Here is a 45767-nt window from a genome sequence, read left to right as displayed (position 1 = left end):
CGACTGATTTATCATTAATGGTGATAGAGGCTGGCTCTGGTTATTTGTGTACTAGTAAGCCACCTTCAATTAACGAAGCATTGGATACAGATGGAGATGGTATACCAAATAAATTAGACCTCGACTCCGACGGCGATGGTTGTTCGGATGCCAACGAAGCCTATGCGACTTCAACTGCCGCGGGCACTGACGGGAACGGCTATTTTGGGAATGGGAATCCACCAACCGTAGATGCAACGGGTAAAGTGACCGGTGCGAATTATACGAGCACAAGTGCCAATGTATTATCCGTTGGCCGTGCGTCAGTCATCAGCGTCCAACCGATCAGCGTCACCACTACTCCAGGTGCCGTAAATCTTAGATTTGCAGCTACGGTGACCGTGGGGTCAGGAACGACGAGTTACCAATGGCAGCTAAGTACAAACGGAGGTGGAACGTGGACGAATATTACCAACAACGCGACCTATTCCGGCGCGACTACCGCCACGCTTACCTTGAGCGCCGTGACCATTTTGATGAAGGATTATCAGTATCGATTGAACATCGTACAGTCCGACTACGTCTGTGGAAATGTGACTTCAGCCGCAGCGCGCCTGATCATGAACAATACGCCTACGATCACGGATGACATCGCGACAACCACAGAAGATACACCGATCAACGGATCCGTATTGACAAACGATACAGGTTCCGGCGGGACTGCACTTACCGTTAATACCTTTAAAGTTGGCGGCGTTGACTATCCAGCCGGCACCACCGCCACCATTTCCGGCGTAGGCACAATCGTCATCCGTGCGAACGGAACGTATACATTTACCCCAGTGGCTAATTATTTTGGTAGTGTGCCAACCATCAGTTACACGGCTACGGATGCTAATAATGGTTCGGATTCGGGAGATTTGGCGATTACCGTGACAGGCGTAAACGATGCCCCAGTCGTGGTGAACGAAACCATTTCGGTCAACCAAGGTAGTACGGCTACCGGAAGTGTCTTATCAAACGATAACGACCCAGATGGAAATACACTCAGCATTATCCAATTTACCGTGTCCGGGGTGACTTACAACCCAGGTGACTTGGTGACTATTCCAGGTAAAGGAACCATTGTCGTAAACGCAAACGGAACCTATACCTTTACCCCAATTGCCAGTTATTCAGGTTCCGTTCCGGTTATTGGCTACACCGTTAGTGATGGTAACGGATCATCGATAAATGGTACCTTAACCATTACCGTGATTGATGTGAACGACCCTCCAGTGGCAGCGGACGACATCACAACAACCCCACAAAATACCCCTGTTTCAGGGAACGTATTAACCAACGATTCAGACCCAGAAAGCAATACCTTAAGCATTACCAAAATCACGATTGGTGGGGTGGATTATCCTGCGGGAACAAGCGCGACCATCGCCAACGTCGGTACGGTCGTCGTGAATGCAAACGGTACTTATATCTTCACTCCTTCTTCAACGTTTACGGGTGCTGCGCCAGTCATTACCTACACGGTTAGTGATGGAACGGCGACTTCAACAGCCGCTTTAAAAATTGCGGTAACAGCCGTGGTGAATGCGAATCCAGTCGCTGTAGCTGATACCAAAACCACGGCGGAAGATACGCCAGCAACAGGTAACGTCTTGACGAATGATACCGACGCCGAAGGAAACAGCTTATCCGTCACATCATTTACGATCAACGGGGTTAGCTATCCGGTAGGAACGACGGCAACCATATCCGGCGTAGGAACCATGGTCGTGAACCTGGATGGAACGTATACTTTCACGCCTTTGGCGAATTACGCAGGAACTGTTCCGGTGATTGGCTATGCAATTTCCGATGGAAATGGCGGAACAGCGAGCGGTACCTTGACCGTCTCGATTACCCCAGTAAACGACGCGCCGCTTGCAATAGATGATGTAGCAAGCGTCACGGAAGACACACCGAAAACGGGGAATGTTATTACGAATGATTCCGATGTGGAGGGGAACAGTTTAAGTCTTACGCAATTTGTCATCAACGGCACGACGTATCCGGCTGGCCAAACCGCTACCCTCGCGGGTGTGGGGACGCTTGTCATGAATGCCAACGGAACTTATACCTTCACCCCAGAACCTAACTATTCCGGTTCTGTTCCTGTAGCCACGTATACGCTTAGTGATGGAAATGGAGGTACCGATACGGCTGATTTAACCTTGACCATGGTCGCGGTTAACGATGTGCCGGTAGCCTCAGATGATGCGGCAACGACGCCTCAGGGATCCGTGAAAACGGGGGATATTTTGACAGGTGATGATACCGATGCCGACGGAAATACCTTAAGCCTAACCCAATTCAAAGTTAATGGCGTGACTTATACCGCAGGTTCAACGGCTACTATTCCAGGTGTAGGAACCTTGCAAATTAATTCCGATGGAACCTACACGTTCACGCCGTTGCCAGCTTATGTAGGCTCGGTGCCTACAGTAGAATACACGATTTCAGATGGGAATGGGGGAACGGATACGGGTAATTTTGTGATGACCGTAACGGATGTCAACGATCCTCCTGCGGCAGCGCGCGACGAGAAAACAATCAATCAAAATAATCCTGCATCAGGGAATTTATTAACGAATGATTCCGATGCGGATGGGAATGCTTTGACAATTACCCAGTTTGTGATTAATGGGGTGACCACGACCGTGGATCCTTCGAACGGTGGAACCTATATTTTGGCGGGCGTAGGAACATTCGTAGTTTCCGCAAACGGTAATTATACCTTTACGCCGCTAAATACGTACGTAGGAACGACGCCAGATTTGACCTATACAGTCAGCGATGGAACAGCTACCGCAACGTCCACATTGACGGTTTATGTAGCACCTTTCAATACAGCACCGGTAGCGGTAGCTGATACCAAAAACATCAATGAGGATGGAGTAGCGACGGGCTTCTTATTGTCTAATGATACCGATGCTGAAAGTGACACGCTTGCTGTTACCCAATTCACTGTAGGTGGCCTGATCTATCCAGTTGGCGCCACCGCAACCATCCCGAATGTGGGAACGCTTGTGGTTAATGCAGATGGTAGCTATACCTTCACGCCTTTGGCAAATTATAACGGAACGGTTCCGGCTATTTCTTATTTAGTCTCGGATAGTTCGGGTGCAACGGCGACGGGCCAACTGACCATTACGATAACGGCGGTCAACGATGCGCCTGTTGCTTTAGATGATCAAGCCACTACGCCAGAAGACACGGTGCTTTCTGGTAACGTGAGGACGAATGACTCGGATGTCGACGGAAATACGACAACCGTCACCCAATTTACCGTAGGCGGTCAAACGTATACAGCTGGTCAAACAGCGAATATCACTAACGTAGGTAGTCTGCAACTGAATGCCGATGGAAGTTTTATATTCACCCCGGCGGCCAATTATAACGGCGCATTCTCTGCGGTTACCTATACAATCAGCGACGGAAATGGCGGTACGGCGACGGCGAATTTAACCATTAACATTACCGCGGTGAACGATGCACCTGTTGCCTCAAATGACACTGATACAACGCCACAGGGCACCGTGAAATCAGGCGATATCCTGACGGGAGCAGATACTGATGTGGATGGAATTAGTTTAACATTAACCCAATTTACGATTGGTGGCGTGACCTATCCTGCGGGAACCACCGCATCAATCGCCGGCGTAGGAACCTTGGTCGTGAATCCCGACGGAACTTATACCTTCACGCCTATTCCAACTTTTGTAGGTGCGGCACCAACTGTCACCTATACCCTTAGCGATGGCAATGGCGGAACAGCTTCGGGAACATTTATCTTAACAGTAACCGATGTTCCAGAGCCACCGGTGGCGACGGATGATATCAAGTCGGCGGGTAAGAATACCGTTGTCACAGGCAACTTGGTCAGCAATGACTCCGACCCAGAATCCAATACCTTGACCGTTGCTTCCTTTAGTATCGCAGGTGTAAATGGGCCATTTACTTTAGGCTCAACCATTACGATTCCGAATGTGGGAACGATGCGGGTGAACTCGGATGGAAGCTATGTATTTACGCCTTTACCTATCTATTCTGGATCGGTTCCAGTTTTGACTTACACGGTCAGTGATGGAAATGGCGGAACGGATACGGGAGCTTTGAGCATTACGGTGATTGATACGAATACACCGCCAAACGCAGCCAATGATCCGGTTGCTGCAACGGAAGATACACCGCGTTCGGGCAATGTATTAAGCAATGATTCAGATGCAAATGGCGATGCGTTGACGGTCGTGAGTTTTGTGGTCGGTTCGACGACTTATCCAGCTGGCGCAACCGCAACCATTCCAAACGTAGGAACCATTAGCCTGGCAGCCAACGGCGCCTTTATTTTTACGCCATTTACGAATTACAATGGTACGGTACCGGCGATTAATTATACCATAACAGATGGCTTGGGTGGGGTGGCGACCGCAGCCTTGAATATCACGGTAGCAGCCGTGAATGATGATCCAATCGCCGTAAATGACGATAACATATCGGGACCGGAAGATTCCCCAATCACCGGAAACGTGTTGGCTAATGATAGCGATCCCGACGGAACGCCTATCACCGTATCCCAATTCAGCGTTGGCGGTACGACCTATCCTGCAGGTACAACGGCGACGATTTCTGGAAAAGGAAGTTTGGTCATCAACACCGATGGAACCTTCACCTTTACGCCATTACCAAATTATTTTGGACCAGTTCCTACGATCACTTACACCGCCTTGGATGTCAATGGTGCGACGGCGACTGCAACTTTAGGTCTTACGGTAACGCCTGTAAATGATCCACCGGTAGTCGTGAATGACGCGATTACGGTACCGGAAGGAACAACGGGGACTGGGAATGTATTGACCAATGATTCCGATGTAGAAAGTGGAACTTTGGCAGTGACGCAATTTACGATTAATGGTACGATCTATACACCGGGTTCGATTGTTTCCCTTCCAAACGTAGGGACATTTGTACTCAATGCGGACGGCACGTACTCATTCACTGGCCTACCAAATTACAGCGCTGCGGTTCCTGTAATTTCATATACGGCAACCGACGGAACGGGAGGTTTGAGTACAGGAACTTTGACCGTTACGATTCAAAATGTGAATGATGCACCGGTGGTAGAATCCGAAACGGTAAGCACAGCAGAAGATACCCCTGCGACCGGAAATGTCTTGACCAATGACCGTGATCCTGAAAGTGATCCATTGACCATTTCACAATTTACCGTGGGCGGTGTTAGCTACACGCCTGGTCAAACGGCTACGCTTCCAGGAGTGGGTACGATGACGATTTCAACGACAGGAGCCTATGTATTTACCCCGGCTGCAAACTATTTTGGTACTGTACCACCTATATTCTATAGCGTAAGTGATGGGCAATCAACTACCCCGGGTAGTATAACGCTATCCGTTACGGCTGTCAATGACACACCCGTTGCGGTGAATGATACGAAGGTGGGTGAGGTAAATGCGAATTTGGCAGGCAATGTCTTGACAAATGATTCGGATGTAGAAAACGGAACTTTATCGGTCGTTGATTTTGTCATCAATGGCACCACCTATCCAGCCGGCCAAACCGCGACCATTCCAAATGTAGGAACGGTTACGATCAACGCTGATGGTACTTATACTTTTGTGCCAGCGCTGAATTACGCAGGAACTTTGCCAGTCATTACTTACAACATCAGCGATGGAACAGGTGGAACGGCTTCAGCTACTTTAGCACTTTCGGTAACCTTCGATACGGACGGTGACGGCATTCCAGACGCGGTGGAGAAAGGGCCAGGCATTGCGCCAGATACGGACGGCGACGGCATTCCAGATTACAAAGATTTGGATTCCGATAACGATGGGATCTTGGATAGTGTGGAGAATGCAGCTTGTGTTCCTGCGGTGATGCCTTGTGATATTGATGGCGATGGCATACCAAACTACTTGGATTTGGATAGTGATGGTGATGGCATCTCAGATGTTGTTGAAGCGGGAGGAACTGATTCAAATGCGGATGGCAAAGTGGATGGTGCAGTAGATGCTCAAGGAATTCCTTTAGCAGCCAATGGAGGCTTAACCCCGCCAAATACCGATGGAACAGGTGGCACGAATCCATATGATACGGATTCGGATGGCGATGGCATTTCCGATTTAATCGAAGGAACACGCGACTCGGACGGGGATGGTACACCAGATTACAAAGATTTAGATTCGGATGGCGACGGCATCTCGGATGCGATCGAAGGTTCTGCGGACGCGGACGGCGATGGCATCCCTAATTTCCGAGATTTGGATTCGGATGGCGACGGTATTTCCGATGCGATTGAAGGCATTGCGGATACCGATAATGACGGTCGGCCAAACTTCTTAGATACAGATTCGGATGCCGATGGTATTCCAGATTCGGTGGAGGGTAGCACAGATACGGATGGCGACGGCACCCCTGATTATAAAGATTTAGATAGTGACGGTGATGGCATTCCTGATTCAATTGAAGGAACGACAGACACGGATGGCGACGGCATTCCGAATTACAAGGATACAGATTCTGATGGCGATGGCATTTCGGATTCAGCAGAAAAAGGTTCAAACCCCTTATCGCCACGTGATACCGATGGCGATGGGACACCAGATTACAAAGATTTGGATTCGGACGGTGACGGCATTCCGGATTCCGTAGAAGGAATTACTGATACCGATGGTGATGGCTTAGCTAATTATTTAGACCCAGATTCCGACGGCGATGGCATTCCGGATTCCGTGGAAAAAGGAATAAATCCATTGGTTCCGTTGGATACCGATGGAGACGGAATACCGGATTATTTGGATACGGATTCCGACAATGACGGTATTACCGATGCGATTGAAAAAGGTCCCAATCCTTTACTGCCGATTGATACCGACGGCGATGGTATCCCAGATTACCGCGACTTGGATTCAGATAACGATGGTATCTCAGATGCGGTAGAAGGAACGACAGACACGGATGGCGACGGCACGCCGAATTACCGCGATTTGGACTCGGATGCGGATGGAAAACCAGACCAACAAGAAGGTGTTGGAGATCCAGATAACGATACCTTAACGAACTATTTAGATCCGGATTCGGATAATGATGGCGTATTGGATTCCGTTGACCAGTGTCCATTGGTAGCTGGAAATTTGGCGAGTGGTTGTCCATTGGATAGTGATAATGATGGGGTTCCAGACAGTACGGATTTTGATGATGATAATGATGGAATTCTTGATAGTGTAGAAGATGCGGCATGTTCGCCTTCGGCAGCTACCTGCGATACAGATAGTGATGGTATTCCAAACAATTTGGATCCCGATTCGGATAATGATGGTATCACGGATGTTCGTGAATCAAATGGAACGGATGCGGATGGCGATGGCCTTGTGGATGGATCCGTGGATGCGAATGGTGTGCCTACCTCAGCGAATGGCGGTGTAACACCTCCAAACACCGACGGCACAGGAGGATCCAATCCATACGATACCGATTCAGATGGTGATGGCATTCCAGACAGCATCGAAAAAGGACCGAACGGCAATGCGCCGCTGGATTCGGATGGCGATAATATTCCTAATTACTTAGACACGGATTCTGACGGCGATGGCATTCCTGATTCAGTTGAACGCGGAACCGGATCAGCGATTGCAGATACGGATGGCGACGGAACATCGGATTATTTAGACCTAGATTCGGACGGCGATGGCATCACCGATGCGATTGAAAAAGGGCCCAATGGTGCAACGCCTTTAGATAGCGATAATGATGGTATTCCGAACTTCCGCGATGTAGATTCGGATGCGGATGGTATTCTAGATTCGATTGAAGGAACCACGGATACGGATACAGACGGCACGCCAAATTACCTCGATACGGATTCGGATGGTGACGGTATTTCAGATAGTATTGAAAAAGGACCTAATCCATTAAGTCCTATTGACACGGATCTTGATGGTACGCCGGATTATAAAGATTTGGATTCCGATGGGGATGGGATAACTGATGCCATTGAAGGAGCCATCGATACGGACGGTGACGGCGTTCCGAACTACCGAGATTTGGATAGTGATGGCGATGGCATTCCTGATGTGACGGAAGGTACAACGGATACGGATAATGACAATATTCCGAATTACAAAGATTTGGATTCAGATGGTGACGGCATTTCAGATGCGACGGAAGGAACGTTGGACACGGATGGGGATGGTACACCAGATTATAAAGATTTGGATTCGGATGGGGATGGGATTTCAGATGCGATTGAAGGAACGCGGGATACGGACGGCGATGGAACCCCAGATTATTTAGATTTAGATTCCGACGGCGATGGGATTTCAGATAACACGGAAGGAACGCTTGATACGGATGGTGATGGCACTCCAAACTACCGAGATTTAGATAGTGATGGCGACGGTATTCCAGATTCGATCGAAGGTACGGTTGATTCAGACGGAGATAATAGACCTGATTATTTAGATACGGATTCAGATGCAGATGGTATACCAGATTCGACCGAAGGCAATGTGGATACGGACCGCGATGGAACACCGGATTACTTGGATTTAGATTCTGATGGTGATGGCGTGTTGGATGCGACGGATTTATGTCGGGTGACGGTAGGGGATGCGTCGAACAACGGTTGTCCGACCGACTTTGATGGAGACGGCATTGTAGATAATTTGGATTTTGATGACGATAATGACGGTATTTTAGACACGATTGAGAATGCCGCTTGCAATCCTACGTCCGTGAATTGTGATACGGATGGCGATGGAACGCCAAATCGTTTTGATTTGGATTCCGATAATGATGGCATCAAAGATGTGCGCGAAGCAAACGGAATCGACGTGAATGCGGATGGAATTGTGGATGGAGCAGTGGATGTAAACGGGGTACCTAACGCCGCGAATGGCGGATTAACGCCACCAAATACCGACGGAACGGGCGGCTTAAATCCGTACGATACCGATTCGGATGGTGACGGCATTCCGGATTCAGCAGAAAAAGGAACCAACGGAAATGTTCCGCGTGATACGGATGGCGATGGAACTCCTGACTATTTGGATTTGGATTCCGATGGTGATGGAATTTTAGATGCTGTAGAAGGTAATGTGGATACCGATGGTGATGGAATCCCGAATTACCGCGATTTGGATTCCGACGGTGATGGCGTTATCGATGCGACGGAGGTTGTGGATGGCACAAGCCCAACCAATGCTTGTTCATTAATTCGAGCTCATCAGACGGTGGCCGCACTAGGCTGGTCGGCAGGTGATTGCGACGGTGACGGCAATCCAAACAGCACGGATCCAAATTTAAATACGCCAACAGCACAGAACGATAATTTTGTGATTTCGGGAACGGGCCAACAAGCCTTTAACATCTTAGCGAATGATGATTTCTTAGCAGGTGGAGGCATTACGATAAATCGTTTGGCAGGAACAGCTGGCGGAACAGCGCTTGGTACGGTGAGCTTTAATGCGAATACCGGCATGTTGATGTATACGCCAGCGGCAGGCGAAATATCAGGCATGAAAACGGTAGTTTACCAAGTGTGTAAAGGCATCGTTTGTGCAACCGCAACGGCGAATTTGAACTTCTGTGACGTGAATGATCCGCTTGTGGATTGTGACGGAGACGGTGTAACCAACGGACAAGAGTCTACGGATGGCACGGATCCATTGAACGCATGTTCATTACGACGAAGCAGCCAAACATTAACGCCAAGTTCTGCATGGACAAGTGGTGATTGTGACGGCGATGGCAATCCAAACAGTACGGATCCAAACATTGCGACGGCAGTAGCAACGAATGATTTGTTGCAGGTTTCTGGAACGGGCGCGCAGACAATCAACATTTTAGCGAACGATGATTTCTTACCAGGAAATTCGACGATAGCACGTTTAAGCGGTAATGCAGGAGGAACGGCACTAGGTACGGTAAGCTTCAATAATGCGACCGGCGAGATGACGTACACGCCGGCGGTAGGAGAAACGAGTGGTACCAAAACAGTTGTGTATCAAGTTTGCAAAAACTCGGTTTGTGCAACAGCAACCGTTACCTTGAGTTTCTGTAATCCGAATGATCCGGCTGCAGATTGCGACGGTGATGGCGTGACCAATGGACAAGAGGCCATCGACGGAACAAATCCGAACGATGCTTGTAGCTTGAATTTCAGATCTCAAACCGTGACACCAAGTTCGGCATGGTTGGCTGCAGATTGCGACGGTGACGGCGTGACGAACGGCACGGAACGTACAGATCGTACGAATCCAACGGATGCATGCAGCCTATTATTAACAAGTCAGGTGTTAGCGAATGCAAGTTCAGGGTGGTTGGCCGCCGACTGTGATGGGGACGGTAATCCGAATGGAACGGATGATGCGCCATTGGATTTCTGTATTGATGGATTGGGACAAGTACCGGCGAATGGCACACCGGCTTATGACATTTTCCGTTATCAAGATTGTGATAACGATGGCATCTTAAATGGAATTGAATGTACGGTGGGTGTCACATGTCCTGACTTTGATCGCGATGGCATACCAAATTATTTGGATACGGATTCAGATAATGATGGTATAGGTGATATCTCTGAACGTGATATTGATTCGGATGGCGATGGTAGTGCAGATTATATCGATTTGGATTCTGACAACGATGGTATTTTGGATAAAATCGAAGGCAATCAAGATGCAGATCGCGACGGCATTCCGAACTATTTAGATCTTGATTCGGATGGTGATGGCATCTTGGATACGGTGGAGGCAACGGCCACATATCGCAATATTGTGGATTCGAATGGAGATGGAATTGTCGATATAGCGGGAGCAACGACCGATCGTAATTTCAATGGTATTCCGGATCAGTTGGAGCCTGCGTATGGCGGCCGACCGCTCGAAATTCCGGATACGGATAAGGATGGCATACCAGACTTTTTGGATTTAGATTCTGATGGCGATGGCATTGCTGATAGCTTAGAGGGACGAGGAGATACTGATGGGGACCAGCATCCAAACTACCGCGATGGTGATAGTGATGGGGATGGTATTTCAGATGCGTTTGAGAAAGCAGGCGATGTGGATAAAGATGGCATACCAAACTTCTTGGATCTAGACTCCGATGGGGATGGCATTCCGGATCAATTCGAAGGATTGGGCTTGTGCACAAACTGTGGCCGTGTGGATGATAACGATGATGGCTATGATGATCGTGCCCAACAAGATGCGCGCTATCCAGCGATAGATACCGACAAAGATGGCATTCCAGATTTCTTGGATTTAGATACGGATAACGATGGAATCCCAGACGCCGTAGAAGCTGGAAAGGATCCGAAAAATCCAGTTGACACGGATAAAGATGGCATTCCAGATTTCCGCGATACGGATTCAGATAATGACGGCATTCCTGATATAATTGAAGGTACTGTTGATACGGATGGTGACGGTATTCCAAATTACATGGATGTCGATTCGGATAATGACAGTATCCCAGATTCCGTAGAAGGAACGGTTGACACAGACGGGGATGGTAAACCAAATTATTTGGATACTGATTCAGATAACGATAGTATTCCAGATGCCGTGGAGGCGGGTAAAGATCCGAAAAACCCAGTGGATACGGATGGTGATGGCAAGCCTGATTACTTGGATACTGATTCGGATAATGATGGCATTTCCGATACGATAGAGGCAGGTAAGGATCCGAAAAATCCGGTAGATACCGACAAAGATGGCATTCCAGATTTCCGTGATACGGATTCAGATAATGATGGAATTCCGGATGCTGTGGAGGCGGGAAAGGATCCGAAAAATCCAGTCGATACTGACGGGGATGGCCTTCCAGATTATCAGGATATTGATTCGGACAATGATGGTATTTCAGATGCTTTTGAAGCAGGTAAAGACCCAATTAATCCGGTGGATACAGATGGCGATGGCCTTCCGGATTACCGTGATTTGGATTCAGATAATGATACTATTCCAGATGCCGTAGAAGGTACGCGTGATTCGGATGGGGATGGCATGGCGGATTTCCGTGATGTAGATTCGGATAACGATGGCATTTCAGATGCGATCGAAGCAGGTAAGGATCCGAAGCGACCGGTTGATTCTGATGGTGATGGTACGCCAGATTACCGCGATGTGGATTCGGATAACGATGGCATTCCAGATTCGGTGGAAGGAAAACGTGATACGGATGGTGATGGATTGCCGGATTATTTGGATGTAGATTCAGATAATGATGGCTATACAGACAAGCATGAAGCAGGGCCGAATCCAGCGAATCCAGTGGATACCGATAAGGATGGTGTTCCTGATTACCGCGATTTAGACTCGGATGCAGATGGAATTACGGACGCATTGGAGGATGATTTAAATTATGGAGCGTTACCAGATTGCGATAAGGATGGCATTGAAAACCGGATTGATCCAGATCAATGCCCGACCTTTGCTCCACAAGGTATTTCGCCAAATGGTGATGGTCAAAATGATGTTTTAATCATTCCGGGTATCATGCGAAAAGGGAATAACACCTTGACCATTTATAATCGTTGGGGGAATATTGTCTATCAAAAAGACAATTACCAAAACGATTGGGGAGGTCAAACCGATCGCGCGTTTAGCCTTACTTCGGACGATAATTTATTGCCAGATGGTACGTACTATTATGTGATTGATTTCAAAGGAAAATATCCAGAAATAGGTCAATATGTGTACATCAACCGCCTTGAAAAATAAGAGGTTTATGAGAGAGATGAATATAGGACAGTTCAATAGAATCAAGCGCTTCATCGCACTTGTATTCCTGCTTTGCTTGGGGTATTTTAAGTCCCAGGCGCAGATTGAAACCATGTATAATTTATATCGTTTGAACCCACAGGTTTTGACGCCGGTTCAGGCGGGTAGTAAAGATACCAGTGAGGTGCATATGATGTATCGCCAACAGTGGTTGGGCATCGAAGGAGCGCCACGAACCATGTATTTCAACGGGAATTTCAAGTGGAAAGAGAAACGTGGGATTGGGGTGAATGCGATGTTTGACCAGGCGGGACCGGTCAGGTTGACCATGGTTTCTGGCGATTTTGCCTATCATACGCAGTTGAGTACCAACTGGGATTTATCAGGGGGTATTCGTCTGGGGGTGGGTAATGTGAATTTGGATTTTGCTAATTTAAAATTAACGAGTCCCAATGATATCTTGTTTGAAGGAAGTCGGAGCACGGGGATGATGTTCAACATGGGTTGGGGTGTGCGTATCGCGCGGAAGAACCAAGGATTTTATGCTAGTGTTTCTATGCCTCGGATATTGAAATATGATTTTGGGAATAAATCAGGGGGCTATAAGGATGCGAGTTATGTTTATGTCATGCTAGGAAATAAGATCGAGATCAATGACGATTTGACTTTATATCCGAATGCCATGGCTCGCATCGCGACCGATGCGCCAATCAGCTGGGATGCGCAGTTGATGGCCAACCTGAAACAGAAATTGGATGTCGGTTTAACCTATCGCCATCAGGACAGTTGGGGCCTTCGTTTAGGTGTTCAAGCCAGTAAGAAAATGTACATTGGCTATGTCTATGAAATGCCTACTTCTGAGATTTCGTTGGTTAGTAATCAGACACACGAGATGGGCTTACGTTTCTTTATTTTCACAAAGGAGCAGAAGGAACGGAGTAAATAAAGTGTAGAGACGCGATACTTCGCGTCTATTTTCCTGATTTGTAGAGACGCAATACTTTGCGTCTTTTATTTTTAGACGCGAGGTATCGCGTCTCTACGGTTATATTAGACGCGAGGTATCGCGTCTCTACTTTCGCTTCTGCAAAAATGGCTGCACCATTACTGTCATCACCAGCAAGGCCGTACCCCAGTAAAATCCGGTAGACATCACCTCTTTTTGGCCGAAAATAAATACGGCGAGTAAGATGCCATAAACCGGCTCTAGGGTGATTACTAGATTGATGGAGAAAACCGAAAATACCTTGTATAAATGAATCGTTTCCGTATAGGCATATACGGTACAGACGACCGCGAGAATTCCAATCCACAACCAGTCCCAGTTCATTGGGATATAGCCCTGACCTCCTTCTAATAGGCCATAGGCCCAAACCAAACCTGTCATAACGCCTGCCGCCGCCATCTCATAAGCGGTAATCAGTTTAGGGTCATGCGTATGTGTATAATTTCCGTTAATGACTGAAAAAAGCGCCCCAAAAAATCCCGCACCTATGCCCATCAATAAGCCAAGCCACTGGGCTTGTTGGACCGAAAAAATAATGCCCAATGCCACCACCACAAGAACGCCTAAAAAAACTTCTACCCAGGAAATTTTGGTCTTCTTGGCTATGGGTTCCATGACCGATGTCCAAAAGGTTTGCGTCGACAGTCCTGCCAAACACATCGCGACCGTACTGACTTTGGCAGCTCCAAAAAACAATAACCAATGCAGGGAGATGAACACCCCATTTAAGAGCCAAATACGCAGGACCTTTTGGCTTATCTTAAATGAAGTTTTCGAATAATATAAGATCCCAGCCAAACCCAAAGCTGCAATCACACAGCGAAAGAATACAATCGTTAATGCATTTGCTTGCGTTGCGTTTCCCAATATGGCTGTGAATGCGTAAAGCACCACAATGAAATGGATCTTTAGGTAATCGAGGATGCGTGGCGCCGACTTCATTTAGCGTGGGATGGTATAATATAGCCCGAGCCCTACGCCCGAAAAGACGAGGTTCGGCAACCAAACAGCGAGCATCGGTGGCATGCCGCCACCTTCGGCAATTCCCTTACTCATCATGAAAAACAAGATGTAGACAAAGGCGAGACTAAAGCCTAAAGCAATCTGAAATCCTACACCCCCGCGCGATTTTCGCGCCGAAACCAAAAAGCCGATAATCGTTAAAATAATGACTGAAAAAGGATTCGCAAATCGCAAATACTTCTCTATCAAAAACACCTCTATACCATCCGCACCGCGAGATTGAACTAGATCAATGTGCCGGTTCAATTCTGGCAATGTGAAGGTCTCGTGAAGTAAGTGTTTATTTTGAAAATCTTTGGGCAATAGATTCAGTGTCGTGTCAATCTTGCTTCCGAATTTAATCCCATTTCCTCCACTGTTAAATGTTCGAATGCGGTAATCGTAAATCGTCCATTTCTTCGCTACGGAATCCCATGTGATGCGGTCCGACATTAATTTTTGCTTGATTTCATTATCTGAAATACGCTCTAAACTGAAACGATACCCGGTATTTGAGGTATTATCGTAACTTTCGATGTAGGCATACACATCCTGTGAAATCTTGATATGCACATCCCGCTTATCGAAAAAGTAGGTCCCATTGATGTATTCGTGTTCAAAAGGGACACGGATTTTATTGGCGTTTGGAACCACCCAACCGATCATCAAAAATGTCCCAATGGCAATGATGGTTGATCCTATTAAATAGGGGCGCATTAAACGCGTGAAACTAACCCCCGAACTAAGTATGGCAATAATCTCTGTTTTTGAAGCCATGCTGGCTGTAAAAAATACAGTCGCAATAAAGACCATTAGGGGACTGATGTAATTTGCCCAGTAAGGAATAAAGTTTAGATAATAGTCGAAAATGATGGCCCGCATGGGGGCTTCTTTTCGAATAAAATCATCGATTTTCTCTGTGTAGTCAATCACCATGACAATCAATACAATCAGAAAAACGGCAAAGACATAAGTCTTTAAGAATTTTTTCAGAATGTATAGGTCAAGGATTTTCATTATTTATTGGGCCGGTATGTTACTCCGGAAAACAAATGTATGAAAATAACGCGGGAGACGCGGTAATTAAAAGGAACCAAAATTAAGGAAACTGTCGTGATCGGAACCACATAGCCCATCGCGTCCGGATCATTGAACAAATTGAAGATAATAATTCCACCTACCAGCATGATTCCCACAGTGAACGCATATGACACATACATCGCGCCATAGAAAAATCCTGGCTCCACCTCATATCGCATCCCGCATGCGGAACAATGCTCCTCCATCTGTGCAAAATTGAAGACATTCCACCACTTGAATTTAAATAAGCGACCCTCATGACATTGTGGACAACGAGCGTTAATGGTGGCTTGCAATTTGGATGAATTAGGCATTTTTAGGAGAATTTTGTGCCCCAAAGGTAAAGAAAACTGGAGGATTATTCGTAACAAAGGTCACGTTCCAAGGGCTTTTCGTATCTTTGCCTCAAACTAAAACTTATCATCACATGTATTCAATTGTTTCAACCGTTCACATCGTACTATTTGTACTCGTGTTAATTTTAGGTATCAATGTGATTGCTCGTGCCCTACGTGGTCGCTCAACCAACGCATTATTCACAGATGCAGATCGTAAAGCAGGTTTATTCTTTATGATTTCTTTGCATATCCAGCTGTTAATAGGCTTAGCCCTTTATTTCTTTTTTAGTCCGATTACCCAACTGGCATTTGCTGATTTCGGTGCAGCCATGAAAGATTCTGGCACGCGCTTAATCGCCGTAGAACATATTTCGGTAAACATCATTGCAGTTGTTTTGGCGACTGTCAATAATGCCAAAAACAAGAAGGCAATTGCTGATGCTGCTAAACATAAAAACGCGTTGATTTTTACCATCGCTGCGCTTGTATTGATTTTAAGCCGCATTCCTTGGAAGCTACTTTTTTAAGATTGAATGAAGAATAAGTGCATCTTTCTGGATCGCGATGGCGTTCTAAATGTTGACCGTGTGGATTATGTGTATCGGATGGAGGAGTTTATCATTCCACCAGGTGTAGGGGAAGCTTTACGCGCCTTGAAAGATGCTGGATATTTGTTGGTCGTTATCACCAACCAAAGTGGCATCGCCAAAGGAATATATACACGTGAAGACGTCTATATGATTCATCGAGCAATCCAAGATGGGACGGGTGTAGAATTGGATGATATCTATTTCTGCCCTTACCATGAGAAATTTGACAGTAACTCATTAACGCGGAAGCCGGGATCTTTACTGATTGAAAAGGCTGCTGCGAAGTATGAGGTAGATATGGATGCTTCCTGGATGGTAGGTGACCACGAGCGGGATGTGACCGCTGGAACAGGGGCAGGTTTACGCACCATTCGTTTAGCTCCTGCTGGGACTGAAACGAAAGCCACGTATTTAGTTGACGATTTATTAGCCGCTTCAAAAATTATATTAGCATGAATAAAGTTTATTTAAGTGATGCAGGCCCCAAAGTTTCGCCTGCCATTTACGGATTCTGGCGCTGGGAAGCAGGAAAAGGTGACATGGAAAAAATTGTCAACCTTTGCCTAGAATTAGGGGTTAATACCTTTGATCATGCAGATCGCTACGGGGATTATACCTGCGAAAAACGCTTTGGCGAAGTACTTGCTAAAAAATCTTTCAAACGTTCTGATATTGTTTTATTCTCTAAATGTGGTGTGAACACAACGCCACTATATCGGGTAAATCACATCAATACATCTGCGGAGCACATTAATCACTCCGTAGAAAATTCGCTTCGAAACCTTCAAACGGATTACTTGGATGTGTTTTTGTTGGATCAGCTTGATCCACTATCTGATTTGGAATCTACGGCTTTGGCATTAGAAAAATTGAAGTCGTCTGGCAAAGTGAAGAACATCGGGGTATCCAATTTTTCGGTATATCAGCATCAATTATTGGTGTCGTATTTGAACATTCCCATTGTTTCCAATCACATCGACTTGAATTTGTTGAATACTGCAGCATTAGATAATGGTGCGATTGATTACATCAAACAGAAATACATGCGCCCGTTGGCAACATCTCCTTTAGATGGTGGCCGTATTGAAAATGGTACCGACGAATTAGCCCTGAAAGTGCGTAAGAAATTAATGGAAGTAGCAGCCCGCTATGATGCGAATATCGAATCGATTGCCGTGGCGTGGTTGGTGAAATTAGGGGCTTTACCTTTAATCGGAACTCTCGAGGAAAATCGCATTCGCAACATTGTGAATTCGTTTCAAATCAATTTAAATCACGAAGATTGGTATGAATTATACCACGCGGCGAAACCGATTTCGTCCATTCAAGATTAATATAAGCCCTGGGATTTCCCGGGGTTTTTATTTGGTTCGCATTTGAATTCGAATTCCCAATGGAAGTATCAGTACAAAAAATCCGACATACCAAATAGGCAATCCCGCGAGCCATAATCCCGTTCCTAGTAGCATCAGATAAAGTGGATACGTGAAAAATAAAGCGGCGAAAAGTACCGAATCGTAAAAGACTGTTCCTTTCGTTTTACTATCAGCAATACTTTGGACGAGGCGGTAATAAGGGTAATTCAGGAAATAGAATAGACTTCTTTTGACATGCATTCGTTTCGTTGGGACGTGGATAAGTTGACGCATCTGATCAAAAACCCGGGCATTAAAATCCAATCGATCTTTCGCATGGCCCAGTTCAGGTGGCTGTGCTAATTCCTCTACATGAATTTCCACCACCTTGCCAAAAGCCCTAAAATCATTGTAGGCAATCCCGATGACATGTACCATGGGCTGAATTCCGCGTTGTTGGGCAGCTTCTAAAATGCGGGTAGCTCCTTTTTTGTAAGGTTGTAATTCGTGGGTCAACAAACATATCCCCTCGATGAAGATTAATATGCCTCCGCCCTTAGCCAAAACGTCCACCGAAGCATCAAATGTGCCTGCGTTTAAATGTAAATGTTCGCGTCCTTCGCGTGCTCGGTGGATGGGAATCATGCCAATGGAGCGGAGTAAAAAGCCGAAAATAGGTTTCCGGAAAACATCGCCTCTTGCCAGAAAATGCATCTTTCTTGGATAGTACGCGCCTATGATGACCGCGTCGAGAAAGGAGTCGGGGTGATTGACCACGACCAACAATGCTCCTTTCTTGGCGAGAATACTTTTGTTGCGTATGTGAACCTCCGGACAGAAAATCCAAAGGCCAAGCCGAACAAATAATTTTAGGATGAAAACCAAATTTTCAATATTTTGAGCAAGTTTTAAAAATAATCGGATGCAAGCAAGTTTTCTATCAATCTATCTCCTACCTATGGCCATCGCCATTATCATGGCAGGCTTGGGTTTATCATTAACCCCTGCAGATTTTAAACGCATTTTTATTTACCCGAAAGCTATCATAATTGGCTTAGTCACGCAAATGTTGGTTCTGCCAGTCATCTGTCTTTTTATAGCTGATTTTTTCAACTTGGAACCGGCATTGGCGGTAGGCCTGATGCTATTAGCAGCAGCTCCTGGGGGGCCATCCGCAAATTTATATAGCCACATGGCGGGTGGTGACGTTGCTTTGAATGTAAGCTTAACTGCGCTGAATAGCGTACTTTCCATATTTTCGATTGCCTGGATTGTTAATTTTTCCTTGGACTATTTTATGCAAACGGAGGCCTATGTTCCTATGCAATTTCTTAAGGTGGTGGAAGTTTGTGCAATGATTATTACACCCATCAGTTTAGGAATGTGGGTGCGTCATCGATTCCCGGCTTTTGCTCATCGCATGGAAAGTAAGGTTAAACTCATTTCAGGTTTGTTCCTTGCGCTCCTGATTATATTAACAGGCTTGAAAGAAAAGGATCATTTAATGCATGATATCAAGTCGGTAGGTGCCGCAGCCATCAGCTTTAATTTAGCTTGCTTGCTTGTGGGTTATTTCCTCCCCCGACTCTTCAAACTACCTCCCAAACAAGCGGTCGCTATCTCGATGGAAGTAGGGATTCATAATGGTTCGTTGGCGATTTACATCGCCTTAAGCATATTGAATAATGGCACGATGACCATTCCGGCTTTAATTTATAGTTTAATCATGTTTATTACGGCGGCAATTTTTGCTTATTGGTCTCAAAAAAAGCTTGCTAATTAAGTTTTGGCTAAATTTGTGGCCATGAAAAATTTCTATTTAATCATTGCCTTCGTAGCATCTGTCAGTACTGTTTTTGCCCAAAAAGCCCCTTTGCCTGTTGAGGTGATGGCAGGTAATAATCGGGCCAATTTACTTATCATCATCAATCGCCCCATTGACGCAGCAGGAAAATTTAATTTTTTCAACGTGACGGTTGGCGCCGCTGATTATCAAAATACCCCCTCCGAAACGGAAATGATCATAAACAATTCCATTACCTATGGATTAGGCAAAGGTTTCAGCGCTGCATCGGGATTACAATGGCATTATAAATTGGGTTTTGTCCCTACCGTGGGTTTTCAGTTTTTAAAAGCGAGTCCGGATTATCTGATTGTTGTTTTTCCTACACTCAATTTCAAACCTGGACATGCATTTGAAACTGTTGCTTTGGCTGAGTATAAGCCCAAATTATCCGAAAAAGTTCGTTTATATACGCGTTTACAAGGCTTATTGGTCCGTGATATCGAAGTGGGAACCCATGCTCGCAGCGGGCTTACTTTACGCGCGGGCTTGACTTTTGATAAATTTACCGTAGGTTTAGGTTCAAATTTTGATGCCTACGGACCGATGAAATTTGAAAAATCGAACCATGGATTATTTTTACAAATGCGTTTATGATTAACAAACTAGCCATCCAAATCCGTGAAATGCAAGACTTGGCCGAACAATGGGAAACCATTAACCCTTCCGTATCATCAAGTTCGATAGGTTGGCACCTGGCGCATAATTTACAAGTCATCAACGGAGTTGTAGCTTCGATTGCAGCTTCTAATCCTGCCAACTATGCTCCCAAGCATACGTTCGTGAAATGGCTTATTTTATTGACTAAAAAAATTCCGCGTGGAAAAGTGCGTGCTCCCAAATACGTAGTACCCGAAACTATTTCAAAAGAGGAATTAGAAGAAGCTTTAGATCGAGCAAGTTTGAGCGTATTAAATTTGCTGAATCAATCTCCGAAACAGTATTTCACACATCCGATGTTTGGCGATATCAACACAAAACTAGCTGCGCGCTTTTTGTGGATTCATACGGAACATCACCTGAAAATTGCGCGGGATATTCTTAAGTAAAGCGCCTTTTTCTTTCTTCGATTAAACGATCTAGGGCCTCTTTCTGTTCTACTTGTAGTGTCCCCACATTCCTTCTGGTCGCTAAATCAATAGGAAATCCCATTTGCTGCAGCACATATTTAGCACTTGTGGGATAGGTATCATGCATGAGTTGCATATTTTCAGACATAAAATCTTGAATAGCTTGGCTCTTGCTAGGATTACGGCAAAGCTCCACAATTAGCTCTGGAAAATAGTTTCCTTGAATACAGGAAAGCCCTTTGGAACCGGCTTCTAATGATGCCACCGCGTGTTCAATGTAGGCATCATATACCCCAAAAACCTGCGTGCCGCCAGCATTTATTTTAGCAGCCACTTCGTGAATATTCAGCGAGGTATCTTTGTGGTAACATAAGCGGCCTGTCGCTAACAAATTTTCCAATACGGGAATACTTACCAAGCGTTTATAAGGGACAGGACATTCGTAAATACCAAAAGGTATCCCAGATGTCAGGTCTAACCACGCGTGCATGCGCGTAAGGAAAATTTCATCGGATTCCGTTTCGTTAACGAATTGATTATTCAAAATAATGACGGCATCCACTCCAAGTGCGTAGACTTTTTTCGAAAATGCTGCCATCTCTTGGATGTTTCCTCCAAAGGTCCCCGTGGCCACCACAGGCACGCGGCCTGCTACCTGATTCACCACCGTTTCGATTACCTTCAGTCGCTCTTCATCGCTTAATTCATACATCTCGCTCGACAGGCAATTTGCAAATAATCCCACCGAGCCGGCATCCAAATAGAATTCCGTCAATTGCCGCAAACAACTATAATCCACCTGCAAGTCGGTGGTAAAGGGCGTCAACATAACCGGTATAAATCCTTCAGGTAGCTTCATCGTTTTTTCAGGATTTGTTGAACAAGTATACCCGTAAATAGAATAGTCAAGGTTCCCACAACCACCGTCATTTTTCCATCCAATGGACTTCGGAATGCTTCCGGCAAATTGTCTTTAAATGACATCCAGGCGATGACTATGACCCCAATAATCGCGGCAAATTTGGCAGCGGTATTGGATACTTTTTTCGCGATAAAACCAAGTAAAAAGATTCCCAACATCCCTCCCGCAAAGATGCCCGAAAGCTTCCACCATACATCCAACAAACTTTTCACTCCAATCATACTGATCCCGAAAACAATACCCAAGCAACCCATCACGATGGTGGCTATATGTAATACCCGTAATTGTTTTTGCGGGCTCAAGTCTTTTTGAATGTAGCGTAAGTATATGTCATTCAGAAACACCGTTGCAGAACTGTTCATCCCCGAACTCATGGTGCTCATACCGGCAGATAGCAAGGCGGCAAGTAATAATCCCAATAAGCCTGTAGGTATTTGTGTTTTCATGAAATAAGGCAATACGCGGTCGGCATAATCAACCAATTGCATCGTTTGAATCGGGATGTTTTTCTCTGCCGAAACCTGTTGCTTGAGCTCGCTGATGAGCCCCGGATTTACATCGTAAAAGGCATATAACGATGTCCCAATAAAGAAAAACAAGAACGATACCGGAACATAGTACATCACACATAGCCAAATACTCTTGGCCGCATCTTGTGTATTTTTTGCGGTATGGTAGCGCTGTATGTAGTTTTGGTCAACGCCAAAATTCGTCAGGTTAATGAAAAATCCATATACTAAAATCACCCAAAAAGAACTCGTGGTAAAGTCGGGCTGAAATGTCCCCAAACTGAATTTTTCATCCCGCTGTCCAATCGCCCAAATTTCCGTGATATCCAATTGATTCAAGATCAAGCCTAAAATCAGTAAAGCCCCCAGCGTCTTGAGAATAGCTTGTATGACCTCGGTCCAAATGACCGCTTCCATTCCCCCCAATACCGTGTAGAAAATAATAACTACCCCCGAAACTATGATGATCAGGGGCATTTCGATGCCCGATAAGGCATTGATTGTTAAGGCCAAGCCATAAAATATGGTACCCATCCGGGCCAGTTGGGTCATGATAAAACAGACCATCGCATAAGTGCGCGCCCAAGCACCAAACCGTTCTTCTAAATGTGAATAGGCACTAATCGCTTCGCCGTTTCGATAAAAAGGAACGAATAATTTACTGGCTACCCAAGCCGCCAATGGAATGGAAAGACTGAATACAAAGGGATTCCAATTGCTCCCAAAAGACTTCCCCGGGTCACCTAAAAAGGTGATGGCACTAAGGAATGTGGCGTAGAAACTTAGGCCTAGGGCCCAACCCGGTATTTGCCCGGAGGCCGTTGTAAACTGTTCGGAATTGCGGTTGCGTTTGGAAAAATAGATTCCCACCCCAATCATGCTGAGGAGGTAAACGCCAATAATTACCAGATCCCAAGTTTTCATTTTAAAGCGTCATCACCACATGCTTAATTTTCTTACGCTTCCAGGTATACGTAATATGTACTTTCCCATCTGCCGCTTGGATGACCGCTGGATAGGAGAACTCGCCATTCGGCTCATTTTCTAAAACGGCAACGTCTTTCCAGTTTTGGCCATCGGATGAAATCGCAACGTTCAAAGGGCTACGTCCTTTTTTTGTATTGTTGTAGATGATGATATGTCGGCCATCTTTTAATGTCACTGCATCGATGCCCGAGTTCGGATTCAGCAGGGTTGTCGGTTTTAAGGCCGACCAGCTTTTTCCTTGGTCTGCGGAAATACTTTGTAAGACAAAATCATTTTCTGACCGGCAGACTAATTGGAGTTTTCCATCAGGTAATTTCAAGATACTTGGTTGAATGGCTGAGGTCGTTACGCCATCATTCAAGGCCTCGGTTCTTGACCAGGTTTTCCCACCGTCTTTTGTGAATTCCATATGTAATCGCCAGTCGTGATCTTCTGAACTGGATGGGCAAATAAGCGTTCCATCCGCGAGTAGCTCTGGTTTATTTTTGATAGGTCCGTAGATATCTTTCGGTAGTCTTTCCGCTGCTGACCACGTTTTACCTCCATCAAAAGAGCGTTTTAACATGCCCCACCATTCGTCGGGAGCTGGGCCATCCTTATAAAATAGAATGAGTTCTTTTCCCGGCATTTGGAATAATACAGGATTCCATAGAGGATAGCGTTTGCCATTTCCTTGAATTCCATTGGCCACTTCTACGGGTTTCGACCATGTATCATTTTGGAAATAACTTAACCAAATGGCCACATCCGGATGTTTTTCATAGGTTCCGCCAAACCAGGCTGCTACAATCCCCTGTGGGGTCTCTACCAGTGTAGAAGCATGACAGGATGGGAATGGGGCTGATTCATAAATGAATGCTGCCGACTGTATTTTTTGGCCATGTGCAACGAAAAATGCCATGCTGAATAGGCACAGATAGAATAGTTTTTTCATAGGTTTAGGTCTCTTCAGCTTTCATCCTCAGAGCTTTACAAAGCTAAAGGGAAAAAAACAAATTCAAATTATACCAAGAAGAAATTATCAATTAGCTGATTTCAATTCCAAAATCATGAAGCAAGCCAGCAAGGCCATCTTGCGAAAATTTAGCCTTTTTTAAGCGATTGATCGTAGGCGAAATTCGGTAGTTGAACGCATTTCTAAAATCTGCTTTTTCTAAATTGCTTCGATCGAACAAAGCGCCTGCTAAATCGCAATCATCGAATTTTGCTTCGCTAAAATTTGCTTCTGTAAAATCAACTTCTTGCAACGTGCACGCCTCAAAGGATGTTCCCTTCCCGTTGATTTGATAAAAAGAACATAAATTAAGCACACATTTTTTAAAATGCACTTCAAATAAAAATGGATTGCATGCCTCAAATCGTAGGCCCTGCATTTTGCATCCTTGGAAATATACCTTTTGAAAGGATGCTCCACTCAGTTTTGCAAGGCTGACGTTGCAATCCTCGAAACGACAATCTACAAACTGAAAGTTCTTAAAATCCGCCGACTCGAATAGGCAATTTCGAAAAGTACAGCCTTCATATTCGCCTAAGGAAAGGCTGTCGATTTTATCAAAAACGTGATCCGCGTGGTAAGGTTTTTCCATTCAGCAAAATTAGTATATTTCAGAAAATTCCTTCATTTTTACAGACAAACCTATTCTTCATGAAACAGATACTACTTGCATTTGCGTTATTGCTAACGCTCCCAACTTTTGCTCAGAAACTATACACCTACCCGCTAGGCGTTCAGGCGTATACGTTCCGGAATCATTTTCCAAAGAGTACCGAAAACACCCTGGATATCATTCAGAAAATGGGCATTACCGAGTTAGAAGGCGGTGCAACCAAAGGGTATACCGAAGAACAATTCAAGAAATTATGTAACGATCGTGGCATCAGCATCCCTTCTACGGGTGTTGGTTACGATGAATTAGCAAATCCTTTGGAAGCCGTTCGCAAAGCTAAAGCCTTGGGCGCTAAATTTGTTATGTGTGCTTGGATTCCCCACAAAGGGACTGATTTTACATTAGAAGACGCACAAAAAGCGGTAGCACTTTTTAATAGCGCAGGCAAAGTGTTCAAAGAGAATGGAATTACATTCACCTACCACGATCACGGGTATGAATTCCATGCCTACGAAGATGGAACTTTGATGGATTACATCATCAAAAATACGAATCCAGCTTATGTATCTTTTGAGATGGACGTTTTATGGACCATGCATGGCGGTGGTGCTGATATGCCAGTAAAATTGTTGAAGAAATATCCGAATCGCTGGAAATTGATGCACGTGAAAGACTTGCGCAAAGGTGTTGTCGGAAACTTAACAGGTGGTACGCCTGCTGAAAATGATGTTCCGGTGGGAACTGGTCAAGGAAATTGGAAAGAAATCATCACGTTGGCGAAGAAAAATGGCATCGAACATTGCTTCATCGAGGATGAAAGTAACCAAGAACTTGAATTTGTACCTAAGAGCATCGGGTATTTGAAGAACTTATAACGAATTCGTGTACTTTTGTGGGGTGGCTCAAATGAGTCACCCTTTTTTTGCTCATATGAAAAACCTCCTCTTCTTTTTATTGATTACATCTGCTGTTTTTGCCCAGGAAAAACACCGTCCCCAATTGCACTTTACGCCACCCAGCATGTGGATGAACGATCCGAATGGGATGTTTTATGCGAGCGGAACCTACCATTTATATTATCAATACCATCCGGAGAGCACAGTTTGGGGACCCATGCACTGGGGCCACGCGACGAGCAAAGATTTGATGCGTTGGGAGCATCAGCCCGTTGCCTTATATCCGGATAGCTTAGGGTTGATTTTCTCTGGATCTGCCGTGATTGATCATCAAAATACCTCCGGCTTCGGGAAGAACGGCATCCCACCGGTGGTTGCGATTTATACAAGTCACAATTTGGAATGGGAAAAAGCGGGTCGTATCGATCGTGAAAATCAAAGCATTGCATATAGTTTAGATGGAGGACAGACCTTTACAAAATTTGCAGGAAACCCAGTCATCAAAAACCCGGGCATAGCGGATTTCCGCGATCCAAATGTTTCCTGGTATGCACCTGGAAAAAAATGGATTATGGCACTTGCGACGCAGGATCGCGAGGCGTTTTATTCTTCGCCCGACTTGAAAAATTGGACAAAGGAGAGTGAGTTTGGCGCGAAAATGGGTGCACATGGAGGGGTTTGGGAATGTCCAGATATGTTTCCGATGCAGGTCGGCGGCAAAACCAAATGGGTCTTAATTGTTAATATAAATCCTGGCGCACCGAATGGCGGCTCCGGAGCCCAGTATTTTGTTGGGGATTTCGATGGACATCAATTTACGCCTCAAGATGAAGAAACCCGTTGGATTGATTATGGGCGTGACAATTATGCGGGCGTGACTTTCCATGAAACAGGCGACAAGCGGATATTCATGGGCTGGATGTCCAACTGGGATTATGCCACAGTGGTACCAACGGAATCTTGGCGCAGTGCGAATACCTTGCCCCGTGATTTGAAATTAGTGGCTTTGGACGGGAAATATGTAGTGGCTTCTACACCGATCGAGGCTGTGTCCAACTACGTGAAAAGCAAGCAAACCATCAAGTCAAATAATACGATTAAAACGGCATCTGCTCTTCAAAGATTAACGGGTAAATTACCTGTTCAGGATTTTTCCATCACGCTATCAAACTCGAAAGGGGAACAAGTCATCATTGGATTTGAGGCGTCGACCAACCGTTATTTTGTGGACCGAGATGCGTCTGGTGATATGAAATTTAGCAATAAATTTGCCGGTAAGGCCTATGCCCCAAGACTATCGAAATCGAACACCATTGATTTTACCTTGATCACAGATGTTGCATCAGCAGAGTTTTTTGCGGATGGTGGATTATCGGTTTTAACGACGATTTATTTCCCTTCAGAGACATTTAAAAATCTAAAAATTACGTCGGCAAAGGGTCTTCCATTTTTATTGGAAGAATTGAAGCCTTCGATGTAATTATTTTAGCAGCGGTTTCAGTTCTTTGAGTTTCCCATCGATTAGGGACTCATTAACTTGTAGACCTAAGATGTTTGCTATCACAGGGTATACGTTCACATTCTCAAATGCGGGAATTGTCACCCCCTTTTTAAATGCCGGTCCCCAAGCTTGAAAGCTCGCTTGCATATCGGGGTGGTGGTTATCATACCCATGTTTACCCGGGCTCGTTTTGCGGGGGCTAAAATTGAAAATCGATGGATGATTGGGAACGAGCAAAATATCTCCCAAACGATTGAATCTATCATCCGCTTTTCGGTAATGCCAATGTGCTGGCGTTTCATCCATCAAATAGGTTTGGAATGATTTTTCTTTCCTTAATTCCTCGATTGCCCGGGGTACCGCCGCAGGATTTTTCGTGTAGACATGCAGTAAAGCATCCCCTGAGGGTACTTTAAAATTCGTTGTGTCGAGGACGATTGGTTTTTTTAAGGTATTTTCAGTATCTACTGCGGTCATCCCATGATCGGAGACAAAGACGTAATTAATCGGAAGTTTTAAGGGATCTAAAGCGGCTTGTAATTTTGCGATACTTTGGTCGACCCATTTGACGGCATCTCCCACCCGCGGATCTTCTGGACCATATTCATGCGCATCATGATCCACTTGGGGAAAATAAAAAGTAATCATGTGTGGCCTTTTTTCAGCGGGTAGAGATAGCCAATCCTTCACCGCTTGAATGCGTTGCTCGATGGGAATATTTTCGTTGTAGGTATAAAAATAACTTGGTCGGATGCCTTGAATATCGGCCTCCGAAGCGACCCAATAAAAGCTGGCGCTCAACATGCCTTGTTGTTCTGCCAAAACCCAAAGTGGTGTCCCGCCATACCATTTCCCTTCAGCTACCATCTTTTTATTTCCCATGCTGTACTCATTTCCAGAATTCACATCGAAATAGCGATTGTCCACCAAACCATGGTGCGCGGGATAGAGACCTGTAACGATGCTGTAGTGATTGGGAAAAGTTAATGTGGGGTAAGATGGAATCATCGCATCCGCTTTAACACCTAGCGCCGTTCTACTTTGTAAAAATTTCGCGCCATATTTGATTGAAAAGTCCGACCGAAATCCATCTGCAGAAATTAAAATCACATAGGGCTTCGATTGCTGGGATTTGGAATTAATCCTACCAGCCTGAATGATTTGTGTCGTGTCTTGCCCCAAACTGGAGAAGCAAAGTAAAATGCCTAAGAATAAGTAATTGACAAAGCGCATGTTGATGATTTATAAGCGTTATTTAATGATGATTTTCCAGTTTTTGGTTTGCGATACGCGAGGTATTTGGCCTTTTTGATAATATACACTAATCCGATTATCCCCTATTTCCACATTTTCGATTTGTGCTTCTTTCCAGGTCGACGGCATGCGTGGTGAAATGGTAATTTCCTTTAAATCCGCTCGGGGTTTAATCCCAAAGAAGTGTTCCACGATGGGCACCGCAAAGCCGAAAATATTCCATGCTTGTGTCATCATACCAAAGTCGGGTGATACTTCGTACATACTTCCAGGTAAGGCGTAACTGAATGAGCGGCTTAGTTTTTGGATGTAATCGAGGGATTGATCAGGCCGACCGTATTGATTTTCGGCCACGGCCATCACGCCGCTGGGCAGGGTCATAACTGCACCCGTATAAGTGAATATTTTGGGGGCTTTGTAAGCGCCCGCATCTGTTCCTGCGGAGGCGTCACGATCAATGCCTGTGACGAATAAGCCAAAAGGATTCGTGAATTTTTGCGCTGTTTCAAGTGCTTTGATTGCTTTTTCTGGATCGGCCACACCGAGTTCCATCGGGGTATTTACAACCCAATTGTGATGCACCACAAAGGGTCTCGCTTGTTCACTTGGATGTGTTTCGATGTACTTTTGGGTTTGTTTAAGTTCTGCTACCGCCCAAGGTTTGTGCAAAGTATCCGCTCGAACGATGGCCTGTTTGATTAAATCAATGGCCTCTTTGTCCTTACTTCGGAAGTCGGCAAATGACCCGAATTCCTCGTTCCAAAAGCGCTCGTTGATTTGTTTTTTGAGTTTTTGAGCTTTTGCATCGTATTCCTTTTTAAGGGCTTTATCTCCCAAAATATCCGCCATTTCGGAGGCATCTTCTAAGGCCTTTTGGGTATAACAAGCCACATCGATCATCTCGCTGTGGAGTCCTTGAATTTCCATCATACCCGCCCCATCCGGGAAGCCGTTTTGGTCTTGGTCATTTTCGGTGAGCAACCAATTCAGGCCCTTTTTGATGTTTGGGAAGTATTTCTTAATCAAATTTTTATCGCCAGTCCACTTGTATGCTGTCCAAACCAAGGAGGCAAATTGGGCCGTTTCGTTCAAGTTTCCGGGGTTAAATACCACGCCGTTTGTGGAAACTTCGTGGATAATCCGACCATTTTTATTGGCTTTAATGGAGAGTTGGTGAATCAATTCAATCGATTGCCGGGTAAGTTCTTTTTGTCCAATCGCCAAAGCCCCTTGCAAGGCATACTCGCTGTCGGTACCAAACCACCAAGGGTAGTCGGGAAGTCCGGCACTGATTCCCCGACCGATTCCGGGAACATCGCGGGTTAGGCCATCGGTATTGTATTGCAACCAGGTGTAGGCTTCTTGGATGTTTTTATCTGGAATGGAAATCTTACTTTTTTGAGCTAGCGCATTGACGCGATTCCATTTTTGTTGGAATAATTGTGTTGGGTTTTTTTGAAGCCGACCGTAGGTTTCTAATGCATCTTCTTTCGATTTATCAGAACCTGCGATGTAGAATTGAATGGTTTTTTTACCTCCTGCAGGAATGCCGAGTTGGTAATTGATGGATTTTGAAATGCCTTTCCCGATGGAGTTAAATGGAATGGGTGCTGCTCCAGGGATACCTTTTTCTTTCGCACCGAAGATCGCAAACCAAGGTTTTTTTTCGTCTTTGAAAATCCAGTGATTGTTTTCAAATTCGGCATGGTCAGCGTGGTCGTTCATGTTTGACTGTTCCCCAAGCCAGGTAGGTCTTAAATCGGATTTGGCTTGAAAAACAAAAGGCGCGGCGATGTCTTGATTCGTTTTATTTATGATTTCAAATTCGATGATACAACCTAAGGTTCCATCAGGTACGAATTGTGTACGTATAATTTGTAGGTTTTTTGTTTGGTAGCGATGTTGATTCGCCATGGGGAAATTGGTAAAGCTTTCGGCGTTGTATAAATCTTGTCCATTTATGGAAACAATGAATCCATCCAAGAGTTTAATTGGGTGTGCCCAGATGCCTCCCATCTCACCGGTAATGTGCCAGCCCAAATCGGGGAATTGCCCATTTTGATGGCCAATCACGTAGAGTCGGTCGCCCGTAGTGGCAAAAGGAGATGCGAGGTAGCTTTGTTTTCCAGTGATATTCGGAAGCGTTTTTACAAGCTCGGTAATACTTTGGGCATAAAGAGCCGGAACAAATGAAAATGCAAGGAAAAGCTTTCGAAATGAGAACATATACGGGATAATTATCTGCCTAAATTACATTAAATTGCCGAGATGAAAGTAGAAATTTGGAGTGATATCATGTGTCCGTTTTGTTACATTGGTAAGAGACACTTGGAGAAGGCTTTGGAATCCTTTTCTGGAAGAGACGAGGTGGAGATTACTTGGAAAAGTTATCAGCTGGACCCCTCGATTCCCATGCAATTTGAAGAACCGATAGGGGTTTATGAATATTTGGCTGAGCGCAAGGGTTGGAGCATGGAGCAAACAGAGGAGATGCATAACCATGTTGTGGAGATGGCGGCTTCGGTCGGGTTGGAATATAATTTTGACCGAGCGGTGGTGGCGAATTCATTATATGCGCATCGCGTAATTCAATTGGCGAAAGAAAAGGGTTTGGATGATGTGATTGAGGAGATTTTCTTTCGGGCCTATTTCACGGATGGGAAGGATTTGTCATCTGTTGAAACCCTAATCGAATTGGGGGAGGAGGCAGGATTGGAGGCTACGGAGATTCGAGCGGCGATTGATAGTGAGGAGCTAGCCTACCGGGTGAGTCAAGATATTCAAGAAGGCGTAAATTTAGGTGTTCGGGGGGTACCATTTTTTGTTTTTGACAGGAAGTATGGCATTTCAGGGGCGGAACCCATTCAAGTTTTTATCGATACATTAAACCAAACACAAAATGCAAGTTAAAGGGTATGGCGCTACGAGCGCTGAGGTGCCGGTGGCGCCGATTGTTTTTGAACGTCGGGAAGTAGGACCACATGATATTCAGATTGACATTGAATATTGTGGAGTATGTCATTCGGATATTCACATGGTGCGCAGTGAGTGGGGGCCGTCGATTTATCCCATCGTTCCGGGTCATGAGGTTGTGGGAAAAGTCGTGGCTATAGGATCACATGTAACCAAATTTAAACTAGGCCAAACGGCGGGTGTTGGTGTTTTTGTTGACTCATGTCGGGAGTGTCCTTCTTGTAAAGCAGGACAAGAGCAATATTGTGATGATGACATGACGGCGACTTACAATGATTTTTATCGCGATGGAAAGACGCAGACTTTTGGAGGATATTCGGCGAATTATGTGATCGATGAAAAGTATGCCTTGCATGTAAATTTTGAGGAGAAGGATTTGGCGCGTGTAGCTCCTTTGTTATGTGCAGGAATTACAACCTACTCGCCTTTGCGTTTTGCTGGCGTAGGCAAGGGGCATAAAGTGGCGGTGTTAGGATTAGGCGGTTTGGGTCACATGGCGGTAAAATTTGCGGCGTCGTTTGGTGCTGAGGTGACCATGTTGTCAACCTCCCCTTCGAAGGAAGCGGATGCCCGGTCTTTAGGGGCTCACCATTTTGCTTTGTCGACGGATCCTGCGCAAATGAAAGCGCTGAAAGGGTCCTTTGATTTTATCTTAAATACGGTAGCTGCCAAACATGATTTGGATGCATTTTTAGGTTTGTTGAAAGTAGAAGGGAAGATGTTATTGGTTGGCATTCCGCCAGAAGCCAACAAATTCGGTGCTGCGACCTTGATTTCGAAGCGTCGGAGTATTGTGGGTTCGATGATTGGAGGCATCGCGGAAACGCAAGAGATGCTTGACTATTGTGCGGAGCATAATATTTTATCGGACATCGAAATGATTTCAATGGCTGATGTGAATGCAGCCTATGAGCGAGTAATTAAATCGGATGTAAAGTATCGTTTTGTGATTGATATGAAGACCTTGTAGCTTTTGTCGTATATGAAGAACGCCGCCAGGAATAATACCCTGGCGGCGTTTTGTTTTAGGTAGCCAATAAAGTGGATTATCCTTTTATTCTTTTTTACGGCGTTTTAATTTCAAACTATCAGCTGGATAAGTTGACTTTAACATATCCATTTGGGCTTTTGCCCAAGCAATCAGCGCCTCTCTATCTTCCGGGCTTAAGTTAGCTTTGGGATGTAGTCCCAAATACGTATAAGACGGCATGGGCATTTCACCCTCTTCAACGGTTTCGATGACTTCTTCGAGTTTATGGTTTTGGACAGCAATAGGCATTTTGGTGAATGTTGAAAAGTTCAAATGCTCTTTCCCCTCCTCGATGTGATGATCTAACCAAAAACCCACAGGTTGAATGTTTGAATACCAAGGATAGGTGCTCAAGTTCGAATGACAATCATTACAGGCATTTTTTAGGGTTTCTTTGACTGGAACCGGAATGGTATAACGTGTTGAAATGTCAAAAGTATTATCGTTGCTTTCGTTTTTTTCTGGGTGGACAAATTGAATGGCGACAAGAATGGCTATTAAGCCCAGGATAAGTTTTTTCATAGGGTCTTTTGTTAACGTTTAGAAAGCTATCAATAAATCTTGGAATTAAATGGCTAAATTTGATATTTAACAAACGGTCGGCCGCTATCAAATGAAATTAATTGAAAACCAACAATTCAAGTATCTACTGGCAGGTTTTCCCATTCTAGCCTTCATTTATGCGTTAATTTCCTATTCAGTAAACATTCCCTGGCTAGATGATTTTGAAGTTGGGCCTGTTGCCCTTTACCGATGGCTGCAAGAAGTCGAATTTCAAAAAAAGATGGCCATAATCTGGGCGCCAAACAATGAGCATCGCGTAGTAACCCTAAAATTACTTGTACTTTTCAATTATTATGTGCTTGGCCAATTGAATTTTAAGTGGATGATTTTGCAATCTCACCTCTATTTGATTCCGCTTTTTATTGTGATATGGAAGACCCTGCCTAAAAGTAATCGTGTATTATTTTTTCTACCCGTTCCTTATTTGTTCTTGAATTTTCAGTATTACCTTTCGACCTACTGGATGATTTCATCTGTTCAGCATAATTTGGTTATCGGGTTTGGTGCGCTAGCTATGTATTGTTTAAGTAAGAATTCAACTCGCCGATTTTGGCTGGCCCTTGGATGTACATTAATGGCATGTTTGTCGAATTCAGATGGATTATTTTTTATTCCAATTGGGGCTTTAGTACTCTTACTCCAACAGCGATTGAGGGGTTTGTTAATTTGGTTGATGTTGTTAAGTTCAGCTATTGTTTTGTTTTTTTGGAAGTATCCAAGTATGAACTATCACGAATCAGGGATTAATTATTTTTATCAGCATCCTCTTGAAAGCCTAAATGGATTTTTTGTATTTATGGGGGGAGGATTTGATTTTTGGTATCGAGAACAAACCTCTTTTCGCCTGATCGAAACCGCATTTGTAGGTATTTTATTGGTGTTTATTTTGTTGATATCCTTAATTAGGCTTATCAAAGGACTCGGATTTTCACAATTTATTCAGCGTTTTAAGGATAAATCAAGTACGCAGCCAAATGTATTATTTGTCCTATCCATGTTGCTATTTTGTTTGATGAATGCAGGGGCAATTAGTATTTTGCGCTCCTCTTGGGGCGAATTTGTTTACCTAATTGGGAATTATAAAATCTATCCAACCTTGGCATTGGTATTTGTTTATCTGCTAGTGCTACTTACTTGGAAACCAAGTTCAATGTTAGTTGGTTTGATATCGATTTTTAGTATCATTTTCTGGGGATTCAGCATTGCGAATAGCTTGGAAGATGTACGCCAAAGGAAAATTTTATTGCAAAAGGAACGCGTTCTTTTTCGAAAAGGGGAGGTTGGTTTAGGTTTTACTGCCCAACAACAGAAGGACTTTGGTATTGATAAAATCATGCGTTTTTTTGAATCAAAAGGAATTTATAGTGAGGAGTAAGATTTTCATATTTTTGATATTATGTAGTTTGAGCATTCAAGCCCAAACTAATCATGTGGAGGAAATTCAAGCCTTCAGAAATGCTCGATTAAATAGCCTTAAATCTGAAAATGGCTGGCTTAATTTGGCAGGCCTTTTTTGGTTAAATGAGGGCATTAATACCTTTGGCAGTGACGAAAAGAACGATTTTGTATTTCCAAAAGACCATTCTGATCCTTTTTTGGGGGAGTTATTGCTCAAAGACGGGAAAGTATTTTATCAAACCGTTAGCGATACCATGTTGGTTTACCGAGATGATATTCAGGCACCGATTATTTCGCATCGTTCTTTGCGCTGGTTTATCATTAAACGGGGAGATAAATATGCGGTTCGCCTCCGTGATTTAGAAGGGGAATACTTGAAGGCTTTTCAGGGTATAGATTGTTACCCAACGAATTCAGCCTATCGAATTTGGGCGGATTTTGTGCCCACGAAGGGGAAGATGGTAACGATTATTGATGTGACTGGTAGGGCATACCAACAGGAATCCCCGGGACTACTTCGGCTCAAGATTGGAAAGAAAACCTATGACTTAGAAACAAGTCAAGAAGGGAATAATTTGTTTGTAGTGTTTGGCGATTTAACGAATAAGAAACAGACCTATGGAGCAGGCAGATTTATCGATACGGCCTTGCCAAATGCCCAAGGAAAAGTGCTTATCGATTTCAACAAGGCCTATAATCCGCCATGCGCCTTCACGCCATTTGCGACGTGCCCTTTGCCTACTGCAGCAAATAAATTAGCAGTGGAAATTAAGGCAGGGGAACAATTTCATGGTCACTGATTGAAGGGGCTATTTCGTTCAGTCAGTTTACCAATTAATGCATAAAATAGGTAGCTAAGATGTCGTAAGGGCGGATAATTGCACTTTATCAGGAAACTTGTATAGAAAGCCGCTAACTTAGACGCTGCCGGGGTCGCAGACCCCGGCAGCGTCAACCACCAAACAATTACGGCATCTGGCAGTTTAACTGATGCTTTCAAAATTAGCCGAATCTTTCTGCGAGCCCAATTTTGATTATTTGTAAAATCCTGCGTAAATCGTATGAAATTATTAACAGACCTATGCTTGAAAATATAACCCATTATTTTGAAACGATTTCGAGTGCGCATCGCGCGCTTATCTTAGCCGGCGGAATTGCGATTTTTTGGTTGATCGAGGGAGGTATTCCCTTAGTTCGTTTTGGTTATAATAAGTGGAAACACGCGGGAATCAATCTCTTTTTTACCTTAACAACCGTTGTCATTAATTTTGCCTTTGCGATTGTGATTGTTAAGGCGAGTGATTGGTCGGTTCAGAATCAAATGGGCTTATTGCCCTTGATAGGTCTTGCTGGTTGGGGCCAACTGATCATAGGTTTAATGCTTTTGGATTTAGTGGGAGCATATTCCATTCACTGGATTGAACATAAAATCAAAGTATTGTGGAAATTTCACATGGTTCATCATGCAGATACGATGGTAGACACGACCACAGCTAATCGCCACCACCCTGGGGAGAGTGTGTTCCGAGCAATCTTTACTTTATTAGGTGTTTTGATTTGTGGAGCACCTATGTGGTTAGTGATGCTTTACCAAAGCATGAGTGCCCTTTTATCTCAGTTTAATCATGCCAACATTCGTTTGCCAAAGGGCTTAGATCGCGCAATTTCATTCCTGATTGTATCGCCGGATATGCATAAAATTCACCACCACGTTGAGCGTCCTCAGACGGATTCGAATTACGGGAATATCTTCTCGATTTGGGATCGATTATTTGGGACATTTAATTACACTCCCATTGAACAAATTCGTTTTGGTCTAGATGTATTGCCTGATGAAAAAGCAGGTAGTTATGGTTTTCAATTAGGGGTGCCTTTTAACCAAAAAATTAAAACAGACGAGTAATTTATCTGCATTAAGAACGCCCCAATCAAATATCCAAAGATTCATTTGTCCTAAAATTTGAAAACAGGACATCTTGGCCAACCTAGGTTATGTGCCACGCGGCAAGCTAAAGCTTGTTTTAAATCGATTTGTTCAAACCCATCTTCTTAAGATCTTCCTGTTGACTTCTGACAATTGTATTTTTTCTCATTGATTAATTAGATTTGCAACAAAGAGTTAACTCGTTTTTTAACTCCGTCTTCTAAATTATCAACACAATGATTAAAAAATCTGCTCAGATTTTTTTAAAGCCACTATGTATAGGCTTTAATTACGCTCGTCAATTTTTTACTGATTTTGAGACAATTGCTTTTGTCAGAAATGTAATTCGCTCAAATGTCAAATTCACATCTGCTTTATTTTTAGCAAGCCTGTTGGCTTTGACGGCATTTGAAAGCCAAGCTCAATTCAATTTGTCTGTTTCCTTCAGCGATGGATTTGTTGGGGATAACTCAGCAAATAACAAATCAATTAATGCGACATTACTTTCTGCCAGAGGTTGGTCTTTAGCACAATTTACACAAAATTCCACTGCCGCAATATTTACCGCACAGGGGAATGATATCATAGGTAATGTTGTCCTTAGAGATTTCAATGGAACAATTCACACAATTCCAGGATTTATCAAGTGGCGCTCGCCTAGTGGAAATAGCCCAAACACGCTGGTTTTCTCTCCTAATGTAGGTTATTCACAAGCCTTAGCAGTATCCGGCGGAGGTACCTACACAATTAATTCGACGAAATACATAGGCTTAACCTTTAATGGCAGTTCTGTCCCATTAATTTCAGGTGAAGTAGATGGTAATGCGGCTACAACAGGCCTTTTGGGGGCATTGAACAATTACTTAGCCGCTTCTGCAAAATTAAGTATTAACGATGTAACGGTTAATGAGTCTGCTGGAACGGCAACTTTCACCGTAAGTTTATCAGCTTCTTACACGTCTCCCATTACTGTCAATTATTCAACAACTGATGTTTCTGCTACGAATACCGACTATACGACAACGAGCGGAACCTTAACATTCCCTGCCAACACAAGTACTGCTCAAACCATTACCGTCCCTATTTTGGATGATGGCACTTTTGAGAGTACGGAAACCTTCAGAGTAGTACTCTCAAATTCCGTGAATGCAGCTATTGCAGATAATACGGGTATTGGTACAATTACGGATAATGACACACCTATTAATCCTACCGTTGTTGCTGCAGGGGGATTATCTACTTTTACCACTTGTGCAGGAACGGCTTCTTCAACACAATCTTTCGATGTTTCGGGTAGTTTGTTAACGAGTGATATAGTAATCACTGCCCCGGCAGGATATGAAATTTCACTGGCGGCAAATTCAGGATTTCAAAATTCGCTGACGCTAACACAAGTATCCGGAACCGTTGCGGCCACAACCATTTATGTTCGCTTAACTAGTTCAGCATCGAATGGCGCCTCAGGTAATATATCGGTTGCTTCTTCGGGAGCAACGACAGAAAACCTTGCCACAGGAACGGCTGTCGTAAATGCCTTACCAACCGTAACAGGCACAACTGGAGGATCCAATAATGGAGTTGGAACTGTTAACCTTTCAGGAACAGCATCAGCAGGCGCGACCTTGGATTGGTACGCTGCAGCTAGTGGGGGCTCAGCCTTAGCTTCAGGACTTTCATATACTACACCAAGTATCTCCACCACCACAACCTATTATGTACAAGCTCGCAACACTACAACAGGTTGTATTTCAGCAGCAAGAACAGCGGTGGTAGCTACGATTACTATTGCTGATTCCGACGGTGACGGCGTAACCGATGCACAAGAGGCAATTGATGGCACAGATCCTAACAATGGTTGTAGTTATAATGTTGCCAACCAAATTTTAGCCAATACATCCGTTTCGTGGCAAAATGCCGATTGTGACGGCGATGGCAATCCGAACGGTACCGATTCTGCGCCGTTGACTTTCTGCGTAGATGGTGCAGGCTCAGTGCCTGCGAATGGTACACCGGCGTATGAAATTTTCCGCATGCAAGATTGCGATGGTGATGGAATTTTAAACGGCTTAGAATGTACAACAGGATTGAATTGCCCAGATTTTGACGGTGACGGTATTCCAAACTTTCAGGATACAGATTCTGATAATGATGGTATATTGGATGTTACGGAAAAAGAGCTTGATTTTGATGGCGATGGTCGGGGTAATTACCTTGACTTGGATTCAGACAATGATGGCATCTTGGATATCCGTGAAACTGCGGCAGATTTAGATAGAGACGGAAGGTTAAACTTCTTGGATTTAGATGCTGATGGAGATGGTATCTTGGATACTTTTGAAGGCACTGCAAATTTCCGACCGTTTGGTGATAACAATGGAGATGGTGTTTGTGATGTGAATGGCGTTACCTCGGATACAAACTTTAACGGAATTCCGGATAATGTAGAACGAGCTTTTGGAGGTAGGCCATTGGAAATTCCTGATACAGATAAGGACGGGATCCCTGATTTTCTAGATTTGGAAAGTGATGGAGATGGAATTTTAGATAGCATTGAACTTAGAGGCGATATAGATGGGGATCAATATCCAAATTACCGCGATGGCGATAGTGATGGAGACGGAGTTTCGGATGCTTATGAGAAGTTTGGCGATATGGATTCGGATGGGAAACCAAACTTTTTGGATTTAGATTCCGATGGCGATGGTTTATCTGATCAATATGAAGGATTGAATTTATGCTTTGATTGTGGTTTCTTAGACAATAACATCGATGGGTATGATGATCGCGCTCAACTAAATTCAAAATATCCAGCTGTAGATACAGATGCTGATCTTGCCCCAGATTTCTTGGATTTAGATTCGGATAACGATGGTATTCCTGATGCGGTAGAAGCAGGCAATGACCCTAAAGTACCCGCTGATACGGATAAAGATGGCACGCCCGACTTTAGAGATATCGATTCAGATAACGACGGTATCTTAGATGCGCTAGAGGCCGGAGCAGATCCAGCAGTTCCTGTAGATACGGATCGTGATGGCACACCTGACTTCAGAGATATTGATTCAGATAATGATGGCATCCAAGATGCGACAGAGGCTGGAGTAGATCCTAAAAAACCATTGGATACTGATGGAGACGGAATCTTCGACTTTAGGGAAGTAGACTCTGACAACGACGGCATCTCAGATAATATTGAGAAAGGGCCAACAGCCGTTCCGGTTGATACCGACAAGGATGGCTTACCTGATTACCGCGACATTGATTCAGATAATGATGGTATTTCAGATAATATCGAAAAGGGACCAACAGCTACACCAGTCGATACAGACGGGGATGGTTTACCAGACTTTAGGGACCTGGATAGTGATAATGATGGCATTTCTGATAACATTGAGAAAGGTCCAAGTGCTACTCCACTGGATACCGATGGGGATGGCACTGCAGATTTCCGCGACTTGGATTCGGATAATGATGGTATCTCAGACAATACCGAGAAGGGTCCAGCAGCTAATCCGGTCGATACTGATGGGGACGGTGCTCCCGATTATAGAGATGTAGATTCAGATAATGACGGTATCTCAGATAATATTGAGAAAGGGCCAACAGCTAATCCCGTCGATACCGATGGAGACGCTTTACCCGATTACCGCGATTTGGATTCAGACAATGATACCATACCAGATAACATTGAGAAAGGGCCGTCTGCAACGCCAGTTGACTCGGATCGAGATGGGATTGCCGATTTTAGAGATTTAGATTCGGATAACGACGGATTGATTGATAAAGTAGAGGCGGGACCAGATCCAAAGAATCCCTTGGATTCCGATAAAGACTTGACTTTTGATTTTAGGGATACAGACGCAGATAATGATGGGATTTTAGATAAGGATGAAGATAACTTAAATGTGAGTGGTCTAGCAGATTGCGACCGCGATGGTATCCCAAATCGCTTAGATCCTGACAAGTGCCCTAACTTCATTCCACAAGGTATCTCGCCCAATGGTGATGGCAAAAACGACACATTCATTATCCCTGGTATTTTAAGTGCGCAACCTAACACGGTTACCATTTTCAATCGTTGGGGAAATATAGTTTACGAGAAAGACAATTATCAAAATGACTGGTTTGGCCAGACGGATCGCGCCTTTGATTTATTAGCAAGCGATGGTTTACTGCCAGATGGAACGTACTACTATGTCGTTGATTTCAAGGGCAAAAAATCAAATATAAAGTCATACATCTATGTAAACCGATTGGAAAAATAACCTTCGGATTTAACAGCAAGAACAACGAAATAGCATGAAAGCAAATATAGATTTTAATCAGAGAGTAGATCAGTTTAAGTGGATCAAGGGTTTTTTGGCCCTTGCTTCCCTTGTTCTATTGAACATGATCTCAACTTCAAGTTTTGGCCAAATTGAGTCAATGTATTCTTCTTATCGACTGAATCCTCAGATTTTAATGCCATCGCATGCCGGCACTGATTCGGTAGGAGATATTACCTTAATTAATCGCCAGCAATGGTTAGGCCTTGAGGGTGCCCCAATGACCTACATCGTTTCCGGAAATTTTAAATTAAAGCAACAAAGTGGCATTGGTTTTAATGCAATGTTCGACCAAGCGGGTCCTGTGAAAGTGACAGCTCTCAGTGCAGATTATGCCTACCATGTTAAGCTGAATGATGCTTGGCGTTTTTCTGGAGGTATACGTGCAGGATTTTCCAACTTAAGTTTAGACTACGCAGGATTAGCTTTAATTCATGATGGCGATGCTTCATTTACTGGAAGCCGCTCTACAGGTTTAATGTTTAATACGGGATGGGGCTTGAAAATTAACAAAGGTGACGGCTTCTTTGTAAGTCTATCTCAACCTAGATTGCTAAAGTATGACCTAGGTAGTGGTTCCTATAAGGACGTTGCTTATTTCTATACCATGGTGGGAACAAAATTGAAAATCAATGATCATTTGAGTTTATATCCTTCAGCTTTATTTCGTACTGCGAAAGACGTACCATTAAGTTGGGACGCTAATGTCTACGCGCGCTTGCACGATCGTTTTGATGTCGGTTTCAACTATCGTCACGAAGACAGTTGGGGAGTTCGTTTAGGCATTCAAGCTACTAAAAAGATTTACGCAGGCTATGTCTACGAAATGCCTACTTCGGCTCTGAGTAAGATGAGCATACAGTCTCATGAAATTGCCTTACGATATTCATTTTCAAAGTAAAACAAAAGCCCCGAAGAAATTCGGGGCTTTTATATTAACTAGGTCCTATATCAACTGCGAATTATTGCCTCGTTACTAGCGCGCTTACCTCTGCTATAAAAATGTCTAGCGGACTAAAAGCGCCACCGGACTTTTCACTAAGATGTCATCATTCAAATCGATCATATCGCCCGTATCAGCATTAAATGAAAATTGCTGGATACGATTTTCCTCTTTACATGCAACATAAACGCGTGTACTTGTTTTGTCAATTTGGAAATTTCGCGGCACTTTACCTACCGGGACATCCCGTTTGAAAACCAACCTCCCATTTGATTGAATACGAAATACGGTGATTGAGTTTTGAGTGATTCTATTGGAGGCCAATAGCCACTTCCCGTCAGGCGTGAGGTGTATATCTGCGCTTGCTTTGGGTCTATCCACCTTGGAAAAATCAATAGTTTCGCGTTGAATCTGATTCCATTTCCCATTTGAAACTTCATAAACGTCTACTGTACCACTCAATTCGCCTAGTACATAAACAAACTTTTCATCTTCAGAAAAAACAAAGTGACGAGGCCCAGTTCCGGCTGGAAATTGTGTCAAACTGTATTTGTCTTCCAGTAATCCATCAGGCCGAACATCGTAATGGTAGATTTTATCCGCCCCTAAATCGGACACATGTAGTTTTGTCTCGTCTTTTGATAACACCACCATGTGTCCATGTGATGTAGCTTGCTGTTTAGGGTATAGGCCTTTGCCAAAATATTCTAGTTTTTGGCTAAGTGGTTCAATCACACCCTTTTTCGTTTGAAATACCGATACACTGCCACCCATGTAATTGGCCGTGTACAAGGTTTGGCTTTTCTTCCGAAAATTGATGTGACATGGCGCATCCCCTTCGGTTAGCTGTTGGCTTAACTTATCCCATTGGCCTATGTCATTCTTTTTAAAACTGTAGACGGCGCCTGCATTTGACACCTGTTCTGATACCGAAAATAGGTATTGCCCATCGCTTGTTACATACTGATAGGATGCTTGTGGAACAGCTAATCCTGCAAGCACCTGCTTCGTTTGTGTGTTGATGATTTCGATTCCAGGATTTCCTTGTTGGGTATATGAGCCTACAATGAGGGTGTCAGCCGGCGTAACCAGCAAGGACATGAGGGAATGGAAGAGCATCAGCATAATGGTTAATTTAAAGGATATAGTTGGGTCAAACTCTGAATCCAGGCTTGAAATAATTTGTTTTCTAACTCACAAGCAACCGTGGCATGCGTCTCCCATTCGGTTGAAAAAGCGGCTAGTTGGGTTTTCATTTCTTCCAAATGCCCCACTTCCTCTACGATGATGGACTTTACTTGGATTTTGGATTGTTTGGCACTTAATATTTCTTGGTATATGGGGTATAATTCATCTGCACGGACTTCTATGGCATAGGTAACTAATAAATAGGCCGCCCATTTTAATTCATAGCCGGATAAACCTAAGGTTTTTTTGATGTATTTGCTAACCCATACGTCCAACATATCCAGGTAATATTTGGATGTTTGTGGGCTTATCAACCAGGCATCATCATAATTTTCAAAACCTGTAGGGGCCAATTTTGCTAGCTGTTTTTTCAAATAATACGCATGGCGATGTTCCTCTGCCGCATGTTTTAGCACCAATAAGCTCACATCCGTTTTAGATTCAAAGCGCGATATTTTTTTCGCACCCGTATTTTCCATAAAAGAAAGTGTATTTAACCATTGTGCATGCACGAAAGGATCTTGGGTAATTTGTTCGATAAGGAGCTTTAATTGATTTGTCATAAGGCGGATTAATTCCTTACAAAGATAGCTTCTCTGTGCTGATTTGAGAACTATAAATTAAATTTGAAGGAATTAAATCGGATGCTATGATTACCTATCAACTAAACCCTACCTTGACTACTGCAGATTTTATTGATATTCTTGAAAGATCGACTTTAGGTATTCGCCGGCCGCTGCAAGATGCAGTGGCTATGGAACAAATGTTTCGGTACGGGAATGTCTATGTGGGAGCATTTGATGGGAAAATTTTAGTGGGGCTAGCTCGGGTAATGACTGATTTTGTTTACACAAGCTATTTGTCGGATCTCGCTGTTGATGTGGCATACCAAAAACGAGGTATTGGAAAAACACTTATTCAAGAAGTCCAAAGGGCCACCCCAAAAGCAAAAATTATCTTAGTGTCTGCCCCTGCGGCTGAAGGATATTATCCTAAAATAGGGATGAAACATCACGCACATTGCTATCAATTAGCGCCGGGGGATGATTTAGTGCAAAATGGCTAACCTTTTGCTATAAGTTCTACCTGTACTGGATTTAAATTGTACAAAATAGTTAGCCGCCGACCATCTGGATACATCGATATTTTTTGAGAAGCTTTTGTTTATATTTTCTCGATAAACAGCTCTCCCAAACATATCAAAAATTTCCAATGTTCCGGTTGCTAAGCGATCCCAGCCGATACGAATCATATCACTTCCAGGGTTAGGGTAACATGTAAAGTCTAAATTTAGCTTATCCTCTACTATGATGGGGAATCCAGAAAAAGCAAATGCACGCATACCCATCCCATTTTTTATGAATGGGCCAGGGAATCCATATTCATTTATTCCTGTTTGAAATTCTCTATGATAATCTGGCATGTACGAAATGAGATTACCCGTGTAATTTTGGTTAAACGTGATAATGATTAAATTTTTGTCGGCTTCAATGGAGGTTATGTATGGCTCAAATGAGTTAGCATTCAATTTATCCCAATAGAAATATTTAGCCATTTTTGCCACAATGCGCTGACCTCGATTGTCGGTAACCACTGTATCCTTGGAAACATGTAGATTTTGCCCTTCCTCAAAAACTAAATATACTTTATTCCTTTCCGTCTCCGATTTAAAATAAGCCCTTTGAATATTGGGGCTATAGATTTCTATTGGATAGGGTCTTTGATATAGTTGATTTGAAATAAGCCTAAATAGTTCTAAGGCTGTTTGTCTATATCCTAGGTTGGTGTAATGCAAGCGGTCGGGGAGCAAACCTGTTGTCCCCAGGGTGGCAAACGAACGCACATAATTGTTTTGACTTGCAATAACGCGTTGGTCTTCCCGTAATTGTGAGGCAAAGCGATTTGGGTATTCGTAAATCGTTAATTGAGGATTGTAGACATGTTGAGCACTTGGGAAAAAACGCTTATATTTTTGCAATAGGCTATTAAATTTGGAAGACCACGTGTAGGGGGCTAGGACATCCGACGCCTCAGCCTCGCCTTGTCTATAGATTATACTTTTAACTCTTTGAATAGTTTTCGATTTTATGGCTTTATAATACATAATATTTCCGCCATCCAATGCTGAAATATTGCCGTCTAATTTCAAATGCCAATCAATGTTACTACCACCTGCTGCCGAGTTAATGATGGCGATCGGGATTTTCTCGGATTCATAAATCAGGCGAGCAAGTTCAGCGGCAAAAGGACCAATTCGCGCTCTGCCGGTTGCTAAGGACCAAAGTGTGTCAGCAGGATTATATGGACCATAATTTTCAGGTAATTGTACCGCGCCAAAGGAGCGAAGCCATTCCCCTTGATAAACCAAATCGTCTATCGGACCTATCCAGGCATTTGATTGCCCCGTGACATAAAAAACATCCCCTGCGACAATATTATTTCTACGAACAATTAAGGTTGAATCTGTATTTTTAATGCCAAAGATTTCTATCCCATATTGAGCTAGCTCAGCCGGAATTTTAATAGATTCAGAAAATTTTGCTACTCCATTGGAGAATTGTAGCGTCGTTTTTTTATAACTTTTTATAATGCCATTTCGAAGCAGGCGCACTGAAAATGACTGATAAGCGTTGGATGATAAGACACCTTCAATAGCAATGGTGCCGAAGTTATCATTCGCTCTTGGATAAAGCTGGAAATC

General features: G+C 43.9%; 32 protein-coding genes. 18 read left to right on the top strand and 14 right to left on the bottom strand.

From position 1 onward, the window contains the following. Window positions 1-17: 17 nt before the first annotated feature. Together ACIQZ2_RS08200 and ACIQZ2_RS08195 are read left to right on the top strand one after the other, a co-directional pair. Complete coding sequence (locus ACIQZ2_RS08200; protein WP_395768370.1) at window positions 18-12761, top strand: tandem-95 repeat protein; 12744 nt, start codon at window positions 18-20, stop codon at window positions 12759-12761. A gap of 7 nt (window positions 12762-12768) precedes the next feature. Next, window positions 12769-13707: a type IX secretion system membrane protein PorP/SprF gene (locus ACIQZ2_RS08195; RefSeq protein WP_395768369.1), complete on the top strand. Its 939-nt coding sequence runs from the start codon at window positions 12769-12771 to the stop codon at window positions 13705-13707. A 126-nt stretch (window positions 13708-13833) separates the two neighbouring features. Here ACIQZ2_RS08195 and ACIQZ2_RS08190 read toward each other — a convergent pair whose 3' ends face one another. From ACIQZ2_RS08190 to ACIQZ2_RS08180, 3 genes are read right to left on the bottom strand one after another with little or no spacing between them, the layout of a single operon-like run. Further along, the gene (locus tag ACIQZ2_RS08190) at window positions 13834-14709 is read right to left on the bottom strand and encodes a DMT family transporter (protein ID WP_395768368.1); all 876 of its coding nucleotides are present in this window, start codon (window positions 14707-14709) and stop codon (window positions 13834-13836) included. After that, window positions 14710-15786 (bottom strand): LptF/LptG family permease, encoded by a 1077-nt coding sequence (locus ACIQZ2_RS08185; RefSeq protein ID WP_395768367.1) that lies wholly within the window; start codon window positions 15784-15786, stop codon window positions 14710-14712. Continuing rightward, a complete protein-coding gene (locus ACIQZ2_RS08180; RefSeq protein ID WP_395768366.1) occupies window positions 15786-16163 on the bottom strand; it encodes a DUF983 domain-containing protein in 378 nt (125 codons plus the stop codon). The genes ACIQZ2_RS08185 and ACIQZ2_RS08180 overlap by 1 nt, the downstream gene beginning before the upstream one ends. Before the next feature lie 113 nt (window positions 16164-16276). On the opposite strand from ACIQZ2_RS08180, the gene ACIQZ2_RS08175 reads away from it, so the two are divergent. Genes ACIQZ2_RS08175 through ACIQZ2_RS08165 form a run of 3 tightly spaced genes read left to right on the top strand, consistent with a single transcriptional unit; the run spans window position 16277 to window position 18111 of the window. Beyond that, window positions 16277-16714 carry a hypothetical protein gene (locus ACIQZ2_RS08175; RefSeq protein ID WP_395768365.1) on the top strand — a complete coding sequence of 146 codons (438 nt, stop codon included), beginning with the start codon at window positions 16277-16279 and terminating at the stop codon, window positions 16712-16714. Window positions 16715-16720: 6 nt separating this feature from the next. Continuing rightward, window positions 16721-17233 carry a D-glycero-alpha-D-manno-heptose-1,7-bisphosphate 7-phosphatase gene (locus ACIQZ2_RS08170; RefSeq protein WP_395768364.1) on the top strand — a complete coding sequence of 171 codons (513 nt, stop codon included), beginning with the start codon at window positions 16721-16723 and terminating at the stop codon, window positions 17231-17233. Further along, entirely contained in the window at window positions 17230-18111 is an 882-nt protein-coding gene (locus ACIQZ2_RS08165) for an aldo/keto reductase family oxidoreductase (protein ID WP_395768363.1), read from the top strand. The genes ACIQZ2_RS08170 and ACIQZ2_RS08165 overlap by 4 nt, the downstream gene beginning before the upstream one ends. A 27-nt stretch (window positions 18112-18138) precedes the next feature. On the opposite strand, the gene ACIQZ2_RS08160 is transcribed toward ACIQZ2_RS08165, so the two are convergent. Then, window positions 18139-19017, bottom strand: a complete 879-nt coding sequence (locus tag ACIQZ2_RS08160) for a 1-acyl-sn-glycerol-3-phosphate acyltransferase (protein WP_395768362.1) — start codon at window positions 19015-19017, stop codon at window positions 18139-18141. Window positions 19018-19054: 37 nt separating this feature from the next. On the opposite strand from ACIQZ2_RS08160, the gene ACIQZ2_RS08155 reads away from it, so the two are divergent. The 3 genes from ACIQZ2_RS08155 to ACIQZ2_RS08145 are packed head-to-tail and all read left to right on the top strand — an operon-like array spanning window position 19055 to window position 21024. Further along, window positions 19055-19915, top strand: coding sequence for a bile acid:sodium symporter family protein (locus ACIQZ2_RS08155; protein WP_395768361.1), 861 nt, complete (start codon window positions 19055-19057; stop codon window positions 19913-19915). Window positions 19916-19936: 21 nt separating this feature from the next. Further along, a complete protein-coding gene (locus ACIQZ2_RS08150; RefSeq protein ID WP_395768360.1) occupies window positions 19937-20572 on the top strand; it encodes a hypothetical protein in 636 nt (211 codons plus the stop codon). Continuing rightward, window positions 20569-21024 (top strand): DUF1569 domain-containing protein, encoded by a 456-nt coding sequence (locus ACIQZ2_RS08145; protein ID WP_395768359.1) that lies wholly within the window; start codon window positions 20569-20571, stop codon window positions 21022-21024. The genes ACIQZ2_RS08150 and ACIQZ2_RS08145 overlap by 4 nt, the downstream gene beginning before the upstream one ends. On the opposite strand, the gene ACIQZ2_RS08140 is transcribed toward ACIQZ2_RS08145, so the two are convergent. The 4 genes from ACIQZ2_RS08140 to ACIQZ2_RS08125 all read right to left on the bottom strand — a co-directional run bounded on the left by ACIQZ2_RS08140 (window position 21017) and on the right by ACIQZ2_RS08125 (window position 25049). Then, window positions 21017-21904 (bottom strand): dihydrodipicolinate synthase family protein, encoded by an 888-nt coding sequence (locus tag ACIQZ2_RS08140; RefSeq protein WP_395768358.1) that lies wholly within the window; start codon window positions 21902-21904, stop codon window positions 21017-21019. The genes ACIQZ2_RS08145 and ACIQZ2_RS08140 overlap by 8 nt on opposite strands. Then, window positions 21901-23400 (bottom strand): sodium:solute symporter, encoded by a 1500-nt coding sequence (locus ACIQZ2_RS08135; protein WP_395768357.1) that lies wholly within the window; start codon window positions 23398-23400, stop codon window positions 21901-21903. Before ACIQZ2_RS08135 ends, ACIQZ2_RS08140 begins: the two co-directional genes overlap by 4 nt. Window position 23401: 1 nt before the next feature. Next, window positions 23402-24397: an exo-alpha-sialidase gene (locus ACIQZ2_RS08130; RefSeq protein ID WP_395768356.1), complete on the bottom strand. Its 996-nt coding sequence runs from the start codon at window positions 24395-24397 to the stop codon at window positions 23402-23404. 91 nt (window positions 24398-24488) lie between these two features. Then, complete coding sequence (locus ACIQZ2_RS08125; RefSeq protein ID WP_395768355.1) at window positions 24489-25049, bottom strand: pentapeptide repeat-containing protein; 561 nt, start codon at window positions 25047-25049, stop codon at window positions 24489-24491. 59 nt (window positions 25050-25108) lie between these two features. Between ACIQZ2_RS08125 and ACIQZ2_RS08120 the strand changes: the two genes are divergently transcribed. Together ACIQZ2_RS08120 and ACIQZ2_RS08115 are read left to right on the top strand one after the other, a co-directional pair. Then, window positions 25109-25945, top strand: a complete 837-nt coding sequence (locus ACIQZ2_RS08120; protein WP_395768354.1) for a sugar phosphate isomerase/epimerase family protein — start codon at window positions 25109-25111, stop codon at window positions 25943-25945. Between the two features lie 55 nt (window positions 25946-26000). Continuing rightward, window positions 26001-27446: a glycoside hydrolase family 32 protein gene (locus ACIQZ2_RS08115; protein WP_395768353.1), complete on the top strand. Its 1446-nt coding sequence runs from the start codon at window positions 26001-26003 to the stop codon at window positions 27444-27446. On the opposite strand, the gene ACIQZ2_RS08110 is transcribed toward ACIQZ2_RS08115, so the two are convergent. Then, window positions 27447-28700: an ectonucleotide pyrophosphatase/phosphodiesterase gene (locus ACIQZ2_RS08110; protein ID WP_395768352.1), complete on the bottom strand. Its 1254-nt coding sequence runs from the start codon at window positions 28698-28700 to the stop codon at window positions 27447-27449. It abuts the gene before it with no gap. 18 nt (window positions 28701-28718) lie between these two features. Further along, window positions 28719-30947 (bottom strand): MGH1-like glycoside hydrolase domain-containing protein, encoded by a 2229-nt coding sequence (locus ACIQZ2_RS08105; RefSeq protein ID WP_395768351.1) that lies wholly within the window; start codon window positions 30945-30947, stop codon window positions 28719-28721. A gap of 42 nt (window positions 30948-30989) precedes the next feature. Between ACIQZ2_RS08105 and ACIQZ2_RS08100 the strand changes: the two genes are divergently transcribed. Next, window positions 30990-31631, top strand: a complete 642-nt coding sequence (locus ACIQZ2_RS08100) for a DsbA family oxidoreductase (RefSeq protein WP_395768350.1) — start codon at window positions 30990-30992, stop codon at window positions 31629-31631. Further along, the gene (locus ACIQZ2_RS08095; protein ID WP_395768349.1) at window positions 31621-32664 is read left to right on the top strand and encodes an NAD(P)-dependent alcohol dehydrogenase; all 1044 of its coding nucleotides are present in this window, start codon (window positions 31621-31623) and stop codon (window positions 32662-32664) included. Before ACIQZ2_RS08100 ends, ACIQZ2_RS08095 begins: the two co-directional genes overlap by 11 nt. Before the next feature lie 84 nt (window positions 32665-32748). On the opposite strand, the gene ACIQZ2_RS08090 is transcribed toward ACIQZ2_RS08095, so the two are convergent. Further along, window positions 32749-33246: a heme-binding domain-containing protein gene (locus ACIQZ2_RS08090; protein ID WP_395768348.1), complete on the bottom strand. Its 498-nt coding sequence runs from the start codon at window positions 33244-33246 to the stop codon at window positions 32749-32751. 91 nt (window positions 33247-33337) lie between these two features. Between ACIQZ2_RS08090 and ACIQZ2_RS08085 the strand changes: the two genes are divergently transcribed. The 5 genes from ACIQZ2_RS08085 to ACIQZ2_RS08065 all read left to right on the top strand — a co-directional run bounded on the left by ACIQZ2_RS08085 (window position 33338) and on the right by ACIQZ2_RS08065 (window position 41836). Continuing rightward, window positions 33338-34663 (top strand): hypothetical protein, encoded by a 1326-nt coding sequence (locus ACIQZ2_RS08085; RefSeq protein WP_395768347.1) that lies wholly within the window; start codon window positions 33338-33340, stop codon window positions 34661-34663. Continuing rightward, a complete protein-coding gene (locus ACIQZ2_RS08080; RefSeq protein ID WP_395768346.1) occupies window positions 34653-35486 on the top strand; it encodes a DUF1684 domain-containing protein in 834 nt (277 codons plus the stop codon). The genes ACIQZ2_RS08085 and ACIQZ2_RS08080 overlap by 11 nt, the downstream gene beginning before the upstream one ends. 281 nt (window positions 35487-35767) lie before the next feature. Next, on the top strand, window positions 35768-36589 hold the full coding sequence (locus tag ACIQZ2_RS08075; protein WP_395768345.1) for a sterol desaturase family protein: 822 nt from the start codon (window positions 35768-35770) through the stop codon (window positions 36587-36589). A 257-nt stretch (window positions 36590-36846) separates the two neighbouring features. Next, window positions 36847-40875, top strand: a complete 4029-nt coding sequence (locus ACIQZ2_RS08070) for a gliding motility-associated C-terminal domain-containing protein (protein ID WP_395768344.1) — start codon at window positions 36847-36849, stop codon at window positions 40873-40875. A 34-nt stretch (window positions 40876-40909) separates the two neighbouring features. After that, window positions 40910-41836: a PorP/SprF family type IX secretion system membrane protein gene (locus tag ACIQZ2_RS08065; protein WP_395768343.1), complete on the top strand. Its 927-nt coding sequence runs from the start codon at window positions 40910-40912 to the stop codon at window positions 41834-41836. Between the two features lie 105 nt (window positions 41837-41941). On the opposite strand, the gene ACIQZ2_RS08060 is transcribed toward ACIQZ2_RS08065, so the two are convergent. Next, window positions 41942-43003 (bottom strand): lactonase family protein, encoded by a 1062-nt coding sequence (locus ACIQZ2_RS08060; protein WP_395768342.1) that lies wholly within the window; start codon window positions 43001-43003, stop codon window positions 41942-41944. Between the two features lie 5 nt (window positions 43004-43008). After that, window positions 43009-43629 carry a hypothetical protein gene (locus ACIQZ2_RS08055; RefSeq protein WP_395768341.1) on the bottom strand — a complete coding sequence of 207 codons (621 nt, stop codon included), beginning with the start codon at window positions 43627-43629 and terminating at the stop codon, window positions 43009-43011. Window positions 43630-43715: 86 nt separating this feature from the next. Between ACIQZ2_RS08055 and ACIQZ2_RS08050 the strand changes: the two genes are divergently transcribed. Further along, entirely contained in the window at window positions 43716-44132 is a 417-nt protein-coding gene (locus tag ACIQZ2_RS08050; protein WP_395768340.1) for a GNAT family N-acetyltransferase, read from the top strand. On the opposite strand, the gene ACIQZ2_RS08045 is transcribed toward ACIQZ2_RS08050, so the two are convergent. Then, the coding region (locus ACIQZ2_RS08045; protein ID WP_395768339.1) for a T9SS type A sorting domain-containing protein at window positions 44115-45767 on the bottom strand (1653 nt) is incomplete at its 5' end. The two genes, ACIQZ2_RS08050 and ACIQZ2_RS08045, sit on opposite strands and share 18 nt — an antisense overlap.

This window comes from Aquirufa sp., from assembly GCF_044342065.1.
Classification (GTDB): domain Bacteria; phylum Bacteroidota; class Bacteroidia; order Cytophagales; family Spirosomataceae; genus Aquirufa.
The sequence above is the reverse complement of the archived record's forward strand: the minus strand, read 5'-3'. Positions and strand labels throughout refer to the sequence as shown.

Excerpts from the sequence above, each read along its gene's own strand:
- ACIQZ2_RS08200 (WP_395768370.1), top strand. The coding sequence starts at position 18 with ATGGTGATAGAGGCTGGCTCTGGTTATTTGTGTACTAGTAAGCCACCT.
- ACIQZ2_RS08195 (WP_395768369.1), top strand. The coding sequence starts at position 12,769 with ATGAGAGAGATGAATATAGGACAGTTCAATAGAATCAAGCGCTTCATC.
- ACIQZ2_RS08190 (WP_395768368.1), bottom strand. The coding sequence starts at position 14,709 with ATGAAGTCGGCGCCACGCATCCTCGATTACCTAAAGATCCATTTCATT.
- ACIQZ2_RS08185 (WP_395768367.1), bottom strand. The coding sequence starts at position 15,786 with ATGAAAATCCTTGACCTATACATTCTGAAAAAATTCTTAAAGACTTAT.
- ACIQZ2_RS08180 (WP_395768366.1), bottom strand. The coding sequence starts at position 16,163 with ATGCCTAATTCATCCAAATTGCAAGCCACCATTAACGCTCGTTGTCCA.
- ACIQZ2_RS08175 (WP_395768365.1), top strand. The coding sequence starts at position 16,277 with ATGTATTCAATTGTTTCAACCGTTCACATCGTACTATTTGTACTCGTG.
- ACIQZ2_RS08170 (WP_395768364.1), top strand. The coding sequence starts at position 16,721 with ATGAAGAATAAGTGCATCTTTCTGGATCGCGATGGCGTTCTAAATGTT.
- ACIQZ2_RS08165 (WP_395768363.1), top strand. The coding sequence starts at position 17,230 with ATGAATAAAGTTTATTTAAGTGATGCAGGCCCCAAAGTTTCGCCTGCC.
- ACIQZ2_RS08155 (WP_395768361.1), top strand. The coding sequence starts at position 19,055 with ATGCAAGCAAGTTTTCTATCAATCTATCTCCTACCTATGGCCATCGCC.
- ACIQZ2_RS08150 (WP_395768360.1), top strand. The coding sequence starts at position 19,937 with ATGAAAAATTTCTATTTAATCATTGCCTTCGTAGCATCTGTCAGTACT.
- ACIQZ2_RS08145 (WP_395768359.1), top strand. The coding sequence starts at position 20,569 with ATGATTAACAAACTAGCCATCCAAATCCGTGAAATGCAAGACTTGGCC.
- ACIQZ2_RS08140 (WP_395768358.1), bottom strand. The coding sequence starts at position 21,904 with ATGAAGCTACCTGAAGGATTTATACCGGTTATGTTGACGCCCTTTACC.
- ACIQZ2_RS08135 (WP_395768357.1), bottom strand. The coding sequence starts at position 23,400 with ATGAAAACTTGGGATCTGGTAATTATTGGCGTTTACCTCCTCAGCATG.
- ACIQZ2_RS08130 (WP_395768356.1), bottom strand. The coding sequence starts at position 24,397 with ATGAAAAAACTATTCTATCTGTGCCTATTCAGCATGGCATTTTTCGTT.
- ACIQZ2_RS08125 (WP_395768355.1), bottom strand. The coding sequence starts at position 25,049 with ATGGAAAAACCTTACCACGCGGATCACGTTTTTGATAAAATCGACAGC.
- ACIQZ2_RS08120 (WP_395768354.1), top strand. The coding sequence starts at position 25,109 with ATGAAACAGATACTACTTGCATTTGCGTTATTGCTAACGCTCCCAACT.
- ACIQZ2_RS08115 (WP_395768353.1), top strand. The coding sequence starts at position 26,001 with ATGAAAAACCTCCTCTTCTTTTTATTGATTACATCTGCTGTTTTTGCC.
- ACIQZ2_RS08110 (WP_395768352.1), bottom strand. The coding sequence starts at position 28,700 with ATGCGCTTTGTCAATTACTTATTCTTAGGCATTTTACTTTGCTTCTCC.
- ACIQZ2_RS08105 (WP_395768351.1), bottom strand. The coding sequence starts at position 30,947 with ATGTTCTCATTTCGAAAGCTTTTCCTTGCATTTTCATTTGTTCCGGCT.
- ACIQZ2_RS08100 (WP_395768350.1), top strand. The coding sequence starts at position 30,990 with ATGAAAGTAGAAATTTGGAGTGATATCATGTGTCCGTTTTGTTACATT.
- ACIQZ2_RS08095 (WP_395768349.1), top strand. The coding sequence starts at position 31,621 with ATGCAAGTTAAAGGGTATGGCGCTACGAGCGCTGAGGTGCCGGTGGCG.
- ACIQZ2_RS08090 (WP_395768348.1), bottom strand. The coding sequence starts at position 33,246 with ATGAAAAAACTTATCCTGGGCTTAATAGCCATTCTTGTCGCCATTCAA.
- ACIQZ2_RS08085 (WP_395768347.1), top strand. The coding sequence starts at position 33,338 with ATGAAATTAATTGAAAACCAACAATTCAAGTATCTACTGGCAGGTTTT.
- ACIQZ2_RS08075 (WP_395768345.1), top strand. The coding sequence starts at position 35,768 with ATGCTTGAAAATATAACCCATTATTTTGAAACGATTTCGAGTGCGCAT.
- ACIQZ2_RS08070 (WP_395768344.1), top strand. The coding sequence starts at position 36,847 with ATGATTAAAAAATCTGCTCAGATTTTTTTAAAGCCACTATGTATAGGC.
- ACIQZ2_RS08065 (WP_395768343.1), top strand. The coding sequence starts at position 40,910 with ATGAAAGCAAATATAGATTTTAATCAGAGAGTAGATCAGTTTAAGTGG.
- ACIQZ2_RS08060 (WP_395768342.1), bottom strand. The coding sequence starts at position 43,003 with ATGCTGATGCTCTTCCATTCCCTCATGTCCTTGCTGGTTACGCCGGCT.
- ACIQZ2_RS08055 (WP_395768341.1), bottom strand. The coding sequence starts at position 43,629 with ATGACAAATCAATTAAAGCTCCTTATCGAACAAATTACCCAAGATCCT.
- ACIQZ2_RS08050 (WP_395768340.1), top strand. The coding sequence starts at position 43,716 with ATGATTACCTATCAACTAAACCCTACCTTGACTACTGCAGATTTTATT.